The sequence below is a fragment of the Variovorax sp. Varisp53 genome (assembly GCF_059491555.1).
In genome coordinates this window covers 6,290,644-6,344,494 of record NZ_CP168512.1, presented here as the reverse complement: position 1 = coordinate 6,344,494, position 53,851 = coordinate 6,290,644, and the positions used below count along the sequence as shown (strand labels likewise).

59 protein-coding genes (2 of these 59 running past the window's edge) are annotated in these 53,851 nt (G+C 67.3%); 36 read left to right on the top strand and 23 right to left on the bottom strand.

From position 1 onward, the window contains the following. The 5 genes from ACEOAB_RS29895 to ACEOAB_RS29875 form a co-directional block, all read left to right on the top strand. Nucleotides 1-77, top strand: the 3' portion of a protein-coding gene (locus tag ACEOAB_RS29895; RefSeq protein WP_413751048.1) for an ABC transporter substrate-binding protein. Its footprint begins 1,093 nt before the window's first position; only the last 77 of its 1,170 coding nucleotides appear in the window; its start codon lies beyond the left edge, outside the window; the stop codon is at nt 75-77. A gap of 156 nt (nt 78-233) precedes the next feature. After that, nucleotides 234-1,106, top strand: a complete 873-nt coding sequence (locus ACEOAB_RS29890) for a branched-chain amino acid ABC transporter permease (RefSeq protein WP_056600159.1) — start codon at nt 234-236, stop codon at nt 1,104-1,106. Beyond that, a complete protein-coding gene (locus tag ACEOAB_RS29885; RefSeq protein WP_413751047.1) occupies nt 1,103-2,053 on the top strand; it encodes a branched-chain amino acid ABC transporter permease in 951 nt (316 codons plus the stop codon). The genes ACEOAB_RS29890 and ACEOAB_RS29885 overlap by 4 nt, the downstream gene beginning before the upstream one ends. A 124-nt stretch (nt 2,054-2,177) precedes the next feature. Next, the gene (locus ACEOAB_RS29880; protein ID WP_056600153.1) at nt 2,178-2,927 is read left to right on the top strand and encodes an ABC transporter ATP-binding protein; all 750 of its coding nucleotides are present in this window, start codon (nt 2,178-2,180) and stop codon (nt 2,925-2,927) included. Next, entirely contained in the window at nt 2,927-3,628 is a 702-nt protein-coding gene (locus ACEOAB_RS29875) for an ABC transporter ATP-binding protein (protein WP_007836838.1), read from the top strand. The genes ACEOAB_RS29880 and ACEOAB_RS29875 overlap by 1 nt, the downstream gene beginning before the upstream one ends. A gap of 17 nt (nt 3,629-3,645) precedes the next feature. Here the strand turns inward: ACEOAB_RS29875 and ACEOAB_RS29870 are convergent, their stop codons facing one another. Further along, a complete protein-coding gene (locus ACEOAB_RS29870; RefSeq protein ID WP_495653325.1) occupies nt 3,646-4,353 on the bottom strand; it encodes a Crp/Fnr family transcriptional regulator in 708 nt (235 codons plus the stop codon). Nucleotides 4,354-4,482: 129 nt separating this feature from the next. Between ACEOAB_RS29870 and ACEOAB_RS29865 the strand changes: the two genes are divergently transcribed. From ACEOAB_RS29865 to ACEOAB_RS29845, 5 genes are all read left to right on the top strand, one after another. Next, nucleotides 4,483-5,403: a beta-keto acid cleavage family enzyme gene (locus tag ACEOAB_RS29865; RefSeq protein WP_413750856.1), complete on the top strand. Its 921-nt coding sequence runs from the start codon at nt 4,483-4,485 to the stop codon at nt 5,401-5,403. Nucleotides 5,404-5,437: 34 nt separating this feature from the next. Beyond that, entirely contained in the window at nt 5,438-6,646 is a 1,209-nt protein-coding gene (locus tag ACEOAB_RS29860) for an ABC transporter substrate-binding protein (protein ID WP_413750855.1), read from the top strand. After that, entirely contained in the window at nt 6,643-7,596 is a 954-nt protein-coding gene (locus tag ACEOAB_RS29855) for a 3-hydroxyacyl-CoA dehydrogenase NAD-binding domain-containing protein (protein ID WP_413750854.1), read from the top strand. Before ACEOAB_RS29860 ends, ACEOAB_RS29855 begins: the two co-directional genes overlap by 4 nt. A 325-nt stretch (nt 7,597-7,921) precedes the next feature. Next, nucleotides 7,922-9,724 (top strand): feruloyl-CoA synthase, encoded by a 1,803-nt coding sequence (locus tag ACEOAB_RS29850; RefSeq protein WP_495653324.1) that lies wholly within the window; start codon nt 7,922-7,924, stop codon nt 9,722-9,724. Nucleotides 9,725-9,749: 25 nt separating this feature from the next. Next, complete coding sequence (locus ACEOAB_RS29845; RefSeq protein ID WP_495653323.1) at nt 9,750-10,532, top strand: crotonase/enoyl-CoA hydratase family protein; 783 nt, start codon at nt 9,750-9,752, stop codon at nt 10,530-10,532. A 10-nt stretch (nt 10,533-10,542) separates the two neighbouring features. Here the strand turns inward: ACEOAB_RS29845 and ACEOAB_RS29840 are convergent, their stop codons facing one another. After that, nucleotides 10,543-11,865, bottom strand: a complete 1,323-nt coding sequence (locus tag ACEOAB_RS29840) for an AsmA family protein (RefSeq protein ID WP_413751102.1) — start codon at nt 11,863-11,865, stop codon at nt 10,543-10,545. 90 nt (nt 11,866-11,955) lie between these two features. Between ACEOAB_RS29840 and ACEOAB_RS29835 the strand changes: the two genes are divergently transcribed. From ACEOAB_RS29835 to minE, 5 genes are all read left to right on the top strand, one after another. After that, nucleotides 11,956-12,378: a hotdog fold thioesterase gene (locus tag ACEOAB_RS29835; RefSeq protein ID WP_056600136.1), complete on the top strand. Its 423-nt coding sequence runs from the start codon at nt 11,956-11,958 to the stop codon at nt 12,376-12,378. A gap of 91 nt (nt 12,379-12,469) precedes the next feature. Further along, the gene (locus ACEOAB_RS29830; protein ID WP_413751101.1) at nt 12,470-13,753 is read left to right on the top strand and encodes a solute carrier family 23 protein; all 1,284 of its coding nucleotides are present in this window, start codon (nt 12,470-12,472) and stop codon (nt 13,751-13,753) included. A 130-nt stretch (nt 13,754-13,883) separates the two neighbouring features. Beyond that, nucleotides 13,884-14,642: a septum site-determining protein MinC gene (gene minC / locus ACEOAB_RS29825; RefSeq protein ID WP_007836826.1), complete on the top strand. Its 759-nt coding sequence runs from the start codon at nt 13,884-13,886 to the stop codon at nt 14,640-14,642. A gap of 64 nt (nt 14,643-14,706) precedes the next feature. After that, a complete protein-coding gene (gene minD / locus ACEOAB_RS29820) occupies nt 14,707-15,522 on the top strand; it encodes a septum site-determining protein MinD (RefSeq protein WP_056600357.1) in 816 nt (271 codons plus the stop codon). A gap of 2 nt (nt 15,523-15,524) precedes the next feature. Next, nucleotides 15,525-15,797 carry a cell division topological specificity factor MinE gene (minE, locus tag ACEOAB_RS29815; protein WP_007836823.1) on the top strand — a complete coding sequence of 91 codons (273 nt, stop codon included), beginning with the start codon at nt 15,525-15,527 and terminating at the stop codon, nt 15,795-15,797. 15 nt (nt 15,798-15,812) lie between these two features. On the opposite strand, the gene ACEOAB_RS29810 is transcribed toward minE, so the two are convergent. Together ACEOAB_RS29810 and ACEOAB_RS29805 are read right to left on the bottom strand one after the other, a co-directional pair. Then, complete coding sequence (locus ACEOAB_RS29810; protein WP_495653322.1) at nt 15,813-16,736, bottom strand: alpha/beta fold hydrolase; 924 nt, start codon at nt 16,734-16,736, stop codon at nt 15,813-15,815. Nucleotides 16,737-16,953: 217 nt separating this feature from the next. Further along, nucleotides 16,954-17,556 (bottom strand): TetR/AcrR family transcriptional regulator, encoded by a 603-nt coding sequence (locus ACEOAB_RS29805; RefSeq protein WP_056600129.1) that lies wholly within the window; start codon nt 17,554-17,556, stop codon nt 16,954-16,956. 169 nt (nt 17,557-17,725) lie between these two features. Here ACEOAB_RS29805 and ACEOAB_RS29800 point away from each other — a divergent pair, with 169 nt between their 5' ends. Together ACEOAB_RS29800 and ACEOAB_RS29795 are read left to right on the top strand one after the other, a co-directional pair. Further along, entirely contained in the window at nt 17,726-18,670 is a 945-nt protein-coding gene (locus ACEOAB_RS29800; RefSeq protein WP_413749000.1) for a CysB family HTH-type transcriptional regulator, read from the top strand. A 127-nt stretch (nt 18,671-18,797) separates the two neighbouring features. Beyond that, nucleotides 18,798-19,064, top strand: coding sequence for a hypothetical protein (locus ACEOAB_RS29795; RefSeq protein WP_056600122.1), 267 nt, complete (start codon nt 18,798-18,800; stop codon nt 19,062-19,064). 99 nt (nt 19,065-19,163) lie between these two features. On the opposite strand, the gene ACEOAB_RS29790 is transcribed toward ACEOAB_RS29795, so the two are convergent. After that, nucleotides 19,164-19,601 (bottom strand): RcnB family protein, encoded by a 438-nt coding sequence (locus ACEOAB_RS29790; protein ID WP_413749002.1) that lies wholly within the window; start codon nt 19,599-19,601, stop codon nt 19,164-19,166. A gap of 231 nt (nt 19,602-19,832) precedes the next feature. Between ACEOAB_RS29790 and ACEOAB_RS29785 the strand changes: the two genes are divergently transcribed. Further along, nucleotides 19,833-20,471 carry a GDSL-type esterase/lipase family protein gene (locus ACEOAB_RS29785; protein ID WP_413749003.1) on the top strand — a complete coding sequence of 213 codons (639 nt, stop codon included), beginning with the start codon at nt 19,833-19,835 and terminating at the stop codon, nt 20,469-20,471. On the opposite strand, the gene ACEOAB_RS29780 is transcribed toward ACEOAB_RS29785, so the two are convergent. From ACEOAB_RS29780 to ACEOAB_RS29765, 4 genes are all read right to left on the bottom strand, one after another. After that, nucleotides 20,472-20,987 carry a class IV adenylate cyclase gene (locus ACEOAB_RS29780; protein ID WP_413749004.1) on the bottom strand — a complete coding sequence of 172 codons (516 nt, stop codon included), beginning with the start codon at nt 20,985-20,987 and terminating at the stop codon, nt 20,472-20,474. A 294-nt stretch (nt 20,988-21,281) separates the two neighbouring features. Continuing rightward, nucleotides 21,282-21,641 carry a hypothetical protein gene (locus ACEOAB_RS29775; protein ID WP_413749005.1) on the bottom strand — a complete coding sequence of 120 codons (360 nt, stop codon included), beginning with the start codon at nt 21,639-21,641 and terminating at the stop codon, nt 21,282-21,284. Further along, nucleotides 21,638-22,231: a cob(I)yrinic acid a,c-diamide adenosyltransferase gene (locus tag ACEOAB_RS29770; RefSeq protein ID WP_007838734.1), complete on the bottom strand. Its 594-nt coding sequence runs from the start codon at nt 22,229-22,231 to the stop codon at nt 21,638-21,640. The genes ACEOAB_RS29775 and ACEOAB_RS29770 overlap by 4 nt, the downstream gene beginning before the upstream one ends. 14 nt (nt 22,232-22,245) lie before the next feature. Next, nucleotides 22,246-22,746 carry a DinB family protein gene (locus tag ACEOAB_RS29765; protein ID WP_056600351.1) on the bottom strand — a complete coding sequence of 167 codons (501 nt, stop codon included), beginning with the start codon at nt 22,744-22,746 and terminating at the stop codon, nt 22,246-22,248. A gap of 74 nt (nt 22,747-22,820) precedes the next feature. On the opposite strand from ACEOAB_RS29765, the gene ACEOAB_RS29760 reads away from it, so the two are divergent. Then, nucleotides 22,821-24,245, top strand: a complete 1,425-nt coding sequence (locus ACEOAB_RS29760; protein ID WP_413749006.1) for an FAD-binding oxidoreductase — start codon at nt 22,821-22,823, stop codon at nt 24,243-24,245. Between the two features lie 88 nt (nt 24,246-24,333). Here ACEOAB_RS29760 and ACEOAB_RS29755 read toward each other — a convergent pair whose 3' ends face one another. From ACEOAB_RS29755 to ACEOAB_RS29720, 8 genes are all read right to left on the bottom strand, one after another. Beyond that, nucleotides 24,334-25,227, bottom strand: a complete 894-nt coding sequence (locus tag ACEOAB_RS29755) for a CsgG/HfaB family protein (RefSeq protein ID WP_413749007.1) — start codon at nt 25,225-25,227, stop codon at nt 24,334-24,336. Between the two features lie 115 nt (nt 25,228-25,342). Then, nucleotides 25,343-26,305 (bottom strand): ParB/RepB/Spo0J family partition protein, encoded by a 963-nt coding sequence (locus tag ACEOAB_RS29750; RefSeq protein WP_413749008.1) that lies wholly within the window; start codon nt 26,303-26,305, stop codon nt 25,343-25,345. Next, on the bottom strand, nt 26,305-26,850 hold the full coding sequence (locus ACEOAB_RS29745) for an RBBP9/YdeN family alpha/beta hydrolase (RefSeq protein ID WP_413749009.1): 546 nt from the start codon (nt 26,848-26,850) through the stop codon (nt 26,305-26,307). Before ACEOAB_RS29745 ends, ACEOAB_RS29750 begins: the two co-directional genes overlap by 1 nt. 45 nt (nt 26,851-26,895) lie before the next feature. Beyond that, entirely contained in the window at nt 26,896-27,816 is a 921-nt protein-coding gene (locus tag ACEOAB_RS29740; RefSeq protein ID WP_056600095.1) for a ParA family protein, read from the bottom strand. Between the two features lie 22 nt (nt 27,817-27,838). Next, nucleotides 27,839-28,453 carry a LysE family transporter gene (locus ACEOAB_RS29735; protein ID WP_413313616.1) on the bottom strand — a complete coding sequence of 205 codons (615 nt, stop codon included), beginning with the start codon at nt 28,451-28,453 and terminating at the stop codon, nt 27,839-27,841. 124 nt (nt 28,454-28,577) lie between these two features. Beyond that, a complete protein-coding gene (rsmG, locus tag ACEOAB_RS29730) occupies nt 28,578-29,231 on the bottom strand; it encodes a 16S rRNA (guanine(527)-N(7))-methyltransferase RsmG (protein WP_413749010.1) in 654 nt (217 codons plus the stop codon). After that, nucleotides 29,228-31,189 (bottom strand): tRNA uridine-5-carboxymethylaminomethyl(34) synthesis enzyme MnmG, encoded by a 1,962-nt coding sequence (gene mnmG, locus ACEOAB_RS29725; protein ID WP_413749011.1) that lies wholly within the window; start codon nt 31,187-31,189, stop codon nt 29,228-29,230. The genes rsmG and mnmG overlap by 4 nt, the downstream gene beginning before the upstream one ends. Nucleotides 31,190-31,376: 187 nt before the next feature. Next, nucleotides 31,377-31,550, bottom strand: a complete 174-nt coding sequence (locus ACEOAB_RS29720) for a DUF1328 family protein (protein WP_413749012.1) — start codon at nt 31,548-31,550, stop codon at nt 31,377-31,379. Nucleotides 31,551-31,732: 182 nt separating this feature from the next. Here ACEOAB_RS29720 and gstA point away from each other — a divergent pair, with 182 nt between their 5' ends. The 7 genes from gstA (at nt 31,733) to gloA2 (ending at nt 38,128) form a co-directional block, all read left to right on the top strand. Further along, nucleotides 31,733-32,341: a glutathione transferase GstA gene (gene gstA / locus ACEOAB_RS29715; protein WP_056600082.1), complete on the top strand. Its 609-nt coding sequence runs from the start codon at nt 31,733-31,735 to the stop codon at nt 32,339-32,341. 154 nt (nt 32,342-32,495) lie between these two features. After that, entirely contained in the window at nt 32,496-33,275 is a 780-nt protein-coding gene (locus ACEOAB_RS29710) for an enoyl-CoA hydratase/isomerase family protein (protein ID WP_413749013.1), read from the top strand. Beyond that, the gene (locus ACEOAB_RS29705) at nt 33,272-35,089 is read left to right on the top strand and encodes an acyclic terpene utilization AtuA family protein (RefSeq protein WP_413749014.1); all 1,818 of its coding nucleotides are present in this window, start codon (nt 33,272-33,274) and stop codon (nt 35,087-35,089) included. Before ACEOAB_RS29710 ends, ACEOAB_RS29705 begins: the two co-directional genes overlap by 4 nt. An 85-nt stretch (nt 35,090-35,174) precedes the next feature. Then, complete coding sequence (locus ACEOAB_RS29700; RefSeq protein ID WP_056600075.1) at nt 35,175-36,278, top strand: alkene reductase; 1,104 nt, start codon at nt 35,175-35,177, stop codon at nt 36,276-36,278. A gap of 80 nt (nt 36,279-36,358) precedes the next feature. Further along, on the top strand, nt 36,359-36,844 hold the full coding sequence (locus ACEOAB_RS29695; RefSeq protein WP_056600072.1) for a RidA family protein: 486 nt from the start codon (nt 36,359-36,361) through the stop codon (nt 36,842-36,844). A 61-nt stretch (nt 36,845-36,905) separates the two neighbouring features. Then, on the top strand, nt 36,906-37,367 hold the full coding sequence (locus ACEOAB_RS29690; RefSeq protein WP_413749015.1) for a GNAT family N-acetyltransferase: 462 nt from the start codon (nt 36,906-36,908) through the stop codon (nt 37,365-37,367). Further along, complete coding sequence (gene gloA2 / locus ACEOAB_RS29685; RefSeq protein ID WP_413749016.1) at nt 37,364-38,128, top strand: SMU1112c/YaeR family gloxylase I-like metalloprotein; 765 nt, start codon at nt 37,364-37,366, stop codon at nt 38,126-38,128. Before ACEOAB_RS29690 ends, gloA2 begins: the two co-directional genes overlap by 4 nt. Nucleotides 38,129-38,140: 12 nt before the next feature. On the opposite strand, the gene ACEOAB_RS29680 is transcribed toward gloA2, so the two are convergent. Together ACEOAB_RS29680 and ACEOAB_RS29675 are read right to left on the bottom strand one after the other, a co-directional pair. Continuing rightward, nucleotides 38,141-39,535 carry a sensor histidine kinase gene (locus ACEOAB_RS29680; protein WP_413749017.1) on the bottom strand — a complete coding sequence of 465 codons (1,395 nt, stop codon included), beginning with the start codon at nt 39,533-39,535 and terminating at the stop codon, nt 38,141-38,143. A 7-nt stretch (nt 39,536-39,542) separates the two neighbouring features. Further along, nucleotides 39,543-40,232 (bottom strand): response regulator transcription factor, encoded by a 690-nt coding sequence (locus tag ACEOAB_RS29675; RefSeq protein WP_007833605.1) that lies wholly within the window; start codon nt 40,230-40,232, stop codon nt 39,543-39,545. Between the two features lie 138 nt (nt 40,233-40,370). Here ACEOAB_RS29675 and ACEOAB_RS29670 point away from each other — a divergent pair, with 138 nt between their 5' ends. The 6 genes from ACEOAB_RS29670 to ACEOAB_RS29645 are packed head-to-tail and all read left to right on the top strand — an operon-like array spanning nt 40,371 to nt 44,541. Next, nucleotides 40,371-40,676, top strand: coding sequence for a hypothetical protein (locus tag ACEOAB_RS29670; protein ID WP_495653321.1), 306 nt, complete (start codon nt 40,371-40,373; stop codon nt 40,674-40,676). Between the two features lie 54 nt (nt 40,677-40,730). Beyond that, nucleotides 40,731-41,231, top strand: a complete 501-nt coding sequence (locus ACEOAB_RS29665; protein ID WP_495653320.1) for an alpha/beta hydrolase — start codon at nt 40,731-40,733, stop codon at nt 41,229-41,231. 34 nt (nt 41,232-41,265) lie between these two features. Then, the gene (locus tag ACEOAB_RS29660; RefSeq protein WP_413750553.1) at nt 41,266-41,556 is read left to right on the top strand and encodes a phosphopantetheine-binding protein; all 291 of its coding nucleotides are present in this window, start codon (nt 41,266-41,268) and stop codon (nt 41,554-41,556) included. Continuing rightward, the gene (locus tag ACEOAB_RS29655) at nt 41,553-42,836 is read left to right on the top strand and encodes a beta-ketoacyl-[acyl-carrier-protein] synthase family protein (RefSeq protein ID WP_413750554.1); all 1,284 of its coding nucleotides are present in this window, start codon (nt 41,553-41,555) and stop codon (nt 42,834-42,836) included. Before ACEOAB_RS29660 ends, ACEOAB_RS29655 begins: the two co-directional genes overlap by 4 nt. 35 nt (nt 42,837-42,871) lie before the next feature. Next, nucleotides 42,872-44,002, top strand: coding sequence for a sterol desaturase family protein (locus tag ACEOAB_RS29650; RefSeq protein ID WP_413750555.1), 1,131 nt, complete (start codon nt 42,872-42,874; stop codon nt 44,000-44,002). Nucleotides 44,003-44,058: 56 nt separating this feature from the next. After that, entirely contained in the window at nt 44,059-44,541 is a 483-nt protein-coding gene (locus tag ACEOAB_RS29645) for a GNAT family N-acetyltransferase (RefSeq protein ID WP_413750556.1), read from the top strand. Between the two features lie 10 nt (nt 44,542-44,551). On the opposite strand, the gene ACEOAB_RS29640 is transcribed toward ACEOAB_RS29645, so the two are convergent. After that, entirely contained in the window at nt 44,552-46,762 is a 2,211-nt protein-coding gene (locus ACEOAB_RS29640) for a heavy metal translocating P-type ATPase (protein ID WP_413750557.1), read from the bottom strand. A 157-nt stretch (nt 46,763-46,919) separates the two neighbouring features. Between ACEOAB_RS29640 and ACEOAB_RS29635 the strand changes: the two genes are divergently transcribed. Both ACEOAB_RS29635 and cueR read left to right on the top strand, forming a co-directional pair. Further along, on the top strand, nt 46,920-47,114 hold the full coding sequence (locus tag ACEOAB_RS29635; protein ID WP_007833622.1) for a heavy-metal-associated domain-containing protein: 195 nt from the start codon (nt 46,920-46,922) through the stop codon (nt 47,112-47,114). Beyond that, nucleotides 47,111-47,515: a Cu(I)-responsive transcriptional regulator gene (gene cueR / locus ACEOAB_RS29630; RefSeq protein ID WP_007833624.1), complete on the top strand. Its 405-nt coding sequence runs from the start codon at nt 47,111-47,113 to the stop codon at nt 47,513-47,515. The genes ACEOAB_RS29635 and cueR overlap by 4 nt, the downstream gene beginning before the upstream one ends. A gap of 266 nt (nt 47,516-47,781) precedes the next feature. Here the strand turns inward: cueR and ACEOAB_RS29625 are convergent, their stop codons facing one another. Then, nucleotides 47,782-48,720, bottom strand: a complete 939-nt coding sequence (locus ACEOAB_RS29625; protein ID WP_413750060.1) for a YcjF family protein — start codon at nt 48,718-48,720, stop codon at nt 47,782-47,784. A 566-nt stretch (nt 48,721-49,286) separates the two neighbouring features. On the opposite strand from ACEOAB_RS29625, the gene creB reads away from it, so the two are divergent. Continuing rightward, complete coding sequence (gene creB / locus ACEOAB_RS29620) at nt 49,287-50,081, top strand: two-component system response regulator CreB (protein ID WP_413750061.1); 795 nt, start codon at nt 49,287-49,289, stop codon at nt 50,079-50,081. Continuing rightward, nucleotides 50,078-51,517, top strand: a complete 1,440-nt coding sequence (gene creC / locus ACEOAB_RS29615) for a two-component system sensor histidine kinase CreC (RefSeq protein WP_413313631.1) — start codon at nt 50,078-50,080, stop codon at nt 51,515-51,517. Before creB ends, creC begins: the two co-directional genes overlap by 4 nt. Here the strand turns inward: creC and ACEOAB_RS29610 are convergent. After that, on the bottom strand, nt 51,511-52,128 hold the full coding sequence (locus ACEOAB_RS29610) for a hypothetical protein (protein WP_413750062.1): 618 nt from the start codon (nt 52,126-52,128) through the stop codon (nt 51,511-51,513). The two genes, creC and ACEOAB_RS29610, sit on opposite strands and share 7 nt — an antisense overlap. A gap of 83 nt (nt 52,129-52,211) precedes the next feature. Beyond that, a protein-coding gene (locus ACEOAB_RS29605; protein ID WP_413750063.1) for a penicillin-binding protein 1A crosses the window boundary here: on the bottom strand, nt 52,212-53,851 show its 3' portion. Its footprint extends 766 nt past the window's final position; 1,640 of the gene's 2,406 nt are visible here — the last part of the coding sequence; the start codon falls outside the window, past its right edge; its stop codon occupies nt 52,212-52,214.

The window sequence follows — 53,851 nt, the reverse complement described above, 5'->3', positions numbered from 1 at the left end:
TGGAAGGCAAAGAGAACAAGCTGGTGAGCACGGCGATCAAGGGCCTCGCCGACCCGGCCCGCGGCTGCAGGATGTAGGCACTCCCCCAGGCTACGCGCACTTCGTGTCGCTTCGCCTTCCCCCTCGCCGGGGGCGACACCTGCGGCCCGGCAAAGCCGGTTCCGCGGTGTCTCCCGAACATCGCGGGCGCCATCGCGCCACGCTCTCTTTCGGTCTCACAGGGATGACCTAACGTGGATTTCGGAACCTTCTTGGTCCAGTGCCTGAACTCTGTTCAGTACGGACTTCTGCTCTTCCTGGTGGCCTCGGGGCTGACGCTGATCTTCGGGATCATGGGCGTCATCAACCTCGCCCACGGAAGCTTCTACATGATCGGCGCGTACATGGCGTTCTCGCTGGCGCCGCTGTTCGGCGACCAGTTCCTGCTGATGCTGGTGGCCGGCGTGGTGCTGGCCGCGATCTTCGGCTACGTGCTGGAGTGGGCCTTCTTCAGCTACCTCTACCAGCGCGATCACCTGCAGCAGGTGCTGATGACCTACGGGCTCATCCTGGTGTTCGAGGAGCTGCGCTCCATCCTCGTGGGCAACGACGTGCACGGCGTGAAGGTGCCGGCATGGCTCGACGGCAGCTTCGCGCTGGGCAACGTCATGAGCTACCCGTGGTATCGCCTCTTCGCCTCGGCCGCCTGCATCGTGCTGGCCGTGGCGCTGTACTGGGTGGTCAACCGCACGCGGCTGGGCATGATGATCCGCGCCGGTGCGAGCAACCGCGACATGGTGCGCGGCCTGGGCATCGACGTGAAGCGGCTGTACCGCATCGTGTTCGCGGCTGGCGTGGCGCTCGCCGCGCTGGCCGGCATGATCGCGGCGCCGATGTCCTCGGTGTATCCGAACATGGGCGCGAGCGTGCTCATCATCTGCTTCGTGCTGGTGGTGATCGGCGGCATCGGCTCGATCACGGGCGCGCTGGTGGCCTCGCTGCTGGTGGGCTTCGTCGATACCTTCGGCAAGGTGTTCTTCGCGGACCTGAGCGGCATCGGCATTTACCTGCTGATGGCCATCGTGCTGATATGGAAGCCTGAAGGGCTGATGGGGAGACGGCCATGAAGAAGACCGCATTCCTCGTGCCGGTGCTGTGCGCCGTGCTCATCGGCGTGGCGGGCCCGTTCATGGGCAACTATGTTTCCGACTTCGTCGTGAAGATCATGATCCTGTCGATCTTCGCGCTGAGCCTGGAGCTGCTGGTCGGCATGACGGGGCTCGTGAGCCTGGGCCATGCGGCGTTCTACGGCATCGGTGCGTACGTCACGGTGCTCGCTTCAGGCAGCGAAGGCGGCAACTTCGCGCTGCTGCTGCCGCTGGCCATGGGTGCGGCGGCGCTGTATGCGCTGTTCGTCGGTGCATTGAGCCTGCGCACGCGCGGCGTGTACTTCATCATGGTGACGCTGGCCTTCGCGCAAATGGCCTTCTTCGTGTTCCACGACACCAAGGTCGGCGGCGGCAGCGACGGCATCTACATGTACGTGCGGCCCGCCCTCGGCGCGCTCGACATGGAGAACCGCACGGTGCTGTTCTACGTGGTGCTGGCCTCGCTGGTGTTCACCTATGGGCTGCTGGCGCTCATCCGCCGCTCGCGCTTCGGTGCGGCGCTGGCGGGCATCCGCGTGAACGAGCAGCGCATGCGCGCCGCGGGCTTCTCGGTGTATGCCTACAAGCTCGCGGCCTTCGTGCTGGCGGGTGCATTGGCCGGGCTGGCCGGCTTCCTGCTGGCCTCGCGCGACGGCGTGGTCAACCCGGAACTGATGGCATGGCACAACTCGGGCGAAGTGCTGTTGATGGTGATCCTCGGCGGCCTCGGCCACCTGCGCGGCGCGGTGATCGGCGCGATCGCGTTCACGCTGCTGAAGGAGATCTTCTCGACGCAGGCGGTGATGGGCCCGATGGCGGACCACTGGCAGCTGACGCTGGGCCTGACGATCATCGTGTTCGTGGCGCTGCTGCCCAAGGGGCTGATCGGCCTGGTGCAACGCCTGTCGCCGAAAGGAAGCACATGACCCGCATCCTGACTTCCTCCCTCCCCCGCTGGGGGAGGGCCGGGGTGGGGGCAAGCGGCGCCTCCATCGCGCACTCTGCCTGCCCCCATCCCAACCTTCCCCCAGAGGGGGAAGGAGCAACACCATGAACGCACTGCTCTCCGTCGAAAAGCTCACCCGCCGCTTCGGCGGCCTCACCGCCGTCAATGCCGTCACGCTCGACCTGCACGTCGGCGAGGTCCACGCGGTGATCGGCACCAACGGCGCCGGCAAGTCGACGCTGATCAACATGCTTTCCGGAGAGCTCGAAGCCTCCGAAGGCCGCATCGCGCTCGACGGCGTGGACATCACCGGCCGCGCCCAGTCGAAGCGCGCGCGCGACGGCGTGGGCCGCAGCTACCAGCGCACGACCATCTTCCCGGAGTTCAGCGTGCACGAGAACTGCCGGCTCGCCGCGCAGGCCGCCACGCCCAGGCCCTGGGCCTTCTGGCAGCCGTCGCAGGATTGCGCCACCAGCAACGCCACGGCCGACGCCGCGCTCGAAGCCGCCGGCCTCGCCCACGAAGCGCACCGCATCGCCGGCACCATGAGCCACGGCGCGCAGCGCCAGCTCGAAGTGGCGATGTGCCTGGCCACGAACCCGCGCGTGCTGCTGCTCGACGAGCCGCTCGCCGGCATGGGCGCCGAAGAAACCGACCGCATGCTCACGCTGCTCGCCCGGCTGAAGGCCACGCACGCGATCCTGCTGGTGGAGCACGACATGGACGCGGTGTTCCGCATTGCCGACCGCATCACGGTAATGGTGAACGGCACCGTCATCGCCACGGGCAACCCCAGGGAGATCCGCGAGAACCCCGAAGTGCGCACCGCCTATCTGGGCGAGGAACAACACTGATGCTGATCGTTCGCGACCTCAACACCTACTACGGCAACAGCCACATCCTGCGAGGCGTGCACGCCGGCATTCCCACGGCCACTTCGGTGGGCCTGCTCGGGCGCAACGGCATGGGCAAGACCACGCTGATCCGCACGATGATGGGCTACGTGCGCCCCGCCTCGGGCGAAGTGCAGGTCGACGGCCGCACCGTCACCGGCCTGCCGCCCGAGAAGATGGCGCGCCTGGGCATCGGCTACGTGCCCGAAGGGCGTGGCATCTTCCCCAACCTGTCGGTGCGCGAGAACCTCGTGATGAGCGAGCGCGCCGGCATCGACGGCCGGCGCAACTGGACCTTCGACCGCGTGATGGCCACCTTTCCGCGCCTGTCGGAGCGGCTGTCGCACGGCGGCCAGCAGCTGTCGGGCGGCGAGCAGCAGATGCTGTCGATCGGCCGCGCGCTGATGACCAACCCGCGCCTGCTGATCCTCGACGAGGCCACCGAAGGCTTGGCGCCGCTGATCGTGGCCGAGATCTGGCGCGTGATCGGCGAGATCCGCGCGACCGGCATCGCGACGCTGATCGTCGACCGCGACTATCGCAAGGTGCTGGCGCACACCGACCTCGCGGTGGTGATGGAGAAGGGGCAGATCGTGCGGCATGGGGCCTCGGCCGATCTGCTCGCCGAGCCGCAGGCGCTGGAGGAATTGCTGGGCGTGTGACGGCGCAGGGGCCGGCGCTACTCGATGAACCGCCGCAGCCCTTCGAGATCGATCACGGTGATCCCGCCGTACTCGATCCGCAGGAACCCCGCTTCCTTCAACCGGTTCAACGCCGCATTGCACCGCTGACGCGACACGCCCGAGAGATTCGCAATCTCCTCCTGCGAAGTCTGCAGGTGCGGTTCGCTCCCCGGATGCAGCCACGGGTGGAACAGCCCCGCCAGCGCGCGCGCCACCTGGCTGTCGGTGTCGAGCAGCCGGTGCGCCGCATAGTTGCCCATGAACCAGTGCAGCCGCTCGTTGATCTGCTGCAGCAGGAAGTGATCGAAGCCGCGCTGCGTGCGGTGCAGCCACTCGAAGGTTTCCAGCGGCAGCTGCGCCACCCGGCTCGGCCGCAGCGCGATGATGTCGGCCGAGCGTGGCAGCGCGCGCAGCAGCGTGCCCTCGCCGAACCAGCTGCCCACCGACAGGCCGCCGAAGGTCACCGAGCGCCCATCTCTCGAGGTGATCGACCACTTGAGCAGCCCTTCGAGCGTGCCGTACCAGTGCACCGGCGTGTCGCCGCGCCGGCACAGCGCAGCGCCGGCGGCCACCTCGACCTCGCGCATCTCGTCGAGCACGCGCTCGCCCGCCGCCACATCGAGCAGCGGGAACCAGGCCGAGCCTTGCAGCAATTGCGGAATCGTCAGCGATGCCGCCTGGGGGGCCGGCTTCGTCGTGGGCATGGAATGAAAGCTCCTGAAGGCGCGGGTGCGTAAACCCTGAGCCCAAATGTCGTCGCGATGACTGAGTGTGCCCGCGCAGCCAAAAATAATAGCGCGCCCCCCCATGAAAGACACCAGGAGCCACCGAGCATGTCGAAGCGCAAAGTGATCGTGACCATCGCCCCCACCGGCGGCATGGCGCACAAGTCGCAGAACCCCCACCTGCCCACGCAGCCCGCCGAGATCGCCGCCGACGTGCTGCGCTGCTGGAACGCCGGCGCGAGCGTGGTGGCCATCCACGCGCGCCGCCCCGACGACGGCGCCACCTGCAACGCCGAGGTGTACCGCGACATCAACAGCCGCATCCGTGCGCTCGGCAGCGACATCGTGCTGAACAACTCCACCGGCGGCGGCGTGCACGGCGACATGGTGAAACCGCTGGCCGGCGATCGCTGGGAGATCGCCTGGGAAGAACGCATCAAGGGCATGGACGCCGGCGCCGAGATGTGCACGCTCGACGCCACCACGCTCAACCTGAGCTTCGAAGGCAAGCAGATCCTGATGGACACGCCGATCACGCGCGGGCGCGAACTGGCCGCCGGCATGAAGGCGCGCGGCATCAAGCCCGAGTGGGAGGTGTTCAGCCCCACGCACATCCTGCAGGACACGACCACGCTGATCGAGGAAGGCGACGACGACGAGCCCTACTTCATCAACCTCGTGATGAACGTGCACCGCAACTTCCAGAACGCGATGCCCTACTCGCCGCGCAACCTGCAGATGATGGTCGACACGCTGCCCAAGGGCAGCATCTTCGGCGTGAGCGGCATCGGCATGTCGCAGCTCGAGGCCAACGTCGCGGCGCTGCTGCTGGGCGGCCATGCGCGCGTGGGGCTGGAAGACAACCTCTACTTCCGCCAGGGCGAGCTGGCCACCAACGTGCAGCTCACCGAGCGCATCGTGCGGGTGATCCGCGAGCTCGACATGGAAGTGGCCACGCCGGCCGAGGCAAGGCAGATCATGGGCCTGCCGCGCACGGGCGGTCCGCGACCCGAATTCGCACTCGGGTGAAGACAGTCGAGAACAACGAACGGAGACACGGCACATGAACATTCCCCGCACCGCACCGGTCCTCGCGCTCGGCGCCCTTTTTGCATCGAGCGCCTTCGCCCAGGTGTCCGACGACACCATCCGCATCGGCTTCATCAGCGACATGTCCGGCATCTACCGCGACTACGACGGTCCGGCCGGCGCCGAGGCGATCCGCATGGCCATCGCCGACATGGGCGGCGCCATCGGCGGCAGGAAGATCGAACTGGTCACGGCCGACCACCAGAACAAGCCCGACATCGCCGCCGCCAAGGCGCGCGAATGGTTCGACGTGCAGAAGGTCGACATGCTGATCGGCGGCGTCAACTCGGGCGCAGCCATTGCCATGGCAGGCGTGGCGGCCGACAAGAAGAAGCCGTACTTCGTGGTGGGCTCGGGCGCGTCGAGCCTCACCAACGAGTACTGCTCGCCCTACACGGTGCACTACGCCTACGACACGGTGGCCATGGCGCGCGGCACCGCAAGCGCGGTGGTCAAGGCCGGCGGCAGGAGCTGGTACTTCGTGGCGGCCGACTACGCCTTCGGCGCGGCGCTGCAGAACGACGCCACGAAGACCGTGCAGGCCGTGGGCGGCACGGTGGCCGGCTCGGTCAAGCATCCGCTGGGCGCGAGCGATTTCTCGTCGTTCATGCTGCAGGCGCAGAACTCGAAGGCCCAGGTGCTGGCACTCGCCAACGCGGGCGGCGACACGGTCAACGCGATCAAGTCGGCGGCCGAGTTCGGCCTGGGCAAGAACATGAAGCTCGCCGGCATGATCATCACCATCAACGACGTGCATGCGCTGGGCCTGAAGAGCTCGCAGGGCATGTACCTCACCGACAGCTGGTACTGGAACCAGAGCCCCGAGTCGCGCGAATGGGCGCGGCGCTTCTTCGACAAGCACAGGCGCATGCCCTCCTCCTTCCATGCCGGCGACTATTCGGCCGCGCTGCAGTACCTGCAGGCGGTGAAGGCAGCGGGCAGCGACGATGCCGACAAGGTGATGGCGCAATTGCGCAAGACGAAGTTCAACGACATGTTCGTCAAGGGCGGCTGGCTGCGCGAAGATGGGCTGATGGTGCACGACATGCACCTGATGCAGGTGAAGGCCCCGGCCGAGTCGAAGGAGCCGTGGGACTACTACAAGGTGGTCGAGCCGATCCGCGGCGAGGCCGCATGGACGACGAAGGCGGAGAGCCGCTGCGCGCGGTGGAAATCGGCATGAGCACATCTTCTTTCCCGGACGTGAAGCGCGTGGCGGTGGTCGGCACCGGCGTGATCGGTGCGAGCTGGGCCGCGTACTTCCTGGCGCACGGGCTCGACGTGAACGCGACCGATCCTTCGCCCGGCGCGGAAGAACGGCTGCGCGAAGCGGTGGCGCAGCATTGGCCGACGCTGCAGCGCTTTGGTTTGTCCGAAGGCGCTTCGATCGATCGCCTGCGTTTCCACGACAGCCTGGAAGACGCGGTGTCCGTGGCCGACTTCGTGCAGGAGAACGGCCCCGAGCGCATGGACTTCAAGATCGACCTGTTCCGCCGCATGGACGCGGCCGCGCCGCCGGACACCATCCTTGCGTCAAGCTCGTCGGGCCTGGCGATCAGCGGCGTGCAGTCGGGCTGCGCGCATCCGCAGCGCGTGGTGCTGGGGCATCCGTTCAACCCGCCGCACCTGATTCCGCTGGTCGAGGTGATCGGTGGCGAGCAGACTTCGGCCGAGGTCATCGAACGCACGATGGCGTTCTACGCGGCCATCGGCAAGCGGCCGATCCACGTGAAGCGCGAGGTGAAAGGCCACATCGCGAACCGGCTCCAGGCGGCGCTGTGGCGCGAGGCTTTCCACCTGGTCAACGAAGGCGTGGCGAGCGTGGCCGACATCGACACAGCCATCGCCCACGGCCCCGGCTTGCGCTGGGCGGTGATGGGTCCGTTCATGAACCTGCATCTGTCGGGCGGCGCGGGCGGCATCGAGCACCTGCTCGCGCATTTGGGCGGGCCGATCGAGGACTGGTGGAAGGACTTGGGTGCGCCGTCGATGACGGCCGAGCTCAGGCAGAAGGTGGTGCAAGGCGTGTCCGAGGAGTTGGGCGCTCGACGCACGACCGACCTCGAAGCCGCCCGCGACACCCTGCTGTTAGACCTGATTCGCGCCAAGGCTGACAGCGGCAAGCTCGACTAGATGAAATCCTGCCTTTCGAATCGTCTCGTTGCGCGGTGGGTTCGGGGTGCGCTCACGCCGACGGGGTACCTTGCTCCGCGAATGTCCCCCGGCCTGCGGCCTCCTCCTTTATTTCGCTGCGCAAGGCACCCCATCGACGTGAGCGATGGACGCGGGGCTTATGCGACCGGCACCACGGCCGCGCCCATGTGCGAATGGCACCGGGTGCTCCCCGCAGCGAAATAAAGGAGGAGCCGAAGGCGGGGGACATTCGCGGAGGGGAGTACCCGGTGTCATTCGCACGCACCCCGAACAAAACACGCACAGCGCACCATGGAACACTGAAATGACCGACTTCCTCCAGGACGAAAGCCTGATCGCCCCGCCCCGCACCGTACGCATCGACTTCGACGACGGCTCCTTCGCGCTGCGTTCGCCAATGGCGCTGAAGCCCTATGCACGCTGCATCGGCGAATGGATCGAGCGCTGGGCGCATGAGACACCCGACGCACTGGCCTTCGCCGAGCGCGACGAAACAGGCGAAGGCTGGCGCAAGCTCGACTACCGCGCGCTGCGTCACGCCGTGGGCGCCGTCGCTCAGGCGCTGCTCGACATGAACTTGCCGCCGGGCCAGCCGGTCGTGATCCTGTCGGACAACGCCATCGACCACGCGGTGCTGATGCTCGCGGCCATGCACATCGGCCGCACCGCGTGCTCGCTGTCGAGCGCCTACTCGCGCATGGCGAAAGACCCGTCGCGGCTGCACGGCATGCTGCAGGCGCTGAAGCCGGGGCTGATCTACGCCTCCGACGCCAAGGTGTACGGCGGCTCGCTCGCCGGCTGCGGCGTGGAGGCGGTCACGGTGTTCAGCCGCAATGCCGGTGCGCATCCCGGTGCGATGGAATTCGGGCAACTGCTCGCGGTGAAGGAAACGCCCGCCGTCATGCAGGCCTTCGCCGACGTACTGCCCGACACGCACGCCAAGTACCTGCTGACCTCCGGCTCCACCGGCAAGCCCAAGGTGGTCATCAACACGCACCGCATGCTGTGCGCCAACCAGCAGATGATGGCGCAGACCTGGCGCTTCCTCGCGCGGGAAGCACCGGTGCTCGTCGACTGGCTGCCCTGGAGCCACACCTTCGGCGCGAACCACAACCTGAACATGGTGCTATGCCACGGCGGCGCGCTCTACATCGACGAGGGCCGGCCCGCGCCGGGCCTGATCGAGAAGACGGTGCGCAACCTGCGCGAGGTGAAGCCCACGCTGCTGTTCAACGTGCCGCGCGGCTTCGACATGCTGCTGCCCTTTCTCGAAGCCGACGACGCGCTGGCCGCCGAGGTGTTCTCGCGACTGCGGCTCGCCTTCTACGCGGCGGCGGCGCTCGCGCCTTCCACGTGGCAGCGGCTCGAAGCGGTGGCCGCGCGCGTACGCCCCACGCGGCCGCTGTGGCTCACCACCTCGTGGGGCGCGACCGAGACCTCGCCCGCCATCACCTCCGCGCACTGGAAGCTCGACGGCGCCGGCTGCATCGGCGCGCCGCTGCCGGGGCTGGAGCTGAAGTTCGTGCCCAACGGCGAGAAGCTGGAGATGCGCGTCAAGGGCGTCTCGGTGTTTCCGGGCTATCGCGATGCACCGCGCGAGACGGCGCAGGCCTTCGACGAAGAAGGCTACTACCGCATCGGCGACGCCGGCTTCCTCGCGAACCCGACCGAACCCGCGCAGGGCGTGATCTTCAACGGCCGCGTGGCGGAAGACTTCAAGCTCTCGACCGGCACCTGGGTGTCGGTGGGCACGCTGCGCGTGAAGCTGGTGTCGCTGCTCGCGCCGCATGTGCAGGACGTGGTGCTCACCGGCCACGACAGCGACGAGATCGGCATGCTGGTGTTTCCCAGCCCGCAAGGCGCTGCGCTCGCGCCCGAGGCCCTGCGCGAACGCATCGCCGGCGTGCTGCGCGCGCTGCGCGACGAAGGCGCGGGCTCCTCGCAATGCCCGGCCTGCGCATTGGTGCTGGCCGAGCCCCCGAGCCTCGACGCGGGCGAGATCACCGACAAGGGCTACATCAACCAGCGCGCCGTGCTGGTGCGCCGCGCGGCCGACGTGGCGCGGCTGCATGCGTCCGGCGACGCGCAGGTGGTGCGCCCGGGCTGAACCCCGAATCCCGACCCTTGGAGACATGGCCATGCAGCACGTCACATACGACATCGAAGACACGGTGTGCACGATCACGCTGAACCGCGCGAACAAGCGCAACGCCGTCGACGGCCGCATGGCCGCCGAGCTGCGCGAAGCCTTCGAGCGTTTCGAGGCCGACGACGCGCTGCGCGTCGCGGTGCTGACCGGCGCGGGCGGCAATTTTTGCGCGGGCGCCGATCTCTCAGCCGTGGGCGATCCGGCCCGCCGCAACGAGCTCGATCCCCAAGGCGGCGGCAGCGGCCCGATGGGGCCGACGCGCATGGCGCTGTCGAAGCCGCTGATCGCGGCGGTGAACGGCCACGCGGTGGCGGGCGGCCTCGAACTCGCGCTGCTGGCCGACCTGCGCGTGGCCGACGAGGACGCGGTGTTCGGGGTGTTCTGCCGCCGCTGGGGCGTGCCGCTGATCGACGGCGGCACGGTGCGGCTGCCGCGCATCGTGGGCATGGGCCGCGCACTCGACATGATTCTTTCGGGCCGTGCGGTGGGCGCGGCCGAGGCGCTGGCGATGGGCCTCGTCAACCGCGTCACGCCACCGCGCGGCGCGCTGGCCGCCGCGCAGGAACTGGCCCGCCAGCTCGCTGCGTTACCGCAGCAATGCATGCTGGCCGACCGCCGCAGCGCCTACGAACAATGGGACCTGCCGCTGGCCGGAGCGCTGCGCCGCGAAGGCGCGCTGGGCGTGCCGATGGTCTTCGCCGAGGGCGAAGCCGGCGCCGCGCGCTTCGCAGGAGGCGCCGGCCGCCATGGCGAATTCGGGCACTGAGCGCCTGGCTTCAGCGCCTGGGCGCGGCCTTCTTCTTCGGCTCGCTCCCGCCGAACAGCTTCTCCACCTGCTGCCCCAGCCGGGCTCCGATCGCCGTGCCCACGCCCGGCAGCACCGCGCTGCCGATGGCCGCGCCGGTGAGCGCGGCGCCGGTCAGCGACAGCTCGGGGTCGCTCATGGTGCCACTCACCTTGAGCGGCACGCCGACCACGCCGTCGACGAGGTCCACCGCGATCTCGCCGTCGAGCCTGCGGTTGAAGAGCTTCAGGTTGCCGCTCGCAGTGAGCACCCCGGAGCGGGCCTTGAGGTTGCTGTACTGCATCACCACGCCGTCTTCGGTGCCCTGGGTGTCGAGCGTGCCGGTGAGCTCGTCCAGCGCGGTGGTGCCCCCGCGGCTGATGCCGACGGTGGTGACGGCCTTGGCCACGTCCAGCCGCGTGAGCGTGGCGGGCTGCACCGAGAAGGTGGTGCGGGTGTGCAGGCCGCGGATCAGCGCACCCAGTTCCTCGGCGTCGCCGGCCTCGGCCCTGAGCGTGGTGTGTCCCGAGACCTTGCCCGCCACCGAGGTGCGGCGGCCGAAGGCGTGCACCAGGCTTTCGATGTCGACCTGGCGCGGCTCCAGCTCGGCCGACACCCGCAATTTGCCGCCGGGCGGCGTTTCGAGGCGGGCGACGCCGTTCCACGTGCCGCCGCCCACGTCGATGCGGGTGCGCCAGCGGTCCTGCCCGTCCAGGCGGTCCAGCCGAAGACGCGTGAGCGTCGTGGCGCCGGCCCGCTCGAGCCGGGCCTGGCGCGGTCGCCAGCCGGGGTCGAAGCGGATGTCGCCGTCGTAGGCCAGCGCAATATCGCGCCGGTCGATCCAGACCACGTCGCGCCAGCGCAGCTGCTCCAGCGGCACAGGGGCCAGCGTCCATGGCGCGGGCAGCGCCACCAGGTTGCCGCCGTCCTCCTGCGGCTTGGGGCCCCTGCCCCGGAACGCCCGCACCGAGGCGCGCGGCAGCACCAGGCTTTCGATCTCGAGATCGTCCACGGCAACGATGCGCTGCAGCAGCGGCGCGAGCTTCAGCCGCAGGGTCAGGCGGCGCAGGGTGATGGGGCGCGGCTGGTCGGTGGCGATCTCGGACAGCGCCAGCACGGGCACCGGCAGCAGCGACCAGTGGGCGCCTCCGATCTTCAGGGCAACGCCGAAGCGCTTCTCGAAGCCTTCGGCGATCTTCGCAGCCACCTCTTCGTCGGTGGGCAGGCGCACGCTCACCACCCACACCAGCGCCCCCACGCCCAGCAGCAGCGTTGCGGCGATGCCGAGGAGCCAGCGGCGGGCAGGGTGCTTCATCGGTTCAAGTTAGCACGCAAAGGCGACTCGGTTTGTCAGTCGCCATCGCTATAGTTTTGAGTCCCTTTACAGGCAAGAAGGAAGTACCGAATGCGTATCTGGAAAAAAGAAGTCTCCGTCGAGGAGCTGACCCGCAACCACGTCGGCACCGCCGTCTCTGCGCTGGGCATGGAATTCCTGGAGGTGGGCGACGACTTCATCCGCGCCCGCTGCCCGGTGGACGAGCGCACCCGCCAGCCCTACGGCATCCTGCACGGCGGCGTGTCGGTGGTGCTGGCCGAGACGCTGGGCTCCTGCGGCGCCCACTACTCGGCGCCCGAGGGCGACCGCGCCGTGGGCCTGGACATCAACGCCAACCACATCCGCTCCGTCACCAGCGGCTGGGTCATCGGCACGGCGCGACCGGTGCACCGCGGCCGCAGCACGCAGGTCTGGCAGATCGACCTGACGAACGAGGCGGGCGAGCTGACCTGCGTGTCGCGCATCACCATGGCCGTGCTGCAGGCGCGCTGAGCGCCGCTCTTTCCTTCTTCTCTTGCGGCGGTGTTCAGGCCGGGGTTCATCGACCACAATCACGCCCCACCAACAAGAGGAGATGAAAGCAATGTTCAAGTGGACTGAAAGGCCCGCGTCCGCGCTGGCCAACGGCGCGGTCATCGCGCCCGACGAGCGCCTGCCCTGGCTGCAGACCGGCGCCATGGGCGTGCAGCACGTGATCGCGATGTTCGGCGCCACGGTGCTGGCGCCGATCCTGATGGGCTTCAACCCCAACATCGCGATCCTGATGAGCGGCATCGGCACGCTGATCTTCTACTTCGTCACCGGCGGCAAGGTGCCCAGCTACCTGGGCTCGAGCTTCGCCTTCATCGGCGTGGTGATCGCGGCCAGCGGCTATGCGGGCAAGGGGCCCAACGCCAACATCGCGGTGGCGCTGGGCGGCATCGTGGCCTGCGGGGTGGTGTACATCCTGATCGGGGCGCTGGTGCAGGCCATCGGCACCGGCTGGATCGAGCGCGTCATGCCGCCGGTGGTCACGGGCGCCGTGGTGGCGGTGATCGGGCTCAACCTCGCGAGCGTGCCGATCAAGAACATGGCGGCCAGCAACTTCGACTCGTGGATGCAGGCCGTGACCTTCCTCTGCGTGGGGCTGGTGGCGGTGTTCACGCGCGGCATGCTGCAGCGCCTGCTGATCCTGGTCGGGCTGGTCCTGGCCACCATCGTCTACGCGGTGCTGACCAATGTCCTGGGCATGGGCAAGCCGGTCGACCTGAGCGGCATCGCCAATGCGGCCTGGTTCGGCCTACCGACCTTCACGGCGCCGGTGTTCACGGCCAACGCGATGCTGCTGATCGCGCCCGTGGCGATCATCCTGGTGGCGGAGAACCTCGGCCACCTGAAGGCGGTGACGGCCATGACGGGCCGCAACCTCGACCCCTACATCGGCCGCGCCTTCATCGGCGACGGCATCGCCACGGTGGTGAGCGGCGCGGCCGGCGGCACGGGCGTGACGACCTACGCCGAGAACATCGGCGTGATGGCGGCCACGCGCATTTACTCCACGGCGGTGTTCGTGGTGGCGGCGCTCATTGCGCTGGTGCTGGGCTTCAGCCCGAAGTTCGGCGCACTGATCCAGGCGATTCCGCTGCCGGTGATGGGCGGCGTGAGCATCGTGGTGTTCGGCCTGATCGCGATCGCGGGCGCCAAGATCTGGGTCGACAACAAGGTCGACTTCTCGCAGAACAGGAACCTGATCGTCGCGGCCATCACGCTGATCATCGGCACCGGCGACTTCACGCTGAAGTTCGGCGACTTCGCCCTCGGTGGCATCGGCACCGCGACCTTCGGCGCGATCCTTCTTTACGCGCTGCTGGGGCGTTCGAAGAGCTGACGAAAAGCCCCCCGGAAAAGTGCAACCTCGTGAAAGAAGTGTTCTCCCGGGGGCCTGAAGCAGGGCCTGTTCATTGGGGTTTGGCCCGCGCCCGTTAGACTCCAACGCTTTTCGCACCGACGTTTTCCCAATGGCCGATGTCTCCGCCGCGCGCACCAAGGCGGTTTTCGAATTCAAGAGCGCCACGCTGCCGCTGATCGCAGTGATCCTCAAGACGTCCGACCTGGACGTGCTGGCCGAGGCGCTCGACGCCCAGCTGGCCGATTCGCCCGACTTCTTCGAGCAGGAGCCGGTGGTGATCGATCTCTCGCTGCTGCAGGAAGAGCAAGGCGAGGGCGAACTCGACTTCGCCGCCCTGCGCGGCCTGCTGGCGCGCCACCAGACCCAACCCATCGCAGTGCGCGGCGGCAACGCCGGGCAGAACGCCGCGGCGCGCGCTGCGGGCCTCTCGGTGGCGGCCATGCCCGCGGCTCCCGCGCCCCGAGCGCCGGCGCCGCCGGCCGAGGCGCCCGCATCGGAAGCCCCGCAGATCGTGCGCGAAGTGCCGGTGCCGGCCAACGGCACGCTGCTGATCGACAAGCCGCTGCGTTCGGGCCAGCAGGTCTACGCCCGTGGCGGCGACGTGGTGGTGACCGCGGTGGTGAGCTTCGGCGCCGAAGTCATCGCCGACGGCAACGTGCATGTGTACGCACCGCTGCGAGGCAAGGCCATAGCCGGCGCGCGCGGCAACACCGAGGCGCGGATCTTCTCGACCTGCATGGAAGCGCAGCTGGTGGCCATCGCCGGCATCTACCGGACCAACGAAGTCGCGCTGCCCGACACGGTGCTGGGAAAATCGGCCCAGGTGCGCCTGGACGGCAAAAAAATAGCGATCGACCCGATTCCCTGAGCCCCCTCACGGACCGCGGCGATCCTGACAACCAACAACTGAATCGAAACAAGAAGGAATGGCCATGGCCAAAATTGTGGTGGTGACTTCGGGCAAGGGCGGCGTCGGCAAGACGACGACGAGCGCCAGCTTCGCGTCGGGCCTCGCGCTCGCGGGCAAGAAAACGGCGGTGATCGACTTCGACGTGGGCCTGCGCAACCTCGACCTGATCATGGGCTGCGAACGCCGCGTGGTGTATGACCTGATCAACGTCATCCAGGGCGAAGCCAACCTGAGCCAAGCGCTCATCAAGGACAAGCAGTGCGACAACCTGTTCGTGCTGGCCGCCTCGCAGACGCGCGACAAGGAAGCGCTCACGCAGGACGGCGTCGAGAAGGTGCTGACCGACCTCGCCGCGATGGAGTTCGACTACATCGTCTGCGACTCGCCCGCGGGCATCGAGACCGGCGCCATGATGGCCATGCACTTCGCCGACGAAGCGCTGATCGTCACCAACCCCGAAGTCTCCTCGGTGCGCGACTCGGACCGCATCCTGGGCATGCTCAGCAGCAAGACCAAGCGCGCCAAGGAAGGCGGCGACCCGATCAAGGAGCACCTGCTGATCACCCGCTACAACCCGAACCGGGTGGCGGGCGGACAGATGCTCTCCCTGGAAGACATCCAGGACATCCTGCGCATCAAGCTCATCGGCGTGATCCCCGAGTCGGAAAGCGTGCTGCATGCCTCGAACCAGGGCGTGCCCGCGATCCACGACAAGGAAACCGACGTGGCGCAGGCCTACAGCGACGTGGTGGCGCGCTTCCTCGGAGAGGACAAGCCGATGCGCTTCGTCGACGCCGAGAAGCCCAGCTTCTTCAAGCGGATCTTCGGAGGCAAGTAGGCATGTCGTTTCTCTCGTTCCTGCTTGGCGAGAAGAAGAAGACTGCAAGCGTCGCGAAAGAGCGCCTGCAGATCATCCTCGCGCACGAGCGCTCCAGCCTCAGCGGCAAGAAGCGCCCCGACTATCTGCCCGAACTCCAGCGCGAGCTGGTGGCGGTGATTTCCAAGTACGTGTCGATCAACGCCGACGACATCAAGGTGCACCTGGAAACCCAGGACAACCTCGAAGTGCTCGACATCAAGATCGAGCTGCCCGACCCGGCGCCGGCGCGCTGACGGGTTTCGCGGACCTCAGTGCACGGGGTCCGCAACAAAGCGCAGCACCTGCTCGAGCACCTCCGGCGTCTGGAGGATGCGGCGGTGCCCGAGCCCCTGCGTGGCCGCCAGCTGGGCGCCGCGGATCGCATCGCGGTAGGCCTCGGCATCGGCGAAGCGGTTCACGCGGTCGTCTCGGTCGTGCACGATCAGCGTCGGCTGCACGATGCGCGGGCCCACGGCGGCCGGCTCCAGCTGCGCCATCAGGACCCCTTCACGCGATTCGAGCAGCCGCTGCATCGCCCCCCGCGTGGCTTCGCTGAGGCCGAAGGTGTGCGCGAAGTAGCGCGTGTATTCGCGCGGCGAAGCAGGCGGCGCGAGCAGCACGAGGCGCTCCGCCGGAAGGCCGCGCGCCGCTGCAAGAGCGAGCCCGTTGGCGCCCAGCGAATGCGCGACGGCGGCGCGCAACGCGTGGCCATCGGCCGCGAGCCGGGCTGCCACGTAGGCGATGGCGCGCGCGAACTGCGGCGAGTTGCTCATCGTGCCCGCGCTGCGGCCGTGCGCCGGCAGCTCGAGCAGCACGGGCCGCAGCCCTGCCGCAGCCACGGCCTGCGCGAGCGGCAGCATCTGCCCCGCGTGCCCGCCCCAGCCGTGCACCAGCAGCACCACGGGCGCCGACTCCGCACCCGAGTCCTGCGCGGCCAGGTGGTAGATGCCGACGCCCGCATCCTCGAAGGCCCAGCTCTCGCGCCGCCATTCGGCGCCGGGGCCCTGGCCGCGGTAGAGCCACTTGGGCGGCAGCGGCGTGCCGAACAGGCGATACGCGGCGCGCACGCCGAGTGCGGGCCAGAGGCGCTGCGAGGTAGTCAGGCCGAAGCGCAACGCGCGCATCGTGCGGCTGGGCCGGTAGTAGTTCGACTGCGCGGCATGGCCGGCGGCCGGCGTGGAAGTGGTCGTCATGGCGTGGCGTTCCTCCCGGGCGTTCAGTACCAGACCCAGTCGCGGTTGCTGCGAGGCAGGCTGCGCAGGGTGTCGCGCAAGCCCTTCGCGCCGAGGACGGCCGCATAGGCGGCGAGGAAGAGGGCGATGATCAGCATGGTGCTTCTCCTTTTTATCGCACAGTCGTGCGAAATTCTGGCAAATGGAAACGTCGAGAGCCGCCTGCTTCGTGGCCGGCTCAGGCGAGATAGCTGGAAAGAAGCCGCTGCCAGGTCTGCGCAGCGCGCTCGGCGGCCTGCGGATCGCGCAGGAAGCGCGCGTCGTGCAGCTGGGTCATGGTCACGCCGTTGAGCTCGCTCACGAGCTGCGCGGGGTCGGTGTCGGCCTTGAGTTCGCCGGTCTCGATGGCCTGCAGCACGGTGCGGCGCAGTGCGGCGCGCCAGCGCGTAATCTCGTCGAACAGCATGTCGCGCAGCTCGCCCTCGCGGTCGTCGAACTCGAAGGCGCCGGCCATGTAGAGGCAGCCGGTGTGCATCTCGACGTCGCGCGTGCGGGCGATCCAGCGCGCGACGATCTCGTTGAGCCGCGCCAGGCCCTTCGGCTTCTGCATAGCGGGCACGAACACCTCGGCCAGAAAGCCGCGGCCGTACTCCTCGATGACGGCCTTCTGCAGCGCCTCGCGCGAACCCACGCGGGAGAACACGCCGCTCTTGGAAAGGCCCAGCCGGCTCGCGACGGCCTGCAGCGTGATCGCCTCCAGGCCTTCGGCCAGCGCAAGATTCATCGCCGCGCCGACGATGGCGGTGCGGGTGAGTTCGCTTTTCTGGGTCTTGGCGTCCATGCGGCAAACTTTAGCACACCCGTGCGAAATTGCAAACAAGCCCTGCTGGAGTGCCTTAAAGATGTTTCGCTCATGTGAAACCAACAAACGCATCGTTCCCCGAACGAGCCCTTGTGCCGAGAATCCGCGGTCGGCCCCAGCCGGGGCCCCATGACTCTTCTCGCGCCAGATGAACTTCCAGCAACTGCGCTCGGTACGCGAGGCCGTTCGTTGCGGCTTCAACCTGACCGAAGTCGCCCACACCCTTCACACTTCGCAGCCCGGCGTGAGTCGGCAAATCCGCGAGCTCGAGGAAGAACTCGGCATCGAGCTCTTCGTGCGTGCGGGCAAGCGGCTCACGGGGCTCACCGAGCCGGGCGGGCACGTGCTGCCGATCATCGAGCGCATGCTGATGGAGAGCAGCAACCTCAAGCACGCGGGCCAGGAGTTCGTCGCGCAGCAGAGCGGCCTGCTCTCGGTGGCGGCCACGCACTCGCAGGCGCGCTATGCGATGCCGGTGGCGGTGCAGGAATTCCGCGCGCAGTTTCCGAACGTGAAGCTGCACCTGCACCAGGGCTCGCCCAAGCAGATCGCGCAGATGCTGCTCGACGGCGAGGCCGACGTGGGCATTGCCACGGAAGCGCTGGGCGACTACCCGCAGCTTGTCGCCCTGCCCTGCTACCGCTGGACGCATTCCGTGGTCGTGCCGCCGGGGCACCCGCTGCTCGACGCGCCACTGACGCTCGACGCGCTCACGCGCTATCCGCTCATCACCTACGACACGGGCTTCACGGGCCGCTCGCGCATCGACGAGGCCTTCGGGCAGCGCGGGCTGCAGCCCAACATCGTGCTCGCCGCAATGGACGCCGACGTGATCAAGACCTACGTGCAGCTGGGCCTTGGCGTGGGCATCGTGGCCGGCGTGGCCTACGAGGCCGAGCGCGACACGCAGCTGCGCGCGCTCGACGCGGGGCGACTGTTCGGCATCAACCTCACCAAGCTCGCGGTGCGGCGCGGCACCTACCTGCGCAAGTACGTGTACGCGTTCATCGAGTCGTTCGCACCCACGCTGACGCGCGCAGTGGTCGAAAAGGCTCTGGGAGACGAAGAAAGAGCCTCTCACTACGAAATCTAGGCTTTGTCCAGAAGCTGAGGGCGGGTGTGTACTGCGGACGACAGAATGGTTAAAAAAGAAGAATGCAGCTTCACACAGGCGGCGTACATTCGGGTTAATTCCCTGGCTTCCTGGAAATGGATCAGCAATGGCATCGTCGACCTCGCAGCAGCAACAACAGCAAACAAGGGCCTCCCAGAGGGCGGCCGATGCAGCGGAGCGGCGGGAACGGCTGAGACGGGCTCTGCCCGCCACGGTGGAACTGCTGCAGAGCCGCCAGGCCGACCGCATCGACGACGCCGACATCGACGCGTACGTGAGCCTCAACTGGCTCGAATGGCATGGTGGCGGCCTTCGGCTGACCATCACCGGGCGCAACGTCTGCGCCCAGTCGGTGCCCACCGCGCTGGTCTGAAGACCGGCTCCGGCGTTCGCTTCCTCGACCTCTCAAAAGAAAAACCGCCACGGTTGCCCGTGGCGGCTTCGTGCTGCCTGGTTGGATGGTGGTGCGCGCTTACTGGCCGGCGATGATGTTCGCGATCACGCCGGTGGCGATGGCCGCGAGCACGAAGTCGCCACCCACGCCCACCCACTGATAGCCACGGGGCGGCTGCTGGAGCCTGTAGGCGCGCCAGTCCTGCACCACGTAGTTGCGGCCACGATACTCCTGCGGCACGCGGCCACCGCGGCGCCATTCCGTATGCGGCTGCGGGAAGCCACGGCGGTCGAACTGGCGGCCATCGCGGAAGTCCTGGTTGCCGCGGTAGTAGTCGCCTTGCGGACCGTGCCGGTCGAAGTTGCGGTCATGCTGGTCTCGCTGATCCCGCTGTTCGTAGCGGCCGTCGCCCGGACGACCATCGCCGTGGCGGTCCTGCGCAAAGGCGCTCCCCGCCGCCATGCACATCGCGAGTGCTGCAGCGACAACGGCCATGCTCTTTGAATTGGTGATCATCTGGAAATCCTTCATGCGTTGATGACGAATTCATTGTGGGCCGCGCATGTGTCCGCTACGGACGCTTCGGGTCGCGGACGGGTGAAGTCCGGTAAGCGCCGGTATCCGCGCGGCGCCTTGTCCTTCAAGGTGGCGCATCGAGCCTCTCGCACGAGTGCCGCCGCCCTCCTCCATTCACTGGCAAGGGACAAGCGCCTGTGCCCTGCGAGCTGCGTTTAAGCTGCGCGCCACATGAAGCGAAGACACCTCCTGCACCTGCTGGCCAGCGCGCCTGCCATGGCCGTTCTGGTGGCCTGCGGCAAGCGCAGGGGCTCGGCCGCCGCACTGAAATCCGATGCCCGCGTGCTGGCCTTGGGCGACAGCCTGACTTACGGCTACGGCGCGCCGCCCAATGCGGCGTGGCCCGTGAAGCTGGGCGAGCTCACGGGCTGGCAGGTCGAGAACGCGGGCATCAACGGCGACACCTCGGATGGCGCGCTGCAACGCCTGCCAGGACTGCTGGGCGCGGGCAGCTATGACGCGATCCTGATCGGCATCGGCGGCAACGACATGCTGCGCGGCATGTCGGCCGCGGCCACGCGCGACAACATCGTGGCCCTGGTCAGTGAAGCGCGGGCGCACACGCCATACGTCGCGCTGCTGGCCACGCCGGCGCCCGACGCCATGCGTGCGGCGATCGGCTCGCTCAGCGATGCGCCGTTCTACGAAGAGATCGCGAAGTCGGGGCAGGCGCTGCTCGTGGCGAACGTGTATTCGAGCGTGCTGTCGGATGCGTCGCTGCGCTCCGATCGCATCCATGCCAACGCACGAGGCTATGAAAAGGTCGCGCAGCTGCTGGCGGACCAGCTCAAGGCCGCGGGCTGGCGCTGATCAGGCATTCAGCAAGTCGACGTAGGCACCCTGCACCAGCTGCTCGGCGCCCACGCCCAACTGCGCCATGAGCGCATGCGCTTCTGCGATGCCGGCCCCGGACGATTCGCCTTCTTCCAGCACAACCTCGAGCTCGAGGAATTCACCGAGGCCCTCCACGCGGTCGAGATGCACGCGCGTGCGGCCGACCAGGAACAGCTGGCGCAGCTTGCGCACGCGGCCCGCCTGCCCCCACGCAAGCGCGAGAGATTCGCGCAGCACATCTGGCGTGGCGCACGGCGTGATCAGGTAGAACGATTCCTTCGGGCCGCTGCTGTTGGCGCGGCGATAGAAGATCAGCTCGGCGTGATCGGGCGCGAAAGTGCGCAGCTTGAGGCGGTCTGCGCTGTCGGCGCAGCGGAAGAAAGTGTCGTCCTGCGCGATCTCGATGGGGCTTTGGTCGGCCAGCGTCTCGGCGATGCGCGCCACGCGTTCCACGCTGTCGATGCGGGCCTTGATTTCGATGTTTCTTGCCATGGGGCGGTGTGAGGGTTGGCTTTTTTTCGGGGTGCGTGCGCAGGCCACCGGGTACTCCCCTCCGCGAATGTCCTCCGCCCTTCGGGCTCCCCCTTTATTTCGCTGCGGGGAGCACCCGATGCCCTGCGCACAGGGCACGCTGCTGGTTTGCAGCCGATCAACCAGTGCTCTGAACGATCACGCCGGCGGGGTGCCTTGCGCAGCGAAATAAAGGAGGAGCCGAAGGCGGGGGACATTCGCGGAGCAAGGTACCCCGTCGGCGTGAGCGCGCCCCTGAACCGACGCGTCCCTGGTTCAGGGCGCGTTGCCTTGCGGACCCACCGGTGGTGGCGCAGCGCGCCCGCTGGAGCCTCGCGAAAGCTTGCGGCCGAAGGCCTCACCCACGTTGCGCACCGGCCGGCTGGCTTTCTCCGACACGTTGTTGACGCCGCGCCGCGTGGCCGCATCCGCGCGGTTGACGCTGCGGCCCGCGGCGTTGGTGCCGCGCTGCACGCTGCCCACGACCTTGCCGCCGCGCGAGGGTGACTTGAGGGTGTGAGCGCGTTGGGCCTGCGGCGGGTTGTCCGCGCTCTGGGCTTGCGCGCCCACCGGCAGCCACAGTGCTGCGGCCATCGCCACGACGAGCGATGTGCGAAAGGTGTTCGAGAGTTTCATGGAGTCTCCTTGGTGTCGTCTGCTTCCGCTGCTGCTGCGCGCGCCATGCGCTCGCTCTTCCAGTACACGTCGTCGCCGCCGTCCATCCGGTTGAGCACGCGCGCGAGCACGAAGAGCAGGTCGCTGAGCCGGTTGAGATATTGGCGCAGTGCGTCGTTGAGTTCAGCCGCAGCACCGAGCGCGACCACCGCGCGCTCGGCCCGCCGCGCCACCGTGCGGCACACATGCGCGAGCGAGGCTGCGCGCGTGCCCGCGGGCAGGATGAATTCGGCAAGGCGCGGCAGCGCGGCGTTGTGCTCGGCCAGCGCGTTGTCGAGCTGCAGCAGCGCATCGGCCTTCAGCAGCGTGAAACCCGGCATCGACAACTCGCCGCCGAGATTGAAGAGCTGGTGCTGCACGTCGACCAGCAGCTCGCGCACGGGCTCCGGCATGGGCTCGCACAGCAGCAGGCCGATCTGCGAGTTGAGTTCGTCCACGTCGCCCATCGCGTGCACGCGCAGGTGGTCTTTCGGCACGCGCGTGTTGTCGCCGAGGCCGGTGGTGCCATCGTCGCCGGTGCGGGTGGCGATCTGGGAAAGTCGGTTGCCCATGGTGGCTCCTGTTTTTACAGCTCGACGGTCGAGGCGTCTATCTTGCCCGCGAGCCATTGCAGGCCCGCAAGATGCTGCTGGTCGTGGCTGCAGAGGTAGTGGATGAGGCTGCGCATCGTGAGCGGGCCATAGCCTTCGAACACGGCCGTACGCGCGAGCTGTGCGTCGCTCAGGCTGGAGATGATTTCCATCGTCTGCGCGCGCGCCATGCGGAAGTCGGCCAGCACCTTCGCCGCGTCGGCCGTGCCGTATGCACGCGCGATGGCCAGCGGCTCGCTGTCGATCGAGGCCAGCGTCGGATGCGTCTCCTGCAGCGTGCGGCGAAAGCGCACGTGGTAGCCCTCGATCTCGATGTCGCGCACGTGGCAGAGCTGCTCGATGGCGGTGAAGGCCTCGCTGGGCACACCCTCCCACGAGGGCGGCGCCCAATGCCGGAAGGCCGTGGGAATGGCCGCGTAGTGGGCTTCCAGCTGCGACGGGAAGGCGGCGAGAGCGCTGAGGGTCGTGGGGTTCATGTTTTTTCCGAAGCGCATTATGGTGCTCGCTCCGTAGAATGGACGATCCCCCTCACGCCGCCAGGAGACCCACGATGAACGCCCCGACCTCCACCTCGCACCTGATGCCGGAGCTTCATCTGCGCGACGTGCCAGCGGCCCTGATCGACGGACTGAAGGCGCGCTTCGGCGCCAACTGTTCCACGGCCATGGCGGTGCGCACGCAGCACGGGCGCGACGAATCTTCCTTCGATGCGCCGCCGCCCGCCGCCGTGGTGTTCGCAGAGAGCACGCAGGACGTGGCCGATGCGGTAAAGCTCGCCAGCGAGCACAGCGTGCCGGTCATTCCCTTCGGCGTGGGCTCCTCGCTCGAAGGCCACCTGCTTGCGGTGCAGGGCGGCATCAGCATCGACGTGTCGCGCATGAACAAGGTGCTGTCGGTCAACGCCGACGACCTCACGGTGACGGTGCAGCCCGGCGTCACGCGCAAGCAGCTCAATGAGGAGATCAAGAGCACGGGCCTGTTCTTCCCCATCGACCCGGGTGCCGACGCTTCCATCGGCGGCATGACGGCCACGCGCGCCAGCGGCACGAATGCGGTGCGCTACGGCACGATGCGCGAGAACGTGCTGGCGCTCGAAGTGGTGACGGCCGCCGGCGACGTCATCCGCACCGGCACGCGCGCGAAGAAGTCGTCGGCCGGCTATGACCTCACGCGCCTCATGGTGGGCAGCGAAGGCACGCTGGGCGTGGTCACCGAGATCACGCTGCGCATCTACCCGCTGCCCGAGGCGGTGTCGGCGGCGATCTGCTCGTTCCCGAGCATCGAGGCGGCCGTGCGCACCACCATCGAGACCATTCAGCTCGGCGTGCCGATCGCGCGCGTGGAACTGATCGACGTGAACACGGTGCGCATGGTGAACGCCTACGCCAAGCTGAACCTGCGCGAAGAGCCGATGCTGCTGATGGAATTCCACGGCTCGCCGGCCGGCGTGAAGGAGCAGGCCGAGACGGTGCAGGAACTGGCCAGCGGGCATGGCGGCAACGCCTTCGAATGGGCCAGCACGCCGGAAGAACGCACGCGCCTGTGGACGGCGCGGCACAACAGCTACTTCGCAGCCGTGCAGTCGCGCCCGGGCTGCCGCGTGATTTCGACCGACACCTGCGTGCCGATCTCGCGCCTGGCCGATTGCCTGCTCGACTCGGTGGCCGAAGCCGATGCGAGCGGCATCCCCTACTTCCTCGTCGGCCACGTGGGCGACGGCAATTTCCACTTCGGCTACCTGCTCGACCCGAACATCCCCGAGGAGCGCGTGAAGGCCGAGGCGCTGAACCACGCGCTGGTGAGCCGCGCGCTGGCGCTCGAAGGCACTTGCACCGGCGAGCACGGCGTAGGGCTGCACAAGATGGACTTCCTGGTGACCGAGGCGGGTGTCGGCGCGATCGACATGATGCGCACGATCAAGCGTGCGCTCGACCCGAAGAACATCATGAACCCCGGGAAGATCTTCAGCCTCTGATCCGTTCGGGCGGCGCCCATGAAAAAGCCCGGCGGCTCGCGAGAGCCCCGGGCTTTTTTGTCGACGGTGCGACGACCGACGAGCGCGCTTACTTGCGGCGGCGTGCCGGTGCCTGCTCCGCCGGCACATAGGTCTGCGACGGCGCAGCACCGCCATCCACGCCCAGTCGGCCACCACCGCCGAGGCCCTGGCCGCGCACCGTCTGCGCCTTGTAGCTGCGCAGCGAGCGAACCATCTGGTTGAAGGCGTCCATGAAGGCCGCGGCAATCACCTTGCCCTGCGCCGTGTTGGTGTAGCCGCCGAGGCCGCCGCCCGCGCTGCGGCCGGCCAGCGCGCCGAAAGCGCCGAAATCGGTCTTGGAGGCACTGCCTTCGGAGGCCGCGACCTGCACGCCCGAACGGTTGTCGATCAGCGTCAGCAATGCGCTGGCTTCCTTGGTCTGCATGTTGCCGCCGATGGCCGCCAGTGCGCGTCCACGGCCGCCACCCACCAGGCCGCCCAACGCCCCGCCGATGCCGCCGGCATCGCTGTTGCTGAACACGATCTCGGGCGACAGGCCGTAGTCGGAGGCCACCATCTGGCCGCGGCCGAAGTTGCTGCCACCGCGCATTTCACCGGACTGCTGCAGCGCACGCTCGCGCGTCATCGCGTTCATGCCGGCCGCGCCGCGCTCGACCACGATGAAGCAGTTCGATTGCTGCACCAGCAGGCGCAGCAGGTTGGCCGTGGGCGGCAGGCGGTATTCGCCGGTGAGGATGGTGTACCAGCCCGCGCTCTGGTTTTCGATCAGCGAGACCGTGCCGAGCGGCGATTCGCAGCGCTCGAGCTGGCTGCTTTCGCCTGCGGTGGCGCTGCCTGCGGCGCTGCCGGTGGCCATGGTCTTGGCCGACTGGCTGCCCATCTGCATGTCGGTCGCCGCGCAACCGGTGAGGAGAAGCGCGCCGACGGTGACGGCCGCGAGCGGGAACTTGGTGAACAGCATGGTGGACTCCCTCCGTTTATTCAAGAAATCTGGGGTTGGAAAAACAGCGGTCGAGGATACGCGCAAAGGATTGCAGGAATCAATCAAACGAACGCCAGCCCCCCGGTTCACAACACTAGGCCGTTCGGCGGATGCGCTCGATCAATCCGTTGAGGGCCTCGATGGAGCCGAAGTGGATGGCGAGCTCGCCGCTTTCCTCGACACGGCCGCCGCGCTTGCTGCGCTTCTTGATGCGCACCTCGACCTCGGCGGTGAGCAGATCGGCCAGTTCTTCTTCCACGCGCTGCAGGTCGCGCGACTTCTCGCCGTCGTTGCTGCGCCGCGATGGCGTGAGCGTGAACTCGGCCGCGAGCTTCTTCACCAGCGACTCGGCCTCGCGCACCGACATCTTCCTGGCGGCGATCTGGTTGGCCGCCGTGATCTGCGTGCCGCGGTCGAGCGACAGCAGCGCGCGGGCGTGGCCCATGTCGATGTCGCCGGCCATCAGCATCTGCTGTGCGGGTTCCGCCAGGTTCAGCAGGCGCAGCAGGTTGCTGGCCGCGCTGCGCGAGCGGCCCACAGCCTGCGCCGCTTGCTCGTGAGTGAGCCCAAACTCGCTCACCAGGCGTTGCAGACCTTGGGCTTCTTCAAGCGGGTTGAGGTCTTCGCGCTGGATGTTCTCGATCAGCGACATCGCCGCCGCGGCCTCGTTGGGCACGTCGCGCACCAGCACTGGCACGCTGTCGAGACCGGCGAGCCTGGCGGCGCGAAAACGGCGCTCGCCCGCGATGATTTCGTATTCCGCGTTCTTGGTGGCAGCCGATTCGGCATCGAGCCGGCGCACCAGGATCGGCTGCATGATGCCCTGCACCTTGATGCTCTCCGCCAGCTCGTAGAGCGCGCCTTCGTCCATGCGCGTGCGCGGCTGGTAGACGCCAGCAACCATCTGCTCGAGCATCAGCGTGCTCGGGTTCCTTGGCGCGCCGCCCTCTTCCGGGCCCACGTTGCCGTTCAATCCGTTGTCGACGGAAGGCGCGGCCGTCGGGCCGAGCAGCGCCTCGAGGCCGCGGCCCAGGCCCTTGGGTTTCTTGGTCGCCATCAGTTCTTTTCTTTCGAGATTTCGTTCAGGAGCTTCCGGCCCTCGGGCCATTCGCCCAAGCCGGATTCGGCATTCAGGTGACCGCCCGGGCCGGCGTCAATGAAGCGCGCCCCCCAATCCCTGGCGAGCTGCTGCGAGCGCGGGGCTTCGCAGTACGGGTCGTCGTTGGCGGCAATCATCACCGCCGGAAACGGCAGCGGCTTGCGCACGATCGGTGCCCAGCCGGGAATCAGCTGGCGCAGGTCGTCGCGCTCCACATCGCCAGGCGCCACCAGCAGCGCACCGCGCACCTTGTGCGTGTTGCGCGAATGCGCGGCCCAGGCGGCGACGAGGATGCAGCCGAGGCTGTGCGCCGCAAGAACCACCGGGCCGGGCGAGGCCAGCACCTCTTCCTCGAGCCGCGCAGACCAGTCGCCGCGCAGCGGTCGCATCCAATCGTGCTGCTCGACACGGCGATCACCGTGGACGGACTCCCAAAGGGTTTGCCAATGGCCGGGGCCGCTGTTCTGCCAACCTGGCAGCAGCAGGATGCGAGGATCTGTCATTTGCTACTACTAACTCGATAGCGCATTGCCAGCCGGTGGCAAGCGTCAGGCGTTGTTTTCACTGGTGGAATCGGATGCTGGCGCGACAGCAGGCGCCATCACGTCATCGGGAATGGGCAGGTCCGGCGCAATGCGCGCGACCGGTGCGATTGGCGGCGCCACCGCACCCGAGGCAAAAGCGCTTGCGGGCGGCATCTTGTCGATCAGCTCCTGGGCAAAGGCAATGAAGGCCTGGCTGCCGCGGGCGGCCGGATCGAACACCACGCCCGGCAGTCCGTAGCTTGGTGCCTCGGCCAGCCGCACATTGCGCGGAATCACCGTGTCGAACACCTTGTCGCCGAAGTGGGACTTGAGTTGCTCGCTCACTTGCTGCTGCAGCGTGATGCGCGGATCGAACATCACGCGCAGCAAGCCGATGATCTGCAGGTTCTTGTTGAGGTTGGCGTGCACCTGCTTGATGGTGTTGACCAGATCGGTCAGCCCTTCGAGCGCGAAGTATTCGCACTGCATCGGCACGATCACGCCGTGGGCAGCGCACAGGCCGTTCAGCGTCAACAGGCTCAGGCTCGGCGGGCAGTCGATCAGCACGAAGTCGTACTCGGCACCGACAGCGGCCAGCGCGGTGCGCAGGCGCTTCTCTCGGCGATCGAGTGCCACCATCTCGACTTCGGCGCCGGCCAGTTCGCGGTTGGCGCCCAGCACGTCGTAGCCGCAACCGCCCTCCACCAGCTTGTCTGCCTTGACGCGGGCCTCGGACACCGAGGCCGATTCGAGCAGCACGTCGTACACCGTCAACTCCAGCTGGCGCTTGTCGATGCCCGAACCCATGGTGGCATTGCCCTGCGGGTCGAGGTCGATCATCAGCACGCGCTGGCCGACCTTGGCGAGGCCGGCGGCGAGATTGACGGTGGTGGTGGTCTTGCCGACGCCGCCCTTCTGATTGGCAATGCAGAAAATCTTGGCCATGTGAGTACCGGGGATCGATCGATCAGCGCGAGATTGCGAGCTTGACGCCGAAGGCGATCAGGAAACTGCCGGCAAGCTTTTCGAGCGTGGTGGAAATGCGGGGATTCGCGCGGATGCGCTCGGCCAGGAAATGCGTGAGCAGCGTTGAGGTCAGGCCGTACAGGAAGGTCAGCGCGGCGATGGTCACCGCCATTGCGCCGAAAGTGATCAGGCCCTGGTGCCGGGCCGGATCCACGAACAGCGGGAAGAAGGCCATGTAGAACACGATCGCCTTTGGGTTCAGCAGCGTGATGGTGAACGCCTGGCGCATGAAATGGCTGGGCTTGATATTGAGGATGGGTGCCGAACCGGGCTTGGCCAACAGCATCTTGATGCCCATCCAGGCCAGATAGGCAGCACCCAACCACTGCACAGCCTTGAAGGCGGCCGGGTAAGCCGCCATCACGGCCGACACGCCAGCCACCGCCGCCCACAGCAGAAACTGGTCGCCGATGATCACGCCGGCCGTCGCAGCCAGGCCGCCTCGGATGCCGCCCTTGCTGGTCGAGGTGATCAGCGCCAGATTGCCCGGACCGGGAATCAGGAGAAAGAGGACGATGGCGGCGACGAATGCGCCGTAGTCAGCAATGCCGAACATGGTTTTGCCTCGAAAAAGCGGGTCGGGAGAGAGACCGAAGGGAGGCATCGAGTCTAAGCGAGCACGCGTCACAGAGACTGTTCCGACACCGGCTTTTACCGGTGCCGCCGCATCTTTTGCGTATTCAGTCGCTGATTTGGGCGAGGTCCTTGCGCGCCCAAACGATGCAGCGCTCGGCATCCAGGCCCGGAACCGTCAGTTGTTCCACGTGAAACACTTTGACGCCCTTGGGCAGGACTGCAAGTTCATCGGTCGGCACCTTGCCCTTCATGGCCAGCCAAACGCCGCCGGGTGCGAGGAGGTTCATCGAACCGTTGAAGAAGTCTGGCAACGATGCGAAGGCGCGCGAGCTGATGACCTCGTAGCTGCCAGCCAGGGATTCGACTCGGGCATGCAGTCCGCGAAGGTTCGGCAGTTCCAGTTCGGCCGCCACTTGCTGGACAAAGGCCGCCTTCTTGGCGACCGCGTCGAGGCAGCTCACCTCGAGGTCTGGCCGCGTGATGGCGATCACCACGCCGGGCAAACCGCCACCGGAGCCGACATCGAGCAACTTGCCCTTCCCTGCCCACTCGCGTTGCAGCGGTGCGATGGCCGCGAGACTGTCGAGCAGGTGGTGTGTGAGGACGCTGGCCGGATCGCGCAAGGCCGTAAGGTTGTAGACCTTGTTCCACTTGAGCATCAGCGTGCCATAGGCCAAGAGGCGTTCGCCCTGGCTGTCGGACAGGGCGACGCCCATCGCAGCTGCACCGGCGCGCAGCGTGTCGATCGGCGCCGTCATTCCGCGGACTGCGGCTCGGTGGCTGCTTCCGTGGTGGCGGTGTCGCTGGCAAAGGCCTTGTGGCCACCCTTGCGCAGATGAATCATCAGCAAAGAAATGGCGGCCGGCGTCACGCCGGAGATGCGCGAAGCCAAACCCAAGGTCTCCGGACGGTGCTTGTCCAGCTTCTGCCGCACCTCGAAACTCAGCGCCTTGACCTGGCCGTAGTCGAAGTCGGCGGGAAGTTTGAGGTTCTCGAAGTGCGCCGCGCGCTCCACCTCGTCGTGCTGGCGTTCGATGTAGCCTGAGTATTTGGCCGAAATCTCGATCTGCTCGATCTCGGTTTCGCTCAGCGCCACCGACGCGCCGTACTTGCCGCCGTCCAGCGACATCAGGGTTTCGTAGCTCACGTCGGGCCGGCGCAGCAGGTCGGCCAGGTTGTATTCATGATCGATGGCCTTGCCCAGCACCCGCTCCGACTCGGCGGCCGGCAGGTTACGCGGGTTCACCCAGATCGACTTAAGACGCTCTGTTTCACGTGAAACAGCATCACGCTTGCGGCTGAAAGCGTCCCATCGTGCATCGTCGACCAAGCCGAGCTTGCGCCCTGCTTCCGTCAAGCGCATGTCGGCGTTGTCCTCGCGCAGCTGCAGACGGAACTCGGCGCGGCTGGTGAACATGCGGTAAGGCTCGGTCACGCCCTTGGTGATCAGGTCGTCGACCAGCACGCCCAGGTAGGCCTCGTCGCGACGCGGCAGCCAGGCGTCTTCGCCACGGCACTGCAGCGCAGCGTTGATGCCGGCGAACAGGCCCTGGGCCGCGGCTTCTTCGTACCCGGTCGTGCCGTTGATCTGCCCGGCAAAGAACAGGCCCTTGACCGAGCGGGTCTCGAAGCTGCTCTTGAGTTCGCGCGGATCGAAGTAGTCGTACTCGATGGCGTAGCCCGGCCGCAGGATGTGCGCGTTTTCCAGACCCGGCATCGAGCGCACGAGCTGGTATTGAATGTCGAACGGCAGGCTGGTCGAGATCCCGTTCGGGTAGTACTCGTTGGTCGTCAGGCCTTCGGGCTCCAGGAAGATCTGGTGGCTTTCCTTGTCCGCAAAGCGGTTGATCTTGTCTTCCACACTGGGGCAGTAGCGCGGACCCACGCCGTCGATCTTGCCTGTGAACATGGGGCTGCGGTCGAAACCCGAGCGGATGATCTCGTGCGTGCGCGCGTTGGTGTGGGTGATCCAGCAGGGCATTTGCCGCGGGTGCATGTCGGTGCGGCCCATGAAGCTGAACACCGGCATCGGCCCTGCCCCGCCGGGCATGCCGTCGCCCGGTTGTTCGGTGCACTTCGAAAAATCGATGCTGCGGCCGTCGAGCCGCGGCGGCGTGCCGGTCTTCAGGCGGCCCTGTGGCAACTTCAGCTCCTTGAGCCGCGCCGACAGGCTGATCGCCGGTGGATCGCCTGCCCGGCCAGCCTGGTAGTTATCGAGGCCAACGTGGATGCGGCCATCGAGAAAAGTACCCGCGGTCAGCACCACCGTGCGTGCGCGAAAGGCAATGCCCACCTGCGTGACAGCGCCGACCACGCGATCGCCCTCCACCATCAGATCGTCGACGGCCTGCTGGAACAGGCTCAGGTTCGGCTGGTTTTCCAGGCGATGGCGGATCGCGGCCTTGTACAGAATCCGGTCGGCCTGCGCACGGGTGGCGCGCACGGCCGGGCCCTTGCTCGAGTTGAGAATGCGAAACTGGATGCCGGCTTCGTCGGTTGCAATTGCCATCGCACCGCCGAGCGCATCGACCTCCTTCACGAGGTGGCCCTTGCCGATGCCGCCTATCGACGGGTTGCAGCTCATCTGCCCCAGCGTCTCGATGTTGTGGGAGAGCAGCAGTGTCTTGGCGCCCATGCGCGCGGCGGCGAGCGCGGCTTCGGTGCCGGCATGGCCGCCGCCAACGACGATCACGTCGAATTCTTCGGGATACAGCATTTGAAATGGGGGCGCACAACTGACGCGTGCGCGGCGCAAAAGGGGGCGCCAATTTTAATCGTCCAGGCTCGTTTGCGCCCGTTGTGTGGACAAGCTAGGGGCGCCTGCCCAGTTGCGCCCCAACGCCCGCTGTCATTGGATAGATTGCTATGTATTTTATAGCAACCTGGCGGTGGTAATCGCGGGTCTATTTCACCGCGCCGATGCCAAGCGCGGCCAGCACGATGAACAGCACCGCCAGCACCAGGAACAAGCCGAACAGCAGCTTCGCAATGCCGGCAGCACCCGCTGCCACGCCACCAAAGCCCAGCAACGCGGCCACAAGGGAGATGACCGCAAAAATGATCGCGTACTTCAACATTCGGAAACTCCTTCCGGCAGGCCTCATGCCACCGTGCCGCGGAGCTTAGAAGAGCCATCGACACGCTCGATGGTCCCCGCGCGCGAGCCGCCGTAGGACAAGAACGCGAGGCTGCCGAACCCGCTAGCATCCGCTGCGGTCTCCCGCAAAATCAACCTCCGTCATCCATTGGAGTTTTTCGAATGAAGCTGTATTACTCGCCCGGCGCCTGTTCGCTCTCCCCTCACATCGCGCTGCACGAGGCAGGCCTCGCCTTCGAGCCGGTGCTGGCCAGCACCAAGAGCCACAAGCTGCAGGACGGCACCGACTACTACGGCATCAATCCGCTGGGCTACGTGCCGATGCTCGAACTCGACGACGGCGCCCGCCTGCGCGAAGGCCCGGCCATCCTCCAGTACATCGCCGACCTCGCCCCCACCAAGAACCTCGCGCCGGCCGCCGGCACCATGCAGCGCTACCGCCTGCAGGAGTGGCTGACCTTCATCGGCACCGAAGTGCACAAGGGCTTCAGCCCTCTGTTCAACCCGGGCATGCCCGAAGAAGCCAAGGGCATCTTCAAGGACAAGCTCAAGTCGCGCTTCCAGTGGCTCGACGGCGAACTGGCCAGCAAGCAGTTCCTGATGGGCGATCATTTCAGCGTGGCCGACGGCTACCTGTTCACCGTCACCAACTGGACCAAGCCGACCGGCGTCGACATCTCCGACTTTCCCAACCTGCTGGCCTGGCACGCACGCGTTGGTGCTCGACCCGCCGTACAGGAAGCGATGAAGGCCGAAGGCCTCCTGAAGTAAGCCGAAGCACGCGAAAGCGTGCAGAAGCAGCGAAGCGAGCGGGGCTTCTCCTAGGGAAAACCCGCATCGCTTCAGCCACAAGCCGCACGATGCGGCTTTTTTTATGGCGCACGCTACGGGAAGGCTTCAGAAGACCGAAGAAGGAATCCTCACCATGCCCGAGAAGACCCATCCCGAACTGCGCGAAGAGATGCGAGGGCCCGTCATGTGGCTCACCATCGACCGGGAAGAGCGCCGAAATGCGATCAACGGCTCAGTGGTCGCCCGGCTGTCCGACGCTCTCGCCCGCGCCAACAGCGACAACGCCGTGCGCGCCGTGGTCATCACCGGCGCCGGCACGCGCGCCTTCTGCGCAGGCGCCGACCTGCAAAGCGGCACCTCCTTCAAGTTCGACTACGCCGCGCCCTACCAGAACATCGCCAACCTGTTCCGCCAGGCACGCCAGTCGACCGTGCCGCTGATAGCGCGCGTCAACGGCGCCTGCATGGCGGGCGGCATGGGGATCATGGCGATGTGCGACATGGCGGTGGCCAGCAGCCAGGCCGTGTTCGGCCTGCCCGAGGTGAAGGTCGGCCTCTTTCCCGCGCAGGTGCTCAGCGTGCTCGGCGGCCTGCTGCCGCGCCGGGTGCTGGCCGAGATGTGCATCACCGGCGAACCCATCACCGCCGCGCAGGCGCTCGAACTGAAGCTCGTGAACCGCGTGAGCGACGACGTCGACGAAAGCCTCGACTGGCTGCTCGGCCGCATGCTCGACAAGTCGCCCGCGGCCATCCGGCGCGGCCTCTACACGATGAAGAAGATCGAGGCGATGGCCTTCGAGGAATCGATGGCCTTCACCGAAAGCCAGATCGGCCTGTTCGCACTCACCGAAGATGCGGCCGAGGGACAACTCGCCTTCCGCGAGAAGCGCAAGCCGCAATGGAGCGGCCGATGAACAGCGGCAACAACGAACGCATCGTGCGCATCGGCGGGGCCTCCGGCTTCTGGGGCGACAGCAGCGTGGGCGCGCCGCAGCTCGTGGCCAGCGGGCAGGTCGACTACCTCGTGTTCGACTACCTTGCCGAACTCACCATGTCGATCCTCGCGGGCGCGCGACTCAAGAAGCCCGAGCTGGGCTATGCCACCGACTTCGTCTCCGTCGCGATGAAGGCCGTGCTGAAGGACGTCGTGAAACAAGGCATCCGCGTGGTGAGCAACGCCGGCGGCGTGAACCCGCAAGGCTGCGCCGATGCGCTCGCGGCACTGGCCGCCGAACAGGGCATCGCGCTGAAGATCGCCGTGGTGAGCGGCGACGATGTGTCCGCACTTCTGCCGCAGCTGCGCCAGTCGCAGCCGCCCGTGCGCGAGCTGCAGAGCGGCGCCGCCTTGCCCGAACGCGTGCTCACTGCCAACGCGTACCTCGGCGCACGGCCGATCCAGGCCGCGCTCGATGCGGGCGCGCAGGTCGTCATCACCGGGCGCTGCGTCGACTCGGCCGTCACGCTCGGCGTGCTCATGCACGAATTCAATTGGCAGCCGGGCGACTTCGACCTGCTCGCCGCGGGCAGCCTCGCGGGCCACATCATCGAATGCGGCTGCCAGGCCACCGGCGGCCTGCACACCGACTGGGACACCGTGCCCGACTGGCCCAACATCGGCTACCCCATCGTCGAATGCAGCGCCGATGGCAGCTTCGTCGTCACCAAGCCCGCGGGCACCGGCGGCAAGCTCGTGCCCGCGGTGGTGGGCGAGCAGATGCTCTACGAGATCGGCGATCCCGCGGCCTACCTGCTGCCCGACGTGGTGGCCGACTTCACGCAGGTGCGCATCGAACAGGCCGGCGAACACCGCGTACGCGTGCACGGCGCGCGCGGCCGTGCGCCGACCGCGAGCTACAAGGTCTGCGCCACGTATGTCGACGGCTTCAAGACCGCAGCGCAGCTCACCATCGTCGGCTTCGATGCGGTGGCCAAGGCCAGGCGCACGGGCGAGGCGATCCTCGCGCGCACGGGTGCGCTGTTCTCGCAGCAGGGCTTCGGCCCCTACAGCGGCGCGCTGCTCGAAGTACTCGGCGCGGAGTCATGCTATGGCCCGCATGCGCAGGCCCTGCAGACGCGCGAAGCAGTGCTGCGGCTCGCGGTAACGCATCCGCGCAAGGAAGCCCTGGAACTGTTCGCGCGCGAGGTCGCGCCAGCCGGCACCTCGTGGGCGCCCGGCACCACCGGCGCGGGCGGCAGGCGCGCCTCGGTCTCCCCGTCGATCCGGCAGTACGCATTCCTGCTCGACAAGTCGCAGGTCGAGGCCCGCGTCGGCATCGACGGCGTGTGCATCGACGTGCCCCGCGCCACAGCGCCTGCGCCGCACGCCGGGTCCGTTTCACAGCCTGCCAGAGCCACGGAAACGCATGAAGCACCCGTGCCCGCGGACGCCGTCGAAGTGCCGCTCCTGCGCCTCGCATACGCGCGCAGCGGCGACAAGGGCGACACCTCGAACGTCGGCGTCATCGCACGCCACCCCGCCCTGCTGCCGCTGCTGCGCGAACAGCTCACCGAGGCGCGCGTGGCCGAATGGCTCGCACACCTCGTCAAGGGCCACGTCATGCGCTACGAGGTGCCGGGCATCGCCGCCTTCAACTTCGTCTGCGAACAGGCGCTGGGCGGCGGCGGCATGGCCTCGCTGCGCAACGACCCGCTCGGCAAGGGCATGGGTCAGATCCTGCTCGCCATGCCGCTGCGCGTGAGCCCGGCACTGCTGGCGCAGCTTCCCTAGCACCATTCGGGACAACCGTGCGACAGCAGGGTTGAGGCCGGGCGCTTAGCCTTGCGCCTGTTCCAACTCTGCCATTGATCGCACGATGTCCAACCTCTTCGACCCCGTCCAGGCCGGCGACCTGAAGCTCGCCAACCGCATCGTCATGGCGCCGCTCACGCGCAACCGCTCGCCGAATGCGATCCCGCCCGATCTCGCCGCCACTTACTACGCCCAGCGCGCCAGCGCCGGCCTGCTCATCACAGAAGCCACCGCCATCAGCCACCAGGGCCAGGGCTACTCGGACGTGCCCGGCCTCTACGGCACGGAACAGCTCGACGGCTGGAAACGCGTGACCGACGCCGTGCACGCCAAGGGCGGCAAGATCGTGGTGCAGCTCTGGCACGTGGGCCGCGTCTCGCACAGCGAACTGCAACCCGGTGGCGGCAAGCCCGTCGCCCCCTCGGCCATCACCGCCAAGACCAAGACCGTGCTCATCAAGGACGGCGTGCCGACCTTCGTCGAGACCTCCGAACCGCGCGCGCTGGATGCGGGCGAGCTGCCCGGCATCGTGCACGCCTTTGCGGTGGCTGCACGCAGCGCGGTCGAGACCGCCGGCTTCGACGGCGTGGAACTGCACGGTGCCAACGGCTACCTGCTCGACCAGTTCCTGAAGGACGGCAGCAACAAGCGCACCGACGACTACGGCGGCAGCATCGAGAACCGCGCCCGCCTGCTGCTCGAATCCGCGCGCGCCGTGGTCGACGCCGTCGGCGGCGGCAAGACCGGCATCCGCCTGTCGCCCGTGACGCCCGCCAACGACGCGCACGACAGCAACCCGCAGCCGCTGTTCACCTACGTGGTGAAGCAGCTCGCCGCGCTCGACCTGGCCTACATCCACATCATCGAAGGCGCCACCGGCGGCCCGCGCGAGATCGAAGACCGCCCCTTCGACTACGAGGCCCTCAAGGCCGCGTACCGCCAAGCCGGCGGCAAGGGTGCATGGATGGTCAACAACGGCTATGACCGACCGCTGGCCGAGGAAGCGCTGAAGGAAGGCGATGACCTCGTGGCCTTCGGCAAGCCCTTCATCTCGAACCCCGACCTCGTGCGCCGCCTGCGCGAAAACGCGCCGCTCAACGAGCTCGACAAGGCCACCATGTACGGCGGCGGCGCGAAGGGCTACACGGACTATCCGGCACTGGCCTGAGCCACGTCGCGCTAAGAGGCCATGGCAAGATGCGGCGGACCCATCCATCCGCCGTCATCCGCCGACAGGAGAGAAATGCCATGGCCCTCATTGCGCAACGACTGGCCTCGCTCGGCCTCGTGCTGCCGCCGCCCGCGATCCCGCCGGCCGGCGTCATCCTCCCCTTCCAGTTCGTGCGCGTCGTCGGCCGCCGCGCGTTGATCTCCGGCCACGGTCCGCTCAACGCCGATGGCACCATCGCCGCGCCGCTCGGCAAGCTGGGCCGCGAACTGAACGTCGAGCAGGGCTACGCAGCCGCGCGCCTCACGGCACTCGCGATGCTCGGCAGCCTGCAGCGCGCCCTCGGCGGCCTCGACCGCATCACCGCGTGGACGCGCGTGTTCGGCATGGTCGCGAGCGCACCCGGCTTCGACAGGCAGCCCGCCGTCATCAACGGCTTCTCCGACCTCATCCTCGAAATCTTCGGCCCCGACATCGGCGCTCATTCGCGCAGCGCCGTGGGCATGGCCGAGCTGCCGTTCAACATCCCTGTGGAGATCGAAGGCGAAGTGGAGTTCGACGCATGAGCGCCGCGCCGGGCCGCCCCAAGCAAGCTCGCACCGCAGTGCGAAGCACGAAGGTACTCCAATGAGCGCCGTGCCCTGGACCTTGCGGCGCGCCGACACCGCCGATGCAGCAGCCATCAGCGAATGCGCTGGGGAAGCCTTTCGCCACTACATTCCGCGCCTCGGCCTCACGCCGATTCCGATGACCAAGGACTACGGTGCGTCAATCGCGAACGCGCAGGCCTGGGTCGCGCAGCAGCATGAACAAGTCGTCGCGGCGCTGGTGCTCGACATCACCGACGAAGGCTTCCTGATCGACGTGATCGCGGTGCACCCCACACAGCAGGGCACCGGCGTAGGCCGCGCATTGCTCGAACTGGCGGAGAGCGAAGCGCTGCGGCAAGGTCATGACTCGATCTACCTCTTCACCAACGAGAAGATGACCGAGAACCGCGCGCTCTACGAGCGCATCGGCTACGTCGAATACAAGCGTCTCGTGCTCGCACAGCGCACCCGCGTTTTCATGCGCAAGCCGTTGAAATGAGGCTTCCCGCGATGCAGCTCGAACGCATTCATCACGTCGCCATCATCTGCTCCGACTACGCGGTGTCGAAGCGCTTTTACACCGAGGTGCTGGGCCTGCGCGTGGTGGCCGAGAACTACCGCGCCGCGCGCGATTCGTACAAGCTCGATCTCGCCCTGCCCGACGGCTCGCAGATCGAGCTCTTCTCCTTTCCCGATGCACCTGCGCGGCCCACGCGACCCGAAGCGCAGGGCCTGCGACACCTGTCCTTCGAGATGCACGACGTGCAGGCCGCCGCCGACGAACTCTCGGCGCAGGGCATTGCGGTGGAACCGCTTCGCATCGACGAATACACGGGTCGTCGCTTCACCTTCTTTGCCGATCCCGACGGTCTTCCGCTCGAACTCTACGAGGCCGCGCCGGGCAAGGATCTCGAAGCGCTTCTACTGGAACTCGAAGGCGCGTTGCATCTGCGCGAGGTGCGCGCGAGCGCCGCACGGCTGGAAGAACTGCTGGACGACGACTTCCATGAACTCGGCGTCTCAGGCACTGTGTGGACGCGCACCGCCATCATCGAAGCGCTGCGCGACGAAGCCTTTTCGGAACGCACGATCTCGGACTTTCGCGTCCTGCGCATGGCGCCCGACGTGGCACTGGTCACCTACCGCGCACACCGCCAAGCCATTGCGCAGCGACCTGCAGCTGACTCGCTGCGCAGCTCTCTGTGGAAGCGCCGGCATGGCCGCTGGCGCATGGCGTTCCACCAGGGCACGCCGCTCTAGCTTGCCGGTGCTTCAGCCCACTTCGCCGAACGCCACACTAACGCGCAAGCCAGTGGGCTCCGCCGCTTCGAGCCTCAGCTCGGCGCCCAACAGCTCGGCATAACGCGCCACGATCGACAGCCCCAGTCCCGAGCCCTGCCCCAGCTTCTCGCCGGCCGGACCCTGCGCCCAGCGCTGCATCAGGTCGCGCTGCGCGTCCAGCGGAATGCCGGGCCCGTCGTCGATCACACTCAGCGTGTGGCCCGCGAGCTCGACCGTGATGGTGCGCCCTCCATAGCGCAACGCGTTGTCGATCAGGTTGTCGAGGATGCCTTCGACCAGCGCCTCGTTGGCCTGCACGACCACGCCGTCGTCGAGGCCGCGCGCGCCCAGGTCGACACCGCGCGCGTCGGCGCGCGCAAGGTGCCGCAGCACCGTCTGCTCGGCCAGCACGTCGAGCCGCACCGGCACGCGCTTGAGCTCGGTGCGCGCCTCTTCGGCCAGCGCCAGCGCCAGCAGCTGGTCGATCAGGTGGCTGGCGCGCGCCTGCCGTTCCGACACGCGCTCCAGCTGCTCGCGCCACACATTGGTGTCGTGCTGCGCCAGCCCGTACTCGGCCAGCGCGCGGATGCCCGCCAACGGCGTGCGCAGTTCGTGCGCCACGTTGCCCACGAACTCGCGCTGCGCCTGCACGCTGTGGCCGAGCCGCTCGAACAGCGAGTTGACCGCGTTGCCCAGGCGCTGGATCTCGCGCGAGGTCTGCGCCACCGCCACCGGCGACAGGTCGCGCACGTCGCGCCTGTCGAGCGCGCGCTGCAGGTCGCCGAGCGGCCGCAGGTCGCTGCGGATGCCGTACCAGAGCCAGATGGCCAGCAGGATGAGCAGCACGATCTGCGGCGCCAGCGCGTAGCCCAGCAACTGCCGCACCAGTGCGGTCCGGCTCAGCGTGGTCTGCGCGATCACCACGCGGTACGGCATGCTGATGTCGGGCTCGGCGTCGTGCTCGAGCACCACCGCGCGCAGCACGCTGCCCTCGTAGTTGATGTCGGCGAAGCGGTAGCGCGCCCCGTCCGCCGGCAACGGCGCCTGCAGGCCCGGCTGCCCGGAGATCAGTGTGCCGTCGAGCCGCTGCACCGCGAAGTACACCTTGTCGACCTGGTCGAAGAGCACGGTGGCCACCTCGCGCGGCGTCAGCAGCAGCTCGATGCCGCGTTCGCCCGCCTGCACGTTGGCCGACAGCGCATAGGCGTCGTCGAGCATGCCGCGGTCGAAGGCCTGCTCGGAAAAGTAGTTGGCGATGACCAGCGCGATGACCGCGCCGACCATCCACGTGAGCGCCAGCGGCACCAGCACGTTGCGCAGCACGCGCCGCGTGAGCGATGGCGCACGAACGGCCGCGGGCTGCGGTTCTGTCGTCTGCTCGGTCACGCTCGGATCACACCTCGGCTTCGAGCAGGTAGCCGATACCGCGCAGCGTGCGGATGCTCGCGCCCGAGCCCTGCAGCTTCTTGCGCAGGCGCGAGATGAAGGCCTCGAGCGCGTTGTCGCCCAGCGATTCGTCGAAGCTCGAGAGCTTGTCGGACAGCGCCCGCTTGCTTACGGTGCGGCCCGGCGGACTCATGAGTTCCCACAGCACCTCGAACTCGCGCGCCGGCAGGTCGAGCGGACCGCTCGCGGTCGAGAAGCGGCGCGCCTTGCGGTCGAGCTTCAGCTGACCCAGCAGCACGAGGTCTTCGGTGCCCTTCGCGCGGCGCACCAGCGCACGCAGGCGCGCTTCGACCTCGGCCAGGTCGAAGGGCTTGCCGAGGTAGTCGTCGGCACCCGCGTCGAGGCCCGCGATGCGTTCTTCGGTGCGCCCGCGCGCCGTGAGCACCAGCACCGGCGTGCGGTCGCCCCGCGCGCGCGCCTGCCGCAGCGCGTTGAGGCCGCTCGCGAGGCCGCTGGTCGGGCTTGCGGTGGCCGGCAGGTTGAGGTCGAGCAGCACGGCATCGAAGGGCTGCACACGCCACAGGTGGTCGGCGTCCTCGACGTTGGTCGAAACGTCGACGCGATGGCCGGCATCCGCGAGGCTGCGCACCATCACGTCGCGCAAAACGGCGTCGTCTTCGACAAGCAGAATTCGCATGGTGTTTGAATGGTTGGGGGGTAATCTGCCTTGCGAACGACGGGTCAGCGGCCGGTCAGTCGCTCCAAGCGATAAACGCTGCATGAGCATACGACAGCACGATGAAACACGGGCCATTTTCATGGCTGGCACCACACGATGAGTGCGCGTGAACCCTCCGATCTGTTGAGCCTTGTGCCGCCGCAAGTGCAGCGCACCGCCGTGGTCCTGCTGCATGGTTTATGCAGCACGCCTGACGAGCTGCTGACCGTGCAGTCCGCACTGCGCAGCCGCGGCTACCCGGTGCACCCGCTGTCGATCGAGGGTTATTCGTTCGATGCCGCGGCGCCGCTGCAGCGCGCCGCGCCGTACGAACGCTGGCTCGACGCCATCCAGGTCCATGTGAAGGCGCTGCGCGCGCAGCACGACCGCGTGATGCTGGTCGGCATTTCCGCCGGCGCTTAGCTCGCGCTCGGCGCGGCCATCCGCTGCGGCAGCGACGTCGATGCACTGGTGCTCATGTCGACCACGCTGCGCTTCGACGGCTGGGCCATCCCGCGCACGCAATTCCTGCTGCCGCTGGCCTTCTACACGCCGCTCGGCCGGTTCTGGCAATACCGCGAGCGCCCGCCCTACGGCGTGAAGAACGAGCGCGTGCGCGCCTGGATCGAGCGCGAGCTGCGCCATCGCAAGGTTTCGCGCGCCGGCAGTTCCGTCATCGGCGTGGGACATCTGCGCGAGCACGACCGGCTCATCCGCCACGTGCGGCGCAACCTCAACGGCGTGCAATGCGGCAACGTGCTCGCGCTGCATGCCCAGCAGGACGAGGTGGCCAGCGTGGCCAACCTCGACATCCTCGCGCGCGGCCTGCGCTGCCGCGACTTTCGCACCGTGGTGGTCGCCAACAGCTACCACATGATCACGATCGACAACGACCGCCAGCAGGTGGTGCGCGAAACGGTATCGTTCGCCGATGCAGTGGCGCATGGCACGACGCCAGAGCATCCGCTGTACGCCTGACCTCGTTCGACACGCCTCAAAGGAAAGCATCTCCATGTCTTCTTCCGCCTCCCCCACCTTCAACAGCATCGCGGCGATCCTCGAGACCGACTTCCGCATCGAGCGCTCGGCCATCTCGCCGGCCACCGCGCTGTCGGACCTCGGCCTCGACTCGCTCGCGCTGATGGAGTTCGTCTTCGCCGTCGAGGACGCCTTCCACCTGCGCATTCCCGAAGACCGCCTCGACCCGCGCGAAGCCGGCATCACGCTGGAACGCCTGTGCGACGTGATCGACGCCGAGAGCGCCCCCCTGGCCGCCGTCCAGCCCGCCGAAGCGGCCGCATGAGCAGCGGCGCCGCCCACGCCGTGCTCGCCGCTTCGGCCACACGCGCCGCCTCGGCGCCGGTGCGCGTGAGCGGCATCGGTTTCGTCACGCCCATCGGCCGTACCGTCGAGGCCTTCGACGAGGCGTTGTTCGCGGGCCGCTCGGCCGTGCGTGCGCAAACGCTGGAGATCGAGGGCATGGACCCGATGGCGCTCGCCGTCGCCGCCTGCGACTTCGATTCGAATGGCATGCGCAGCACCTCCCGCCTGCCGCTGGACCGCGGCACCGCCATGGCCCTGGCTTCGGCGCAGGACGCGGCTCTGGAAGCAAAGATCGACCTCGACACCATCGACCGCGACCGCCTCGGCATCTTCTGGGGCAGCGGCCTCGCCGGCGCCGGCACCTTCGACAACACCACCAGCGCGCTCTACGGCGAACAGCGCCGCATGCGCCCGACCACGGTGCTCACCGTGATGCCCAACGCCGCCGTGGCGGAGCTCGCGCTGCACTTCGGCGCGCGCGGATCTGCCATTGCCTACGCCTGTGCCTGCGCCTCCTCGGCCGTGGCCGTCGGCGAGGCGATGCGCGCCATCCGCGGCGGCTGGATCGACGTCGCCATCGTCGGCGGGCACGACGCCATGCTCACGCCCGGCGTGATGGCCAGCTGGAACGCGATGCGCGTGATGGCGCCGCCGCCGGCCGATGCGCCCTCCTCGGCCTGCCGTCCGTTCTCGGGCGACCGCGCGGGCTTCGCCATCGGTGAAGGCGCGGCCGCGCTGGTGCTCGAATCCGAAGCGCATGCGGCCGCACGCGGCGCCGAAGCCGCGCCCTTCGTGCTCGCGGGCTACGCCACCAACTGCGACGGCACGCACATCACCAACCCCGACACCGCGGGCCAGGTGCGCGTGATGCGCGCCGCGTTGCGCGACGCGGGCATCGAGGCCTCGGACGTCGGCCACATCAACGCACACGGCACGGCCACCTCGGCCGGCGATGCAGCCGAGGCCGCATCGATCCGCGAAGTGTTCGGCAAAGCCACGCCGGTCAGCGCGACCAAGGCGATCCACGGCCACGTGCTCGGCGGCGGCGGTGCCATCGAACTCATCGCCGCGCTGCGCGCACTGGCGCGCGAGGCGCTGCCGCCCATCGCCAACCTGCAGACGCCCGACGCCGCATTCGACCTCGATTTCGTGCAGGGCGAGGCGCGCGAGGCCAAGGGCATCCGCTATGCGCTGTCCAACTCCTTCGCCTTCGGCGGCACCAACGCCGTCATCGTGGCCGGCCGCGCGTGCGAACGCTGAAGATTCGCTGAACACTCTCTGAAAAAACGAACGCGGTGCACCGGCTGGTCGTCTTCGTCGTGCCCGTGTTCGCGCTGCTCATGGCCTGCGAGTTCGCCTGGGGCTGGCTCCAGCGGCGCAACACCTACCGCTTCAGCGACACACTCGGCAGCCTGAGCCAGGGGCTGCTGAGCCAGGCGCTCGCGGTGTGCACGCAGCTGTTCCAGATCGGGCTCTATGCCATGGTCTATCCGCTGGTCGCGATCTGGACCCGACCCGGCTTCTGGGACAGCGCCGCAGGCTGGATCGCCGCCGTGCTGCTGTTCGACTTCTTCGACTACTGGCTGCACCGCGCGGGCCACGAGTCGGCCGTGTTCTGGGCCGCGCACTCGGTGCACCACCAGAGCCAGCATTTCAATTTTTCCACCGCGCTGCGCCAGGAAAGCACCGTGGTCTTCCTGGGCTGGGCCTTCTACCTGCCGATGGCGGTGGTAGGCGTGCCGCCCGAGCAGTTCGGGCTGGCGGGACTCATCGTGCTCGTCTACCAGTTCTGGATTCACACCGAGCACATCGGCAAGCTCGGCTGGTTCGACCGCGTGTTCTCGTCGCCCTCGAACCATCGCGTGCACCACGCGGTGAACGACGGCTATTTGGACCGCAACTACGGCGGCATGCTCGTGGTGTGGGACCGGATGTTCGGCACCTTCGCCGAAGAAACCGAACGCTGCGTCTACGGCACGCGCAAGGCGCTCGCGAGCTTCGACCCGATGCGCGCGATCCTCGGCCCCTATGTGCCGCTGCTGCGCGACGCATGGCACACGAAGCACTGGCGGGACAAGATCGCCGTGTGGTTCAAGCCCCCGGGCTGGCGGCCGGCCGATGTCGCGGCGCGGTTTCCGGAAGCGCCTTTTTCGCTGGAAGAAGCCATGCACATCCACGCCCCTGCGCTGACGCGCCCGCAGGTCGCGTCGGCTGCCCTCCACTTCGCATGCTGGGTCGGCGTAACGCTGGCCTTTCTCTGGCGCGCCGACGACCTCGCGTTCCACACCGGGCTGACGCTGCTCGTGCTGGCGGTCGGCGGCTTCTGGTCCATCGGCGCGGTGCTCGATTCGCAACTTCGGCTGCGGTGGGCCTGGTGCGCGCAGGCGGTGCTGCTGGCGATGTCTGCGGTGCTGCTCTTCGCCTGACGACATCCGCTCGCCGCCGCTATGCTCGGCGCCTTCATCGTTGCAAGGCACCCACCATGCGCAGGCTGGCCACACACGAAGACATCGACACCGTCTTCGCCCTCTACATGCACGAAAAGGTCGTGCCCTTCCTGGGCTACGACCCGATGCCGATCGAGGACTTCCGCGCCATCTACCAGGAACTGCTCGACGGCCGCAACTTCTACGTCTACGAGCGCGAAGGGCGCATCGCCGGTTTCTACCGGGCCACGCGCTACCCGGGCCGGGTGCGGCACGTGGCCTGCCTGGGTACGCTCGCGGTCGATCCCGCATTTCACGGCCAGGGCATCGCGCTCGCCATGGTGAGCGAAGCCATCGACGCACTGAAGACCATCGGCATCAGGCGCATCGAACTCTTCGTTGAAAGCGACAACGCGCCGGCGATGCGCTTCTACGAAAAACTCGGTTTCGAACGCGAAGGCACCTTGCGCAAGTTCTACAAGCGCGCCGGCGACGCGCAGGCCATCGACGACCACGTCATGGCGCTGCTGATCGACTGAGCGGAGAGCCTCAGGGCCTCCAGCGCCGCAGCAGCAGCGCATTGGCCATCACGCTCACGCTCGACAACGCCATGGCAGCACCGGCCACCACCGGGCTCAACAGGCCGAAGGCCGCAAGCGGAATGCCGGCCACGTTGTAGACGAAGGCCCAGAACAGGTTCTGCCGGATCTTCGCGACCGTGCGGCCCGAAAGCTCGAAGGCCTGCGCCACCAGCGCGAGGTCGCCGCGCATCAGCGTGATGCCGGCCGCTTCCATCGCCACATCGGTGCCGCCGCCCGAAGGCGCCATCGCGATGCCCACGTCGGCCGCTGCCAGCGCGGGCGCGTCGTTGGCGCCGTCGCCGACCATCGCCACGACGTGTCCGTTCTTCCTCAGCGCACCGACCTGCGCCGCCTTGTCGGCGGGCAGCACGTCGGCACGCACGTCTTCGGCCGCGATGCCGAGCCGTGCGGCCATGGCCTGGGCCGCGCGCAGGTTGTCGCCCGAGATCATCACCACGCGCAGGCCGCGCGCATACAGCGTGCGGATGGCTTCGGCGGCTTGCGGCTTGGGCTCGTCGGCGAAAGCGAGCAACGCCTGTACATGCGCGGCGCCCGCCTCATCGAAGCGCAGCAATGCAGACACGGTGGCACCTTGCGCCTGCAGGCCGTCGACATCGGCGGCTTCGGGCATCGCATCGAGTTCGCGGCACCAGCGCAGGCTGGCGATGGCCCAGGTCAGGCCATCGACATCGCCGCGCACACCGCGGCCCGGCATCGCCTGCATTGCGCTCAATGCGTGCGGCTGCAGGTTGCGCTGTGCTGCGGCGGCCAGCACGGCCTTGGCCAGCGGATGCTCGCTGCCACCCTGCAGGCTGGCAGCAGTTGCCAGCAGATGGTCTTCAGTTGCCCGAATACCTGCCGCCGGTACCAGCGCAGTCAACACCGGCCGGCCCACCGTCAACGTGCCGGTCTTGTCGAACGCGACGGTATCGACGCGGTGCGCAATTTCCAATGCACGCGCGTCCTTGATCAGAATGCCGTGCCGCGCCGCCACGCCCGTGCCTGCCATCACCGCAACCGGCGTCGCAAGACCCAGCGCACATGGACAGGCAATGACGAGCACGGCCACGGCGTGGATCAATGCGGTCTCGATGCCTGCGCCTGCCATCATCCAGCCAGCGAACGTGACGAGCGCGATCACCAGCACCACCGGCACGAACACGGCCGCCACCTTGTCCACCAGCCGCTGGATCGGCGCCTTCGCAGCCTGTGCATCTTCGACCAGCCGGATGATGCGTGCGAGCACGCTCTCGGCGCCGACTGCGCTCACTTCGATGACCATGCGCCCGTCGCCATTCACTGCACCGCCGGTCAACGCATCGCCCGGCCCCTTGGCCACCGGCAGCGGCTCGCCGGTGAGCATCGATTCATCGACCTCGGACTGCCCTTCGATCACCCGTGCATCGGCCGGCACGCGCTCGCCGGGCCGCACCGCGAGGCGGTCGCCTACCAACACCTCGGCCAGCGGCACATCGCTTTCCTTGCCGCACGCACCCACCAGGTGCGCCACTTCGGGCCGAAGTTGCTGCAGCGCGCGGATCGCGGACGTGGCCTGGCGCTTGGCGCGCGCCTCGAGCCACTTGCCGAGCAGCACCAGCGTGATCACCACCGCCGAAGCCTCGAAGTACAGGTGCGGCATCTCGCCATGACCCGCATGCTCGCCGGTCGCCGCGCGCCACCAGAGCCAGAGCGACAGGCCGAAGGCCGCGCTGGTGCCGAGAGCCACCAGCAGGTCCATGTTGCCGGTGCGCGCTTTCGCCGCATGCCAGCCAGCGCGATAGAAGCGTGCGCCCAGCCAGAACTGCACCGGCGTCGCGAGCAGCAGCTGCAACCATGGCGGCAGCATCCAGTCCTGCCCGAAAGGATCACCGAGCATGGGCGCCAGCAATGGGATCGACAGTGCCAGGCCCACGGCGACCGGACCGAAACCGTGCCAGGGCGACAGCGCAGCGGCTTCGTCGGCCGCGGTGCTTGCCGCGCGCGGCTCGTAGCCCGCGGCGCGCACGGCGCGGCGCAGGCGAACGTCCATACCTTCGTTGCCGCTCGTGACCACGCGGGCCGATTCGGTCGCGAGATTCACGCTCACGTCCTGCACGCCGGGCACGTTCTTCAGCGCACGCTCGACTCGCATCACGCACGAGGCGCAGGTCATGCCGCCGACCGAGAGGTCCAGCGTCATTGGAGGAGATTGCAGATTTTCCATGCCCCAAGGCTAAGGCCTCACACGATGGCAAGGTCAAGCGGCAGATCCAGTGCCCCTTTGCTGGACATTGACATCGTGAGAGGGTTCAAACTTGCGTCCCGCATACTTCCATCACTTCCAAGGAGCCATCACGATGAGCCAGAAATTCCAGGTCACGGGCATGAGCTGCGGCCACTGCGTGAGCGCGGTGCAGAACGCGGTGCAAACGGTGGACCCCGAAGCACAGGTCACGGTCGACCTCGAGACCGGCCATGTCGACGTGCTGAGCGAACAGCCGCGCAAGGACATCGTCGCCGCGATCGAGAACGCGGGCTACGCCGTTCAATGAGCGCGGGCCACGTCGCCATCGGCGAAGCGGCGCAGCGCTCCGGCGTGTCGGCACGCATGGTCCGCCACTACGAAGGGCTGGGCCTGCTGCCGGCGGTGGCGCGCACCGAAAGCGGCTATCGCCAATACGGCGATGCCGACATCCACACGCTGCGCTTCATCAAGCGCTCGCGCGACCTCGGGTTTTCAATGGAAGAAATCGCCGAACTCGTCGGGCTGTGGCACAACCGCCGACGCACGAGCGCCAGCGTGAAACGCATCGCCGAGAAGCACCTCGGCGAACTGGAGCAGCGCATTGCGGACATGCAATCCATGCGCAACACGCTGGCCCACCTGGTGCACTGCTGCCACGGCGACGCCAGACCGGATTGCCCCATCCTCGATGACCTGAGCAAGGTCTAGGGCCTGTTCACCCTATGCAAGGGGTCGCGTTGCTTCGCAAAGGGGCTGGCTGCAAGGCGCCCGCGCGCAGCAAGGCTCGTGCCTTGCAAGTGCGGGCAACGCCGCAGATGGCCCCTTTGCGAAGCAACCCGGAGGGAAGCTCGCCACAGCCCGCCCTTCGGCGTTGCGCTCCTTGTGCGTGCGGACGCACGCACGGCGTCACGCGCCTTGATGGGTGGGCTGTGGCGAGCTTCGCGACCCCTTGCATAGGGTGAACAGGCCCTAGATCAAGCGCCCCGCACCAGCGAGAGCACCTTGCCCGCATCCAGCGTGCGGGCCTTTTCCTGGATCGCCGGCAGGTACTGCGTCTGCAGACTCTGCCCTTCCTTCACCACGCCCGAGAACGCGTCCTTCAGCATCTGCGTCGAAAGCGTCCGGCCGCCGGCGTAGTAGCGCTTGGCCACATGGCCCAGCGCATAGGTCGAGGCGAAGCTCATCCCCGAGCTCACGGCCTGGTTGCCCAGCCCGCGCAGCAAGCCACCACCGACCTTGCCGAGCAATCCGCCGAGGAGCTTGCGACCGGCCTGCTCCAGGTACTGCGAGGTCAGGCCGACGCCGACCGTTGCCAGGAAATCCTTCACGTGGCCGCTGTCGAGCTGGTAGCCGTACGACTGGCCGATCCGGTAGACCAGCTTCATCTGCAGCGGAATGATCGCCATGGTCGAGAGCGTCTCGGGCAGCAGTTCCAGCGCGCCGTTGAGGATGGCGGCATTGAGGATCGATTTGTCGAGCTCGGCGCTGTCCGGGGTGCCGGGCGCCGCCACGGCGCTGCCCCCAGTGGCGGTAGCCACCGGCACCGCCGCGATGTCTTCCGCCTGTTGCGAGAACGCGGCCGCCGAGGCATCCAACCCCAGCGAAGTTCGCACGTCCGCCAGGAACATCCGCTCGGCCTCCGACTGCGTGCCGTCCGCATCGCACACGCACACCGCCATCTCGTAGGCCAGCTGCCTCGACTCGGTGCTTTTCAGCTCCCCGGCCACCGAGGCCAGCGACACGCGCTTCATCAGCACGTCCTGGTAGAGCGTCGGCAGGTTCAGGCCGTCGGCCTGCGACAGGCCCTCCGCAATCCGCTTGATCTCGGCGCGCTCGCGCTCGTGCTTCTCGCCGTCGACAAAGGCAGCCAGCAGCGATAGGGTAACTATCGACTTTGTATCTGAAGGTGTCATTTGTACGAAATTTCGCAATATGAAGGATCACGTTCGGTCGCCATGGCTGGCGAAGGTTCCGCCGCCGGTTCTCCCCACAAACCTTGGGCAACTCTGTGGATAACGTCGGCACTTCTGTGTAGGGGTTCGGCAAGTCATTGATTCACAAGGGAAATTAACAGTTTGCCCAAATTTTCAGCAATGAATTTCTCGCGCCGGAAACCGCCTTTGGCAGATTTTCCGGAGTGCGTCAAAGGACAACTCTGGGGACATTTTTTGAACAAGGCATCGGTTATCCACAGGCCGGAGCGGGTACCCCATGTTGTTCATATGCCGGGTACAAACCCGAAGCGCGGCTGCGCACAGTGACAGAGGTATGACAAGTGCTTGTCGCATAACGAAAAAAGCGGCATGTCCACAGAAGTGGGCGACCCTTATCTACTACTACTAATTTGAATAAGAAGAATAAGAAGATGGGAAAGGGGAAAGCTGCGCCCGAAAAAAAAGCCGCGAACGGCCGCGCCGGTCCACGGCGCCTTCGGTCCCAACCGGTCCTCCCGGCGCGTTCCCCTCGCTAACATCTGCGGATGAGCTTCAAACCCCGGATCCTGATCGCCGAAGACGAATCGGGCATCGCCGACACGCTGCAGTACGTCCTGAAAAGCGACGGATTCACGCCGGTCTGGTGTGCCACGGCCGAGGAAGCCATTGCCCAGTTCGCGCAGGAGGCACCGGCGCTGGCCATCCTGGACATCGGGCTGCCCGATCTCAACGGTTTCGAACTCTTCAAGCGCCTCCAGGCGCTGAACCAGTCCATGGGCGGCCCGGAGGTGCCGATGGTGTTTTTGACGGCCCGCAGCGACGAAATAGACCGCGTGGTGGGCCTCGAACTGGGCGCGGACGACTACATTGCCAAGCCGTTCTCGCCGCGCGAACTCGTCGCCCGTGTGCGGACCATCCTGCGGCGCAGCGCGAGAAACGGCGCAGGAGCCCCGGCAACAGCCGCGGCTGCAAACCATGGGGTGCCCCATCAAAATCCGGCCCAGACGCCTCCTGAGAGCCCTCAAGCACCCGCAATGCCCTTCTCGCTCGATCACGAGCGCATGCAGATCCGCTATTACGGCCGGGTGCTCGAGCTCTCGCGCTACGAATACGGCCTGCTGAGGCTGCTGGTGCAGCGCCCGGGACGCGTCTTCACGCGCGACGAATTGCTCGAACTGGTCTGGGACGATTCGAGCGACAGCTTCGACCGGACGGTCGACGCGCACATCAAGACCCTGCGCGCCAAGCTCAAGGCGATCGCGCCCGAAGTCGAGCCGATCCGCACGCTGCGCGGCACCGGCTATGCACTGAACGAAGAACTGCCGACCAAGGCGTCGTGACAAGACGCACGCGCATCTTCATCGGCATCCTGCTGATCTACACGGCGGGCATCGCCTTCCTCCTCTATCGCGTCGTTTCCGACATCGACCCGCGCTACCGCGAGTCAGCCGAGGAATCGCTGGTCGAGACCTCCCAGCTCGTGGCCAGCCTGGTCGAGCAGGATGTGATTGCCGGTGCCATCAACACCGCACGGCTCGAGCCGCTGTTCCGCACTGTCTACGCGCGCGAGTTCTCGGCGCAGATCTACAACCTGCACAAGAGCCGCGTCGAGCTGCGCGTCTACGTCACCGACCGGAGCGGGCGCGTGATGTTCGATTCGCTCGGCAGGCACCTCGGCGCCGACTATTCGCAGTGGAGCGACGTGAGCCGCACGCTAGCCGGCCTGTACGGCGCGCGCACTTCGCGCGACGTCGATGGCGATCCGCGCACTTCGGTCATGTACGTGGGCGCGCCCATTCGCTGGAACAACGAGATCGTCGGCATGGTCAGCGTCGGCAAGCCGGTGCAGAGCTTCGGCCAGTTCGTGGAAGACGCGCGCGTGCGCACCATCTGGGTCGGCGTCGGCTCGGCGCTCGCACTGCTGCTGCTCACGCTCATCGTCTCGGTCTGGCTGGTGCGCCCCTTCGGCCTGATCCGCGACTACTGGACCTGGGTGCGCGCACAGCGCAGCCTGAGCCTGGCGCGCATGGCACGACGCGCGGTCGACGGCGTGCGCACCGGCTTCAGCGAAATGCGCGATGCGCTGACCGGCCGCAACTACGTGGCCGACTACGTGCAGACCTTCACGCACGAGGTGAAGAGCCCGCTCTCCGCCATCCGCGGCGCGGCCGAGTTGCTGCAGGAGCCGTCGATGCCGCATGCCGAGCGCGAACGCTTCTTGAAGAACATCGAAGGCGAGACGCAACGCATCCAGGAAATCGTCGACCGCATGATGGAGCTCACCGCGCTCGAGACGCGGCGTACGCTGGACCGCACCGAGCCGGTGGCGCTGGCTTCGCTGATCGACGACATCGCCATCAGCGCGCAGCCTGCGGCTGCCAGGCGCAACATCAAGTTGCTCGTGAACATCCGCGACGAAGCCCGCACGGAAGGCGACCCGTTCCTGCTGCGCCGCGCGATCAGCAACCTGCTGGACAACGCCATCGATTTTTCACCGCGCGACAGCGAAGTGCTGCTGACACTGGAAACCACGTCGAAGCTCGCCCGCGTGAGCGTGCGCGACCGTGGCCCGGGCATTCCGGAATACGCGCAGGAAAAGGTCTTCGAGAAGTTCTATTCGCTCGCCAGGCCGCACAGCCAGAAGAAGAGCACGGGACTGGGGCTGGCGTTCGTGAAGGAGATCGCGGCATTGCACCGCGGCCGCATCGAACTCGGCAATGCGTCGCGCGGCGGGGCTGTGGCGACGCTCACGCTGCCGCTACTGTCAAATCACTGAGCTACGGGACGGCCGATCAGCGCGCTGTACGCACGGCGCGTCTCCGGGCTCACCGCCCCGAGCGCCTGCAGATATTGCGTCTGGTGCTGCGCGATCATGCGCGTCGACGCCACTGTCTTCGAGCGGCAGTACCAGTGGCAGGTGTGCTGCATCAGGAACAGCTCGGCCGACATGGTGAAGGCCTTCGACTTGGGCGTGCGCCCGGCCTCGTTGCGCATGACGCCGGCGATGCCGCTCGCGTGGATCAGCAGGGCCTGCCGCATGTCGAAGGTCGCGGCCGGGAAGAAGTGGGTGAACATCGGAATGGCAACCGGCAGCTTGCTCACGCGCGTGACAGCTTCGGGCAGGCGCGAGAACTCGGCGGCGAAGCTGTCGAGCTGGGCGGAGAGCTTTTCCTCGGTGGCGTCCAGCAAGTGCCAGATCTGCTGGCGGCGCTCGGCGTCGTCTTCGCCGAGGCAGCGCATGTAGCCGGAGGTGAGGCTTTCCATCAGCTTCTCGATCTGATGGCGGCCGAGGTGGCTGGCCAGCAGCGCGATGCGCAAGCGCTGTTCCCTGGACTTGAGGATGTAGAAGCCGGCAGCAAAAAGCGCCACCAGAGTAAGAATTTCCATGTACGCGTGGAGAAAAAAAGAAGGCGGGAAGCAGCACCGAGTGTAGGCACCGCGACCCGCCTTCGCTTTTTTCGCTTCGACCTCTAGCGGAAGAAATCGAGGATCTTGTTGCGCTCTTCGGGCGGTGGCGGTGCGCCGATTGGTGCACCTGTGAGTTCTTCGGCCGGCGGTGGCGGCGCCTCGTTGTTTTCCAGGCCCAGGCTCGCCACGCTGTGGCCCGGCGTGAAATCGTCGAAGTACCACTCGCCGTCGACGTTCACCACGCCCGCCGGTTCGGCCGGTTGGGTCACGGGCACGCCCTGCAGTGCTGTCTGCATGTAGCCGATCCAGATCGGCAGGCTCAGGCTGCCGCCGGTTTCGCCGCGCACGCCGAGCTGGCGCGGCGTGTCGTAGCCGATCCACGCGATGCCGACCATGGTCGGCTGGAAGCCCGCGAACCAGGTGTCGAAGGAATCGTTGGTGGTGCCGGTCTTTCCATAGAGGTCGTCGCGCTTCAGTGCCTGGTGGGCCTTGAAGCCGGTGCCGCTCTTCACCACGCTCTGCAGCAGCGAGTCCATGATGAAAGCGTTGCGCTGCGGAATGGCGCGGCGTGTTTCGTCGAGCACCGGCGCTTCGGTTTCCATGATCACCTTGTCCCTCAGGTCGGTGACGCGCGTGACGAGGTACGGATTGACGCGATAGCCGCCGTTGGCGAACACCGAATAGCCCACCGCCATCTGCATCGGCGTGACCGAGCCGGCGCCCAGGCCCATCGGCAGGTTCGCGGGATGCTTGTCCTTGTCGAAGCCGAATTTGGTGACCCAGTCCTGCGCATAGGGCGCGCCGATCGACTGCAGCACGCGCAGCGTGACGAGGTTCTTCGATTTCATCAGCGCGGTGCGCAGCGGCATCGGGCCTTCGTAGGTGCCCTCGAAGTTCTTCGGCTCCCACGGCTGGCCGCCGTTGACGGCGGCATCGAAGTACAGCGGTGCGTCGTTCACCACGGTGGCGGGCGTGAAGCCCTTTTCGAGCGCGGCCGAATAGATGAAGGGCTTGAAGCTCGAGCCCGGCTGGCGCCAGGCCTGCGTGACGTGGTTGAACTTGTTCTTGCCGAAATCGAAACCGCCCACCAGCGCCTTGATGGCGCCGCTGCGCGGGTCCATGCCGATGAAGGCGCCTTCGACTTCCGGTAGCTGCGTGATTTCCCAGGTGTTCTTCGGCGTCTTCGCCACGCGGATCACTGCGCCGCGGCGGATCTTGATGTTGGGCGGCGCCTTCGCGGCAAGGCCGGACTGCGCGGGCTTCAGGCCATCGCCCGTGATCTGGATGGTTTCGCCATTGGCGCGCACGGCGCTGATTTCCTTCGCGTTCGCGTCGAGCACCACGGCAGCGACCACGTCGCCGTTGTCGGGATGCTCGGCGAGCGCGTCGTCCACGGCCTCGTCGACTTCCTTCTGCTCGGTCGGCAGGTCGACGAACTTCTCCGGGCCGCGATAAGGCTGGCGCCGTTCGTAGTCCATGATGCCCTTGCGCAGCGACCGGTAGGCCGCAGCCTGGTCGGCCGCCACGAGCGAGGTGTAGACCTTCATGCCGCTGGTGTAGATGCTGTCGCCGTACTGCGCGTACATCATCTGGCGCACCGTCTCGGCCACGTATTCGGCATGCAGGCGGTTCGGGTCGGCGGCGTCGCGCAGGTGCAGTTCTTCCTTCTTGGCTTCGGCGGCCTGCTCGGCGGTGATGAAGC

Excerpts from the sequence above, each read along its gene's own strand:
- ACEOAB_RS29885 (WP_413751047.1), top strand. The coding sequence starts at position 1,103 with ATGAAGAAGACCGCATTCCTCGTGCCGGTGCTGTGCGCCGTGCTCATC.
- ACEOAB_RS29880 (WP_056600153.1), top strand. The coding sequence starts at position 2,178 with ATGAACGCACTGCTCTCCGTCGAAAAGCTCACCCGCCGCTTCGGCGGC.
- ACEOAB_RS29875 (WP_007836838.1), top strand. The coding sequence starts at position 2,927 with ATGCTGATCGTTCGCGACCTCAACACCTACTACGGCAACAGCCACATC.
- ACEOAB_RS29870 (WP_495653325.1), bottom strand. The coding sequence starts at position 4,353 with ATGCCCACGACGAAGCCGGCCCCCCAGGCGGCATCGCTGACGATTCCG.
- ACEOAB_RS29865 (WP_413750856.1), top strand. The coding sequence starts at position 4,483 with ATGTCGAAGCGCAAAGTGATCGTGACCATCGCCCCCACCGGCGGCATG.
- ACEOAB_RS29860 (WP_413750855.1), top strand. The coding sequence starts at position 5,438 with ATGAACATTCCCCGCACCGCACCGGTCCTCGCGCTCGGCGCCCTTTTT.
- ACEOAB_RS29855 (WP_413750854.1), top strand. The coding sequence starts at position 6,643 with ATGAGCACATCTTCTTTCCCGGACGTGAAGCGCGTGGCGGTGGTCGGC.
- ACEOAB_RS29850 (WP_495653324.1), top strand. The coding sequence starts at position 7,922 with ATGACCGACTTCCTCCAGGACGAAAGCCTGATCGCCCCGCCCCGCACC.
- ACEOAB_RS29845 (WP_495653323.1), top strand. The coding sequence starts at position 9,750 with ATGGCCATGCAGCACGTCACATACGACATCGAAGACACGGTGTGCACG.
- ACEOAB_RS29840 (WP_413751102.1), bottom strand. The coding sequence starts at position 11,865 with ATGAAGCACCCTGCCCGCCGCTGGCTCCTCGGCATCGCCGCAACGCTG.
- ACEOAB_RS29835 (WP_056600136.1), top strand. The coding sequence starts at position 11,956 with ATGCGTATCTGGAAAAAAGAAGTCTCCGTCGAGGAGCTGACCCGCAAC.
- ACEOAB_RS29830 (WP_413751101.1), top strand. The coding sequence starts at position 12,470 with ATGTTCAAGTGGACTGAAAGGCCCGCGTCCGCGCTGGCCAACGGCGCG.
- minC (WP_007836826.1), top strand. The coding sequence starts at position 13,884 with ATGGCCGATGTCTCCGCCGCGCGCACCAAGGCGGTTTTCGAATTCAAG.
- minD (WP_056600357.1), top strand. The coding sequence starts at position 14,707 with ATGGCCAAAATTGTGGTGGTGACTTCGGGCAAGGGCGGCGTCGGCAAG.
- minE (WP_007836823.1), top strand. The coding sequence starts at position 15,525 with ATGTCGTTTCTCTCGTTCCTGCTTGGCGAGAAGAAGAAGACTGCAAGC.
- ACEOAB_RS29810 (WP_495653322.1), bottom strand. The coding sequence starts at position 16,736 with ATGACGACCACTTCCACGCCGGCCGCCGGCCATGCCGCGCAGTCGAAC.
- ACEOAB_RS29805 (WP_056600129.1), bottom strand. The coding sequence starts at position 17,556 with ATGGACGCCAAGACCCAGAAAAGCGAACTCACCCGCACCGCCATCGTC.
- ACEOAB_RS29800 (WP_413749000.1), top strand. The coding sequence starts at position 17,726 with ATGAACTTCCAGCAACTGCGCTCGGTACGCGAGGCCGTTCGTTGCGGC.
- ACEOAB_RS29795 (WP_056600122.1), top strand. The coding sequence starts at position 18,798 with ATGGCATCGTCGACCTCGCAGCAGCAACAACAGCAAACAAGGGCCTCC.
- ACEOAB_RS29790 (WP_413749002.1), bottom strand. The coding sequence starts at position 19,601 with ATGATCACCAATTCAAAGAGCATGGCCGTTGTCGCTGCAGCACTCGCG.
- ACEOAB_RS29785 (WP_413749003.1), top strand. The coding sequence starts at position 19,833 with ATGAAGCGAAGACACCTCCTGCACCTGCTGGCCAGCGCGCCTGCCATG.
- ACEOAB_RS29780 (WP_413749004.1), bottom strand. The coding sequence starts at position 20,987 with ATGGCAAGAAACATCGAAATCAAGGCCCGCATCGACAGCGTGGAACGC.
- ACEOAB_RS29775 (WP_413749005.1), bottom strand. The coding sequence starts at position 21,641 with ATGAAACTCTCGAACACCTTTCGCACATCGCTCGTCGTGGCGATGGCC.
- ACEOAB_RS29770 (WP_007838734.1), bottom strand. The coding sequence starts at position 22,231 with ATGGGCAACCGACTTTCCCAGATCGCCACCCGCACCGGCGACGATGGC.
- ACEOAB_RS29765 (WP_056600351.1), bottom strand. The coding sequence starts at position 22,746 with ATGAACCCCACGACCCTCAGCGCTCTCGCCGCCTTCCCGTCGCAGCTG.
- ACEOAB_RS29760 (WP_413749006.1), top strand. The coding sequence starts at position 22,821 with ATGAACGCCCCGACCTCCACCTCGCACCTGATGCCGGAGCTTCATCTG.
- ACEOAB_RS29755 (WP_413749007.1), bottom strand. The coding sequence starts at position 25,227 with ATGCTGTTCACCAAGTTCCCGCTCGCGGCCGTCACCGTCGGCGCGCTT.
- ACEOAB_RS29750 (WP_413749008.1), bottom strand. The coding sequence starts at position 26,305 with ATGGCGACCAAGAAACCCAAGGGCCTGGGCCGCGGCCTCGAGGCGCTG.
- ACEOAB_RS29745 (WP_413749009.1), bottom strand. The coding sequence starts at position 26,850 with ATGACAGATCCTCGCATCCTGCTGCTGCCAGGTTGGCAGAACAGCGGC.
- ACEOAB_RS29740 (WP_056600095.1), bottom strand. The coding sequence starts at position 27,816 with ATGGCCAAGATTTTCTGCATTGCCAATCAGAAGGGCGGCGTCGGCAAG.
- ACEOAB_RS29735 (WP_413313616.1), bottom strand. The coding sequence starts at position 28,453 with ATGTTCGGCATTGCTGACTACGGCGCATTCGTCGCCGCCATCGTCCTC.
- rsmG (WP_413749010.1), bottom strand. The coding sequence starts at position 29,231 with ATGACGGCGCCGATCGACACGCTGCGCGCCGGTGCAGCTGCGATGGGC.
- mnmG (WP_413749011.1), bottom strand. The coding sequence starts at position 31,189 with ATGCTGTATCCCGAAGAATTCGACGTGATCGTCGTTGGCGGCGGCCAT.
- ACEOAB_RS29720 (WP_413749012.1), bottom strand. The coding sequence starts at position 31,550 with ATGTTGAAGTACGCGATCATTTTTGCGGTCATCTCCCTTGTGGCCGCG.
- gstA (WP_056600082.1), top strand. The coding sequence starts at position 31,733 with ATGAAGCTGTATTACTCGCCCGGCGCCTGTTCGCTCTCCCCTCACATC.
- ACEOAB_RS29710 (WP_413749013.1), top strand. The coding sequence starts at position 32,496 with ATGCCCGAGAAGACCCATCCCGAACTGCGCGAAGAGATGCGAGGGCCC.
- ACEOAB_RS29705 (WP_413749014.1), top strand. The coding sequence starts at position 33,272 with ATGAACAGCGGCAACAACGAACGCATCGTGCGCATCGGCGGGGCCTCC.
- ACEOAB_RS29700 (WP_056600075.1), top strand. The coding sequence starts at position 35,175 with ATGTCCAACCTCTTCGACCCCGTCCAGGCCGGCGACCTGAAGCTCGCC.
- ACEOAB_RS29695 (WP_056600072.1), top strand. The coding sequence starts at position 36,359 with ATGGCCCTCATTGCGCAACGACTGGCCTCGCTCGGCCTCGTGCTGCCG.
- ACEOAB_RS29690 (WP_413749015.1), top strand. The coding sequence starts at position 36,906 with ATGAGCGCCGTGCCCTGGACCTTGCGGCGCGCCGACACCGCCGATGCA.
- gloA2 (WP_413749016.1), top strand. The coding sequence starts at position 37,364 with ATGAGGCTTCCCGCGATGCAGCTCGAACGCATTCATCACGTCGCCATC.
- ACEOAB_RS29675 (WP_007833605.1), bottom strand. The coding sequence starts at position 40,232 with ATGCGAATTCTGCTTGTCGAAGACGACGCCGTTTTGCGCGACGTGATG.
- ACEOAB_RS29670 (WP_495653321.1), top strand. The coding sequence starts at position 40,371 with ATGAGTGCGCGTGAACCCTCCGATCTGTTGAGCCTTGTGCCGCCGCAA.
- ACEOAB_RS29665 (WP_495653320.1), top strand. The coding sequence starts at position 40,731 with ATGTCGACCACGCTGCGCTTCGACGGCTGGGCCATCCCGCGCACGCAA.
- ACEOAB_RS29660 (WP_413750553.1), top strand. The coding sequence starts at position 41,266 with ATGTCTTCTTCCGCCTCCCCCACCTTCAACAGCATCGCGGCGATCCTC.
- ACEOAB_RS29655 (WP_413750554.1), top strand. The coding sequence starts at position 41,553 with ATGAGCAGCGGCGCCGCCCACGCCGTGCTCGCCGCTTCGGCCACACGC.
- ACEOAB_RS29645 (WP_413750556.1), top strand. The coding sequence starts at position 44,059 with ATGCGCAGGCTGGCCACACACGAAGACATCGACACCGTCTTCGCCCTC.
- ACEOAB_RS29640 (WP_413750557.1), bottom strand. The coding sequence starts at position 46,762 with ATGACGCTGGACCTCTCGGTCGGCGGCATGACCTGCGCCTCGTGCGTG.
- ACEOAB_RS29635 (WP_007833622.1), top strand. The coding sequence starts at position 46,920 with ATGAGCCAGAAATTCCAGGTCACGGGCATGAGCTGCGGCCACTGCGTG.
- cueR (WP_007833624.1), top strand. The coding sequence starts at position 47,111 with ATGAGCGCGGGCCACGTCGCCATCGGCGAAGCGGCGCAGCGCTCCGGC.
- ACEOAB_RS29625 (WP_413750060.1), bottom strand. The coding sequence starts at position 48,720 with ATGACACCTTCAGATACAAAGTCGATAGTTACCCTATCGCTGCTGGCT.
- creB (WP_413750061.1), top strand. The coding sequence starts at position 49,287 with ATGAGCTTCAAACCCCGGATCCTGATCGCCGAAGACGAATCGGGCATC.
- ACEOAB_RS29610 (WP_413750062.1), bottom strand. The coding sequence starts at position 52,128 with ATGGAAATTCTTACTCTGGTGGCGCTTTTTGCTGCCGGCTTCTACATC.